Origin of the sequence: Stenotrophomonas sp. CASM101, from assembly GCF_049384845.1 — a bacterium.
Classification (GTDB): Bacteria; Pseudomonadota; Gammaproteobacteria; order Xanthomonadales; family Xanthomonadaceae; genus Stenotrophomonas; species Stenotrophomonas hibiscicola.
Genome location: NZ_JBMRFR010000001.1, coordinates 223,562 through 280,077 on the forward strand (window position 1 = coordinate 223,562; position 56,516 = coordinate 280,077).

General features: G+C 66.3%; 50 protein-coding genes (2 of these 50 running past the window's edge). 28 read left to right on the forward strand and 22 right to left on the reverse strand.

The features are described 5' to 3' along the window. From rseP to VG543_RS01200, 10 genes are all read left to right on the forward strand, one after another. Positions 1-377 carry the final stretch of an RIP metalloprotease RseP gene (gene rseP / locus VG543_RS01155; protein WP_021204146.1) on the forward strand. It extends 982 nt beyond the left edge of the window, so the window shows 377 of its 1,359 coding nt (coding positions 983-1,359); the start codon falls outside the window, past its left edge; it ends in the stop codon at positions 375-377. A gap of 74 nt (positions 378-451) precedes the next feature. Next, positions 452-2,815, forward strand: a complete 2,364-nt coding sequence (gene bamA / locus VG543_RS01160; protein ID WP_021204147.1) for an outer membrane protein assembly factor BamA — start codon at positions 452-454, stop codon at positions 2,813-2,815. 455 nt (positions 2,816-3,270) lie between these two features. Next, entirely contained in the window at positions 3,271-4,293 is a 1,023-nt protein-coding gene (lpxD, locus tag VG543_RS01165; protein WP_021203673.1) for a UDP-3-O-(3-hydroxymyristoyl)glucosamine N-acyltransferase, read from the forward strand. Further along, positions 4,290-4,748 carry a 3-hydroxyacyl-ACP dehydratase FabZ gene (fabZ, locus tag VG543_RS01170; RefSeq protein WP_005415845.1) on the forward strand — a complete coding sequence of 153 codons (459 nt, stop codon included), beginning with the start codon at positions 4,290-4,292 and terminating at the stop codon, positions 4,746-4,748. The genes lpxD and fabZ overlap by 4 nt, the downstream gene beginning before the upstream one ends. Positions 4,749-4,764: 16 nt before the next feature. After that, positions 4,765-5,556: an acyl-ACP--UDP-N-acetylglucosamine O-acyltransferase gene (gene lpxA, locus VG543_RS01175; RefSeq protein WP_005415844.1), complete on the forward strand. Its 792-nt coding sequence runs from the start codon at positions 4,765-4,767 to the stop codon at positions 5,554-5,556. Positions 5,557-5,609: 53 nt separating this feature from the next. Beyond that, the gene (lpxB, locus tag VG543_RS01180) at positions 5,610-6,812 is read left to right on the forward strand and encodes a lipid-A-disaccharide synthase (protein WP_423177786.1); all 1,203 of its coding nucleotides are present in this window, start codon (positions 5,610-5,612) and stop codon (positions 6,810-6,812) included. Further along, the gene (locus tag VG543_RS01185) at positions 6,809-7,468 is read left to right on the forward strand and encodes a ribonuclease HII (protein WP_021203671.1); all 660 of its coding nucleotides are present in this window, start codon (positions 6,809-6,811) and stop codon (positions 7,466-7,468) included. The genes lpxB and VG543_RS01185 overlap by 4 nt, the downstream gene beginning before the upstream one ends. A gap of 238 nt (positions 7,469-7,706) precedes the next feature. Further along, the gene (gene dnaE / locus VG543_RS01190; protein WP_164145401.1) at positions 7,707-11,297 is read left to right on the forward strand and encodes a DNA polymerase III subunit alpha; all 3,591 of its coding nucleotides are present in this window, start codon (positions 7,707-7,709) and stop codon (positions 11,295-11,297) included. A gap of 55 nt (positions 11,298-11,352) precedes the next feature. Continuing rightward, positions 11,353-12,222, forward strand: a complete 870-nt coding sequence (locus VG543_RS01195) for a hypothetical protein (protein WP_423177508.1) — start codon at positions 11,353-11,355, stop codon at positions 12,220-12,222. Between the two features lie 113 nt (positions 12,223-12,335). Then, complete coding sequence (locus tag VG543_RS01200; protein ID WP_019659134.1) at positions 12,336-13,295, forward strand: acetyl-CoA carboxylase carboxyltransferase subunit alpha; 960 nt, start codon at positions 12,336-12,338, stop codon at positions 13,293-13,295. Positions 13,296-13,434: 139 nt separating this feature from the next. Here VG543_RS01200 and VG543_RS01205 read toward each other — a convergent pair whose 3' ends face one another. Continuing rightward, positions 13,435-13,890 carry a CopD family protein gene (locus VG543_RS01205; protein ID WP_019659135.1) on the reverse strand — a complete coding sequence of 152 codons (456 nt, stop codon included), beginning with the start codon at positions 13,888-13,890 and terminating at the stop codon, positions 13,435-13,437. A gap of 149 nt (positions 13,891-14,039) precedes the next feature. On the opposite strand from VG543_RS01205, the gene VG543_RS01210 reads away from it, so the two are divergent. Next, on the forward strand, positions 14,040-14,630 hold the full coding sequence (locus VG543_RS01210) for a class I SAM-dependent DNA methyltransferase (RefSeq protein WP_019659136.1): 591 nt from the start codon (positions 14,040-14,042) through the stop codon (positions 14,628-14,630). Between the two features lie 93 nt (positions 14,631-14,723). Next, positions 14,724-16,031 (forward strand): polyhydroxyalkanoate depolymerase, encoded by a 1,308-nt coding sequence (locus VG543_RS01215; RefSeq protein ID WP_155029199.1) that lies wholly within the window; start codon positions 14,724-14,726, stop codon positions 16,029-16,031. A gap of 106 nt (positions 16,032-16,137) precedes the next feature. On the opposite strand, the gene VG543_RS01220 is transcribed toward VG543_RS01215, so the two are convergent. Next, positions 16,138-17,130 (reverse strand): sensor domain-containing protein, encoded by a 993-nt coding sequence (locus tag VG543_RS01220; protein WP_423177510.1) that lies wholly within the window; start codon positions 17,128-17,130, stop codon positions 16,138-16,140. Further along, positions 17,127-17,492, reverse strand: a complete 366-nt coding sequence (locus VG543_RS01225; protein WP_021203665.1) for a PadR family transcriptional regulator — start codon at positions 17,490-17,492, stop codon at positions 17,127-17,129. Before VG543_RS01225 ends, VG543_RS01220 begins: the two co-directional genes overlap by 4 nt. A 136-nt stretch (positions 17,493-17,628) precedes the next feature. Between VG543_RS01225 and VG543_RS01230 the strand changes: the two genes are divergently transcribed. Beyond that, the gene (locus tag VG543_RS01230; protein WP_423177512.1) at positions 17,629-18,531 is read left to right on the forward strand and encodes a peptidylprolyl isomerase; all 903 of its coding nucleotides are present in this window, start codon (positions 17,629-17,631) and stop codon (positions 18,529-18,531) included. Between the two features lie 581 nt (positions 18,532-19,112). Here the strand turns inward: VG543_RS01230 and VG543_RS01235 are convergent. Further along, the gene (locus tag VG543_RS01235; protein ID WP_058983404.1) at positions 19,113-19,985 is read right to left on the reverse strand and encodes a DMT family transporter; all 873 of its coding nucleotides are present in this window, start codon (positions 19,983-19,985) and stop codon (positions 19,113-19,115) included. 115 nt (positions 19,986-20,100) lie between these two features. On the opposite strand from VG543_RS01235, the gene VG543_RS01240 reads away from it, so the two are divergent. Next, entirely contained in the window at positions 20,101-21,045 is a 945-nt protein-coding gene (locus tag VG543_RS01240; protein WP_171952267.1) for a LysR substrate-binding domain-containing protein, read from the forward strand. A gap of 68 nt (positions 21,046-21,113) precedes the next feature. Next, the gene (locus VG543_RS01245; protein ID WP_021203661.1) at positions 21,114-21,407 is read left to right on the forward strand and encodes a hypothetical protein; all 294 of its coding nucleotides are present in this window, start codon (positions 21,114-21,116) and stop codon (positions 21,405-21,407) included. Positions 21,408-21,438: 31 nt separating this feature from the next. On the opposite strand, the gene VG543_RS01250 is transcribed toward VG543_RS01245, so the two are convergent. Both VG543_RS01250 and VG543_RS01255 read right to left on the reverse strand, forming a co-directional pair. Beyond that, positions 21,439-22,218, reverse strand: coding sequence for a DUF4349 domain-containing protein (locus VG543_RS01250; RefSeq protein ID WP_423177788.1), 780 nt, complete (start codon positions 22,216-22,218; stop codon positions 21,439-21,441). A 32-nt stretch (positions 22,219-22,250) separates the two neighbouring features. Then, positions 22,251-22,607 carry a GFA family protein gene (locus VG543_RS01255; RefSeq protein WP_423177513.1) on the reverse strand — a complete coding sequence of 119 codons (357 nt, stop codon included), beginning with the start codon at positions 22,605-22,607 and terminating at the stop codon, positions 22,251-22,253. Between the two features lie 112 nt (positions 22,608-22,719). Here VG543_RS01255 and VG543_RS01260 point away from each other — a divergent pair, with 112 nt between their 5' ends. Next, on the forward strand, positions 22,720-24,528 hold the full coding sequence (locus VG543_RS01260; RefSeq protein WP_423177515.1) for a DUF885 domain-containing protein: 1,809 nt from the start codon (positions 22,720-22,722) through the stop codon (positions 24,526-24,528). 517 nt (positions 24,529-25,045) lie between these two features. Here the strand turns inward: VG543_RS01260 and agp are convergent. Then, positions 25,046-26,215 (reverse strand): bifunctional glucose-1-phosphatase/inositol phosphatase, encoded by a 1,170-nt coding sequence (agp, locus tag VG543_RS01265; protein ID WP_423177790.1) that lies wholly within the window; start codon positions 26,213-26,215, stop codon positions 25,046-25,048. Between the two features lie 602 nt (positions 26,216-26,817). Between agp and VG543_RS01270 the strand changes: the two genes are divergently transcribed. The 4 genes from VG543_RS01270 (at position 26,818) to VG543_RS01285 (ending at position 29,813) form a co-directional block, all read left to right on the forward strand. After that, positions 26,818-26,988 (forward strand): hypothetical protein, encoded by a 171-nt coding sequence (locus VG543_RS01270; protein WP_423177516.1) that lies wholly within the window; start codon positions 26,818-26,820, stop codon positions 26,986-26,988. A gap of 68 nt (positions 26,989-27,056) precedes the next feature. Then, positions 27,057-27,779 (forward strand): hypothetical protein, encoded by a 723-nt coding sequence (locus tag VG543_RS01275; RefSeq protein ID WP_423177517.1) that lies wholly within the window; start codon positions 27,057-27,059, stop codon positions 27,777-27,779. After that, positions 27,757-28,734, forward strand: coding sequence for a hypothetical protein (locus VG543_RS01280; RefSeq protein ID WP_021203655.1), 978 nt, complete (start codon positions 27,757-27,759; stop codon positions 28,732-28,734). The genes VG543_RS01275 and VG543_RS01280 overlap by 23 nt, the downstream gene beginning before the upstream one ends. Positions 28,735-28,736: 2 nt before the next feature. Beyond that, positions 28,737-29,813, forward strand: a complete 1,077-nt coding sequence (locus VG543_RS01285; protein WP_423177519.1) for a TraB/GumN family protein — start codon at positions 28,737-28,739, stop codon at positions 29,811-29,813. A gap of 39 nt (positions 29,814-29,852) precedes the next feature. On the opposite strand, the gene smrA is transcribed toward VG543_RS01285, so the two are convergent. Both smrA and VG543_RS01295 read right to left on the reverse strand, forming a co-directional pair. Further along, positions 29,853-31,685 (reverse strand): multidrug efflux ABC transporter SmrA, encoded by a 1,833-nt coding sequence (smrA, locus tag VG543_RS01290; RefSeq protein ID WP_279936464.1) that lies wholly within the window; start codon positions 31,683-31,685, stop codon positions 29,853-29,855. A 155-nt stretch (positions 31,686-31,840) separates the two neighbouring features. Continuing rightward, positions 31,841-33,403 carry a serine hydrolase gene (locus VG543_RS01295; protein WP_021203652.1) on the reverse strand — a complete coding sequence of 521 codons (1,563 nt, stop codon included), beginning with the start codon at positions 33,401-33,403 and terminating at the stop codon, positions 31,841-31,843. A gap of 110 nt (positions 33,404-33,513) precedes the next feature. On the opposite strand from VG543_RS01295, the gene VG543_RS01300 reads away from it, so the two are divergent. Beyond that, complete coding sequence (locus VG543_RS01300) at positions 33,514-33,957, forward strand: VOC family protein (RefSeq protein ID WP_180832689.1); 444 nt, start codon at positions 33,514-33,516, stop codon at positions 33,955-33,957. Next, positions 33,954-34,829, forward strand: a complete 876-nt coding sequence (locus VG543_RS01305; protein WP_171952272.1) for a DUF72 domain-containing protein — start codon at positions 33,954-33,956, stop codon at positions 34,827-34,829. The genes VG543_RS01300 and VG543_RS01305 overlap by 4 nt, the downstream gene beginning before the upstream one ends. On the opposite strand, the gene VG543_RS01310 is transcribed toward VG543_RS01305, so the two are convergent. Then, the gene (locus tag VG543_RS01310; RefSeq protein WP_026346926.1) at positions 34,750-35,364 is read right to left on the reverse strand and encodes a Pr6Pr family membrane protein; all 615 of its coding nucleotides are present in this window, start codon (positions 35,362-35,364) and stop codon (positions 34,750-34,752) included. The two genes, VG543_RS01305 and VG543_RS01310, sit on opposite strands and share 80 nt — an antisense overlap. Before the next feature lie 78 nt (positions 35,365-35,442). On the opposite strand from VG543_RS01310, the gene VG543_RS01315 reads away from it, so the two are divergent. Continuing rightward, a complete protein-coding gene (locus VG543_RS01315; RefSeq protein ID WP_010486385.1) occupies positions 35,443-36,390 on the forward strand; it encodes a DMT family transporter in 948 nt (315 codons plus the stop codon). A gap of 30 nt (positions 36,391-36,420) precedes the next feature. On the opposite strand, the gene VG543_RS01320 is transcribed toward VG543_RS01315, so the two are convergent. The 6 genes from VG543_RS01320 to VG543_RS01345 all read right to left on the reverse strand — a co-directional run bounded on the left by VG543_RS01320 (position 36,421) and on the right by VG543_RS01345 (position 46,078). After that, positions 36,421-37,581: an AAA family ATPase gene (locus VG543_RS01320; protein WP_423177521.1), complete on the reverse strand. Its 1,161-nt coding sequence runs from the start codon at positions 37,579-37,581 to the stop codon at positions 36,421-36,423. 162 nt (positions 37,582-37,743) lie between these two features. Further along, on the reverse strand, positions 37,744-38,814 hold the full coding sequence (locus VG543_RS01325; RefSeq protein WP_058983380.1) for a sensor domain-containing diguanylate cyclase: 1,071 nt from the start codon (positions 38,812-38,814) through the stop codon (positions 37,744-37,746). A gap of 143 nt (positions 38,815-38,957) precedes the next feature. Next, entirely contained in the window at positions 38,958-39,680 is a 723-nt protein-coding gene (locus tag VG543_RS01330) for a pseudouridine synthase (RefSeq protein ID WP_019659152.1), read from the reverse strand. 34 nt (positions 39,681-39,714) lie between these two features. Continuing rightward, positions 39,715-41,379 (reverse strand): sensor domain-containing diguanylate cyclase, encoded by a 1,665-nt coding sequence (locus VG543_RS01335; protein WP_423177523.1) that lies wholly within the window; start codon positions 41,377-41,379, stop codon positions 39,715-39,717. A gap of 109 nt (positions 41,380-41,488) precedes the next feature. Then, a complete protein-coding gene (locus tag VG543_RS01340) occupies positions 41,489-43,912 on the reverse strand; it encodes a putative bifunctional diguanylate cyclase/phosphodiesterase (RefSeq protein ID WP_423177524.1) in 2,424 nt (807 codons plus the stop codon). A 219-nt stretch (positions 43,913-44,131) separates the two neighbouring features. Next, a complete protein-coding gene (locus VG543_RS01345; RefSeq protein WP_251102961.1) occupies positions 44,132-46,078 on the reverse strand; it encodes a DEAD/DEAH box helicase in 1,947 nt (648 codons plus the stop codon). 264 nt (positions 46,079-46,342) lie between these two features. On the opposite strand from VG543_RS01345, the gene VG543_RS01350 reads away from it, so the two are divergent. Continuing rightward, positions 46,343-46,564, forward strand: a complete 222-nt coding sequence (locus tag VG543_RS01350; RefSeq protein WP_019659156.1) for an RNA-binding S4 domain-containing protein — start codon at positions 46,343-46,345, stop codon at positions 46,562-46,564. Between the two features lie 11 nt (positions 46,565-46,575). On the opposite strand, the gene ubiM is transcribed toward VG543_RS01350, so the two are convergent. From ubiM to VG543_RS01370, 4 genes are all read right to left on the reverse strand, one after another. Beyond that, entirely contained in the window at positions 46,576-47,754 is a 1,179-nt protein-coding gene (gene ubiM, locus VG543_RS01355; RefSeq protein ID WP_423177525.1) for a 5-demethoxyubiquinol-8 5-hydroxylase UbiM, read from the reverse strand. Between the two features lie 80 nt (positions 47,755-47,834). Further along, positions 47,835-48,224 (reverse strand): MAPEG family protein, encoded by a 390-nt coding sequence (locus tag VG543_RS01360; protein WP_019659158.1) that lies wholly within the window; start codon positions 48,222-48,224, stop codon positions 47,835-47,837. Positions 48,225-48,235: 11 nt separating this feature from the next. Further along, complete coding sequence (locus VG543_RS01365; protein WP_019659159.1) at positions 48,236-48,781, reverse strand: DUF4019 domain-containing protein; 546 nt, start codon at positions 48,779-48,781, stop codon at positions 48,236-48,238. 59 nt (positions 48,782-48,840) lie between these two features. Next, a complete protein-coding gene (locus tag VG543_RS01370) occupies positions 48,841-50,001 on the reverse strand; it encodes a hypothetical protein (RefSeq protein ID WP_423177527.1) in 1,161 nt (386 codons plus the stop codon). Positions 50,002-50,444: 443 nt separating this feature from the next. Here VG543_RS01370 and VG543_RS01375 point away from each other — a divergent pair, with 443 nt between their 5' ends. The 3 genes from VG543_RS01375 to VG543_RS01385 all read left to right on the forward strand — a co-directional run bounded on the left by VG543_RS01375 (position 50,445) and on the right by VG543_RS01385 (position 54,070). Beyond that, a complete protein-coding gene (locus VG543_RS01375) occupies positions 50,445-51,923 on the forward strand; it encodes a DNA-3-methyladenine glycosylase 2 (protein WP_019659161.1) in 1,479 nt (492 codons plus the stop codon). Continuing rightward, on the forward strand, positions 51,920-52,411 hold the full coding sequence (locus VG543_RS01380) for a methylated-DNA--[protein]-cysteine S-methyltransferase (protein ID WP_423177528.1): 492 nt from the start codon (positions 51,920-51,922) through the stop codon (positions 52,409-52,411). Before VG543_RS01375 ends, VG543_RS01380 begins: the two co-directional genes overlap by 4 nt. A gap of 408 nt (positions 52,412-52,819) precedes the next feature. Continuing rightward, on the forward strand, positions 52,820-54,070 hold the full coding sequence (locus VG543_RS01385) for an ectonucleotide pyrophosphatase/phosphodiesterase (protein WP_423177529.1): 1,251 nt from the start codon (positions 52,820-52,822) through the stop codon (positions 54,068-54,070). A 128-nt stretch (positions 54,071-54,198) separates the two neighbouring features. On the opposite strand, the gene VG543_RS01390 is transcribed toward VG543_RS01385, so the two are convergent. Beyond that, positions 54,199-54,378 (reverse strand): 30S ribosomal protein THX, encoded by a 180-nt coding sequence (locus tag VG543_RS01390; RefSeq protein WP_004150462.1) that lies wholly within the window; start codon positions 54,376-54,378, stop codon positions 54,199-54,201. Positions 54,379-54,488: 110 nt separating this feature from the next. Next, entirely contained in the window at positions 54,489-54,902 is a 414-nt protein-coding gene (locus VG543_RS01395) for a MerC domain-containing protein (protein ID WP_021202517.1), read from the reverse strand. Positions 54,903-55,038: 136 nt separating this feature from the next. Between VG543_RS01395 and VG543_RS01400 the strand changes: the two genes are divergently transcribed. Continuing rightward, positions 55,039-56,516, forward strand: partial view of a TonB-dependent receptor gene (locus VG543_RS01400; RefSeq protein WP_423177530.1) — the 5' portion only. 730 nt of this gene lie beyond the right edge of the window; only the first 1,478 of its 2,208 coding nucleotides appear in the window; the start codon lies at positions 55,039-55,041; its stop codon lies beyond the right edge, outside the window.

Here is a 56,516-nt window from a genome sequence, read left to right on the forward strand (position 1 = left end):
TGGCTGTGCGCGAAACCGGCCGCCTGGCGGCAGATTCGCTGGGCATGATGGGCCGAATCGTCACCGGCAAGGCCTCGCTGCAGAACGTGTCCGGGCCAGTCACCATCGCCCGGGTGGCCAATGTCTCGGCCAAGCGCGGCCTCGACTGGTTCCTGCAGTTCCTTGCCCTGCTGTCGCTCAGCCTGTGCATCATCAACCTGCTGCCGATCCCGATCTTGGACGGCGGCCACCTGCTGTATTACCTTATCGAGTTGGTCAAGGGCAGCCCGCTGAGCGAGCGTGCCATCGCCGCCGGCCAGTACATCGGCCTGGCGTTGCTGGCCGGGCTGATGGGGTTGGCGTTCTACAACGACATCCTCGGCCTGGTCCCGCGATGAACTTTTCCACGTTGTTGCCGTCTACAGCGTCGGCATCCCGCACCAATGAAATCGACCTTCCTACCGGACGTGACATGACGCGACTCCCCAATCGCCGCCTGCTGGCCCTCGCCCTTGCCGCCGTCACCGGCGCCCCCGCCCTGGCCCAGGCAGCCGAGCCCTTCACTGTCAGCGACATCCGCGTCGACGGCCTGCAGCGCATCAGCTCGGGCACGGTGTTCACCTACCTGCCGGTGGAACGTGGCGAGACGGTCACCGACAGCAAGGTCGGCGAGACGATCCGCGCCCTGTACAAGACCGGCTTCTTCGAGGATGTGCAGCTGGACCGACAGGGCAGCATCCTGGTAGTGACCGTCAAGGAACGCCCGGCGATCAACAAGCTGACCGTGACCGGCAACAAGGACATCAAGTCCGAGCAGCTGCTCAAGGGCCTGTCCGACATCGGCCTGACCGAGGGCGGCACCTTTGATCGGCTGAGCCTGGACCGCGTGACCCAGGAACTTCGCCGCCAGTACAACGACCGCGGCAAGTACAACGTCGAGATCACCCCCACGGTGAGCCCGCTGGACCGCAACCGCGTGGACATCGCCATCGCCATCAAGGAAGGCAAGGCGGCCAAGATCCGCCACGTCAACCTGGTGGGCACCGAAAAGTTCGAGAGCAAGGACATCCTGGAAACCTGGGAGTCCAAGGAGCACAACTGGGCGTCCTGGTACCGCCGTGACGACCAGTACTCCAAGGAAAAGCTGTCCGGCGACCTGGAAAAGCTCAATTCCTGGTACCTGGACCGCGGCTATGTCGACTTCAGCATCGATTCGACCCAGGTGTCGATCAGCCCCGACAAGCGCGACATGTTCCTCACCGCCGGCGTGACCGAAGGTGCGCAGTACAAGATCTCCGAGATCAAGGTCAGCGGCGACACCATCCTCCCGCAGGAGGACGTCGAGCGCATGGTGATCCAGAAGTCCGGCGACACGTTCTCGCGTGCCCTGCTGGAATTCAGCTCGGACACCATCACCAATTCGCTGTCCAACATCGGCTACGCGTTCGCCAAGGTGAACCCGATCCCGACCACCAACCGCGCCGAGCAGACCGTGGCGATCAACATGCAGGTCGTGCCCGGCCCGCGCGTGTCGGTGCGTCGCATCCTGTTCCGCGGGAACACGCGTACGTCCGACGAAGTGATGCGTCGCGAAATGCGCCAGTTCGAGAACAGCTGGTACTCGCAGGCCGCGATCGATCGTTCCAAGATCCGCCTGCAGCGCTTGGGCTACTTCGAATCGGTGGACGTCGAGACCCCGGCCGTCAGCGGCAGCAACGACCAGGTCGACGTCGTCTACAACGTCAAGGAAACCACCTCGGGCAGCTTCGTGTTCGGCCTGGGTTACTCGCAGTCCTACGGCATGACCACGTCGGTGCAGCTGTCGCAGAACAACTTCCTCGGCGGCGGCAACCGCGTGTCGGTCGAAGCCTCGCGCAGCAGCTACCTGCAGCGTTACGGCTTCAGCTACACCAACCCGTACTTCACCGATGATGGCGTCTCGCTGGGCTACAACCTGTCCTGGCGCGAACTGGACTACTCCGACTTCAATACCGCGCAGTACAACAGCACCAACGGTGCCGCGCAGGTGGTGTTTGGCGTGCCGCTGACCGAGACCGATACCGTCTCGCTGATGTTCGGCATCGACAGCAACCAGATCACCACTTACCAGGGCTCGACCCCGCAGTCGATCATCGACTACATCAACGCAGTCGGTAAGCGCACCTTCCACGCATGGCGCACCGAGCTGGGCTGGGCGCGCGACTCGCGCAACGACTACTTCATGCCCACGCGCGGTACCTACCAGCGCATCGGCCTGGAAACCACGCTGCCGGGTTCGACCATCGAGTACTACAAGCTGAACTACCAGATCAGCAAGTACTGGCCGATCATGCCGTCGCTGGTGATCAACACCCGTGCCGAAATCGGCTACGGCGATGCCTACGGCAACGACTACACCCGTACGCTGACCAATCCGGATGGCACCACCCGCACCGTCACCGCCAGCGGCCTGCCGTTCTTCGAGAACTTCTACGCCGGTGGTACCAACTCGGTGCGCGGCTTCGAGGACAACACACTCGGCCCGCGCGAAGTCACCACCGGTTATCCGGAAGGCCAGCCGCTGGGTGGTTCGCTGAAGACCGTTGGGTCGGTGGAGGCCTACTTCCCGCGCCTGTTCGACAGCCCGTCGGCGCGTGTGTCGGCCTTCGTCGACTTCGGTAACGTGTATACCGGCGTGGACAACTTCAAGGCCAACGAGCTGCGCGTGTCCACCGGTGTGGCCCTGCTGTGGCGCGCCCCGGTCGGCCCGATTTCGATCAGCTACGCCTTCCCGCTGAAGAAGGAAGACGATGACAAGATCGAGCGCCTGCAATTCACGTTCGGTGGCCAGTTCTGAGGAACTCTGTTCCTCAGAACTGATCCACCTCCGGTGAATTGCCCGCGCATTTCACCTATCCCCCGCGCCGCTGGCGCGCCCCCTCAACAAAGGGGGGCTCTCCACCAGACGGGGCGCGAAGCGCCGGGCATTGCCCGGCGTTTTCGTTTTACTTGCTCGCCGCCGCTACTTCCCGCGCTCGCGTGAAATCATCTGGTGATGGCGCAGGGGGCTGACCAGGACCGTTGGCGCCATGGGCCCGAGGCATGCCTCGGGCGGGTTGGGCAGGACGCCCAACCCCGGTCTTGCCGTGTGCGCAGGACAGCGCACACGAGCAAGGCGCCATCGAGCACCATGGAGGGGCTTTTGCGTGTCCTGGCCAGGGCCACCCGCCGCCTCCCACCGTACCCGGCAGGCGCCAAGCCCTGCCCCCCCCCCCGCATGACCGCAATGGCGTCACACGTTAAACTCCCGCCGTGAATACTCCCACCTACACCGCCCAGCAACTCGCCGAGCAGTTCGGCCTGCAGGTCCATGGCGACCCCGCCACCGCCATCCATGGCGTGGCCACCCTCGCCCATGCCGGTCCTGGCCAGCTGACCTTCCTTGCCAACCCGCGCTACCGCGCCCAGCTGGCCGACAGCCAGGCCTCGCTGGTGGTGCTGCGTGCCGAAGACGCCGAGTCCGCTCCCGGCGCCGCGCTCGTCGCCAAGGACCCGTACACCACCTTCGCCAAGATCGCCGCGCTGTTCGACATCGCGCCGACCCGTCCGCCGGGCATCCACCCCAGCGCGGTGATCGACCCCAGTGCCCAGGTTGCGGCCAGCGCGCACATCGGTCCGTTCGTCTCGGTCGGTGCGCGAAGCGTGGTCGGCGAGAACTGCATCATCGGCGCCGGCAGCGTGATCGGCGAGGACTGCAGCCTGGATTCAGGCTGTGAGCTGATCGCCCGGGTCACCCTGGTCACCCGGGTCCGGCTGGGCAAGCGCGTGCGCGTGCATCCCGGTGCCGTGCTCGGCGCCGACGGCTTTGGCCTGGCGATGGACGCCGGCAAGTGGATCAAGGTGCCGCAGCTCGGCGGCGTGCGCATCGGCGACGATTGCGAAATCGGCGCCAACACCTGCGTCGACCGTGGCGCGCTGGAAGACACCGTGCTGGACGAAGACGTACGCCTGGACAACCTGGTGCAGATCGCGCACAACGTGCAGATCGGTGCGCATTCGGCCATCGCCGGTTGCACCGGCATCGCCGGCAGCGCCAAGATCGGCCGCTATTGCCTGCTCGGCGGCCACGTCGGCGTTGTCGGCCACCTGGAGATCTGCGACAAGGTCGTGATCACCGGCAAGTCGGTGGTCCGCAATTCCATCCATGAGCCGGGCGAGTACTCATCCGGCACCCCGTTGACCGACAACCGTACGTGGCGCAAGAACGCCGCGCGTTTCAAGCAGCTGGACGCATTGGCTCGCCGCGTCCTGGCTGCTGGCAAGGAGAAAGAATGAACGATTCGCTGCAGCTTCCGATCGACGTCTGCCAGATCCAGGAACTGCTTCCACACCGCTACCCGTTCCTGCTGGTGGACCGGGTGCTTGAACTCGACGTCGAGGCCAAGCGGATCCTGGCGCAGAAGAACGTCAGCATCAACGAGCCGTTCTTCCAGGGCCACTTCCCGGGCCGCCCGATCATGCCCGGCGTACTGATCATCGAAGCGCTGGCGCAGGCCGGCGGCGTGATGACCCAGCTCACGCTCGGCCGCGATGCGCAGTCCAAGCTGTTCTACATGGTCAAGGTGGAAAACGCCCGCTTCAACAAGCAGGTCGTCCCCGGCGACGTGCTGATGCTGGACGTGCAGATGAAGCGCCTGATCCGCAACATGGGCTGGTACTACGGCGAAGCCAAGGTCAACGGCGAAGTCGTCGCGTCGGCCGAGGTCATGTGTGCCGGCGCCAAGGGCTGATCCACTGGAGGCAGCAATGACTGACAACGCACCGCGGATCCACCCCACCGCCGTCATCGACCCGGCCGCACGCCTGGCCGACGATGTCCAGGTGGGCGCCTTCACCCTGATCGGCCCCGACGTTGAAATCGGTGCCGGCACGGTGGTGGGCCCCCATTGCAGCATCCACGGGCCGACCCGGATCGGCCGCGACAACCGCTTCGTCGGCCATGCCGCGATCGGTGGCGAGCCGCAGGACAAGAAGTTCGGCGGCGAGCGCACCGAACTGGTGATCGGCGACCGCAACGTGTTCCGCGAGTTCGTCACCCTGAACCGTGGCACCGGCGGCGGCGGCGGCATCACCACCATCGGCAACGACAACTGGATGCTGGCCTACACGCACGTGGCGCACGACTGCCATGTCGGCAATTTCTGCGTGTTCTCCAACAACACCACCCTGGCCGGCCATGTGACCGTGGGCGACTACGTGATCATCAGCGGCTTCGCCGGTGCCCACCAGTTCTGCCGGATCGGCGCGCATGCCTTCCTCGGCATGGGCGCGCTGACCAATGGTGACGTACCGCCGTTCACCATGGTCGGTACTGATTCGCTGGGACGCCCGCGCGGCATCAACAGCGAAGGCCTGAAGCGACGTGGCTTCGACGCTGACCGCATTTCGGCCATCAAGCGTGCCTACCGCACGCTGTACGTGGCGGGCCTGCCGCTGGCAGAGGCCAAGGTGCAGCTGACCGAGCAGGCGCGTGACAGCGACGACGTAAAGGCGATGCTGGACTTCATAGAGCACGCCGAGAGGCCCCTGCTGCGATGAGCAGCACGACCGGCCAGGCGCCGGCCGGCGCCGCAGTGATCCCGCTGGCCTCGATGACCGGCAGCGTCCCGGCGCAACGGGTGCTCAGCGAGCGCCCGTTGCGGATCGCGCTGGTGGCCGGCGAGGCCTCCGGCGATCTGCTCGGTGCGGGCCTGGTCCGCGAACTGAAAGCGCGCTTCCCGAATGCCGAGTTCGCCGGCATCGGTGGCGACGCCATGCGCAGCGCGGGCTGCCAGACCTGGCACGATGCCAGCGAGCTGGCGGTGATGGGCCTGACCGAAGTGCTGCGCCACCTGCCGCGCCTGCTCAAGCTGCGTTCGGCGTTCCGCCAGCGTGCGCTTGACTGGCAGCCGGACGTGTTCATCGGCATCGACGCCCCCGACTTCAACCTGGGTATCGAGCGTTGGCTGAAGCAGCGTGGCGTGAGCACCGTGCATTACGTCAGTCCCTCGGTCTGGGCCTGGCGCGAAAAGCGCGCCGAGAAGATCGGCAGCAGCGCCGACCTGGTGCTGTGCCTGTTCCCGATGGAGCCACCGATCTATGCCAGGCACGGCATCGACGCGCGCTTCGTCGGCCACCCGATGGCCGATGACATTCCGCTGCAGGGCAATCGCGAGGAAGCACGCGCCGCGCTCGGACTGCCGGCCTCGGCCAAGGTGCTGGCAGTGTTGCCGGGCAGCCGCCTGGGCGAGATCTCGCGCCTGGGCGAACCGTTCTTCGAAGCCGCCTGGCAGGTCTCCGAACGCATTCCGGGCCTGCATGTGGTGGTGCCTGCCGCCAACCCGGCCAGCAGGGAACTGATCGAGGAACAGCTGTCGCGCTCGGCGCTGCCGGTGGCCTATTCGCATGTGCTGGATGGCCAGGCGCGCAACGCGATGATCGCCGCCGACGTGGTGGTGCTGGCCTCCGGTACCGCGACCCTGGAGGCCATGCTGGTGAAGCGGCCGATGGTGGTCGGTTACCGCGTCAACGAACTGACCTATCGACTGGTGAAGGCGCTCGGCCTGATCAAGGTCGACCGCTTCGCCCTGCCCAACATCCTGGCCGGGCAGGACCTGGCACCGGAACTGATGCAGCACGACTGCACGCCGGACAAGCTGGCCGCGGCCATCCAGCAGTGGTTCGACCACCCGCAGCGGGTGACCGATCTGCAGGATGCCTACGTGCGCCTGCACGCGCGGCTGCGCCGCAACGCCTCGGCGCGTGCCGCCGACGCCGTTGGCGAACTGCTGATGCGCGACCAGGCACAGGCATGAGCCGCCGTCACGCCGCCGCAGCCAGCCTGACCCTGTTCGACGGTGCGCCCGTGGTCGAGCCGGAGCGCCTGGTCGCTGGCGTCGACGAGGCAGGCCGTGGCCCACTGGCCGGGCCGGTCGCGGTGGCAGCGGTGGTGTTCGACCCGTCGCGACCACGGATCAACGGCCTGGATGACTCCAAGCAGCTGACCGCGGCCCGCCGCGAGCAGCTGCATGACCGCATCATCGAGCGCGCCCTGGCCTGGCATGTGGTGCTGGTGGACGTGGACACCATCGACCGCCTGAACATCTACCAGGCCACCCTGCAGGGCATGCGTGACGTCGTTGCAGCGGTCGCCCATGTGGCCGGCTTCGCGCGCATCGACGGCAACGTGGTGCCCAAGGGCCTGGCACTGCCGGCGCAGGCGCTGGTCGGCGGCGATGGCATCGACCGCGCGATCATGGCCGCCTCGATCCTGGCCAAGGTCTCGCGCGACCGCTACATGCAGGAGGTGCATGCCCGCCATCCGAAGTACGGCTTCGAACAGCACAAGGGCTACGGCACCCCGGCCCACCTGGCCGCCCTGCGCGAGCACGGCCCCTGCATGGAGCACCGCCGCAGCTTCGCTCCGGTGCGTGAGTGTCTGGACCTGACGCAGGCGGCGGCCATCGCCTGAGCCAGCTGGAGTTGTAGTGCCGAGCCCATGCTCGGCTGCTGTGGACAGCCGAGCATGGGCTCGGCTCTACAGAAGGCGGCCTCCCGCACGCCTGAATCCGGCGCCACGCCGTGCCCCTGTCAAGCCTTGTGGCAACCCCCCTGCCCTCGCTACCCTGACCGGGCATTCCAGCGCTTCCCGACCCCGGCGACGAACCTCCGTCAGCACCCGGGGCCCGCGCGCTCCAACCTGGTCCGGCATGTCCAACTCCCGCTTCGTACATCTCCACGTCCACACCGAGTTCTCGCTGGCGGACTCCACCATCCGTGTGCCGGCCAAGCCGGACCAGGCGGACCCGAAGAAGGCCAAGCAGGCCAACCTGCTGTCGCGCTCGGTCGAGCTCGGCCTGCCGGCGCTGGCGGTGACCGACCTCAACAACCTGTTCGCGCTGGTCAAGTTCTACAAGGCCGCCGAAGGCGTGGGCATCAAGCCGATCGCCGGTGCCGACGTGCTGATCGCCGAGGAAGGCCAGGACCCGTGGCGGATGACCCTGCTGTGCCGTGATCGCGAAGGCTACCTGAGCCTGTCGCGGCTGCTGACCCGCGCCTGGATGGAAGGCCATCGCCCCGAAGGCGGCGTAGCCATCCACCCGGACTGGCTGAAGGCCGGCAACGCCAACCTGTTCGCGCTGGCCGGCCGGCAGAGCCTGGCCGGACGCCTGGCGCTGGACGGCAAGCATGAGCTGGCCGAGCAGCAGCTGGCCGACTGGCAACGGGTGTTCGGCGATGGCCTGCACCTGGAGCTGACCCGCACCGGCCGCGAGGGCGAGGAAACCTTCAACCAGTTCGCGCTGATGGCTGCGGGCCAGCGTGGCCTGCCGGTGGTGGCCAGCAATGACGTGCGCTTCCTGTCGCCCTCCGATTTCAGCGCGCATGAGGCGCGCGTGTGCATTTCCACCGGCCGCGTGCTGGACGATCCCAAGCGTCCGCGCGAGTACAGCGACCAGCAGTACCTGAAGTCGGCCGAGGAGATGTGCGCGCTGTTCGCCGACATCCCCGACGCGATCGACAACACGCTGGCGCTGGCCGAGCGCTGCAACATCGAGATGCGGCTGGGCACCTACTTCCTGCCCAACTACCCGGTGCCCGACGACGAGACCCTGGACACGTGGATCCAGAAGATGTCGCGCGAGGGCCTGGAAGAGCGCCTGGAGAAGAATCCGCTGGCGCCGGGCAAGACCCGGGAAGAGTACTTCGAACGCCTGGAGTTCGAGCTCAACACCATCATCAAGATGGGCTTCCCCGGCTACTTCCTGATCGTGGCCGACTTCATCCAATGGGGCAAGAACCAGGGCATTCCGATCGGCCCCGGCCGCGGCTCGGGTGCCGGTTCACTGGTGGCGTGGGCGCTGAAGATCACCGACCTGGATCCGCTGCCGTACAACCTGCTGTTCGAGCGCTTCCTCAATCCGGAACGCGTGTCGATGCCCGACTTCGACATCGACTTCTGCATGGACCGCCGCGACGAGGTGATCGACTACGTCGCGCGCAAGTATGGGCGCGAGCGCGTCAGCCAGATCATCACCTACGGCACAATGGCCGCCAAGGCGGTGGTGCGCGACTCCGGCCGCGTGCTCGGGTTCCCGTACGGCCTGGTCGACGGCGTTTCCAAGTTGATCCCGAACATCCTGGGTATCCACCTGAAGGATGCGCTGGGCAGGGGCAAGGAAGGCCCGAGCTCGGAAATGGCGTCGCCGGAACTGATCCAGCGCTACGAGACAGAGGACGATGTCCGCGACCTGATCGACCTGGCGCTGCAGCTGGAAGACCTGACCCGCAACGCCGGCAAGCACGCCGGCGGCGTGGTGATCGGGCCCGAGCCGCTGAGCGAGTTCTGCCCGCTGTATGCGGAACACGACGAAAATGGGCTCGGCAAGAACCCGGTCACCCAGTTCGACAAGAACGACGTGGAAGAAGTGGGCCTGGTGAAGTTCGACTTCCTCGGCCTGCGCACGCTGACCATCATCGACTGGGCGGTGAAGGCGATCAACAAGCGCCACGAACGCGCGGGCATTCCGCCGGTCGACATTGCCGCGATCCCGCTCGACGATGCGCCCACCTACAAGGACATCTTCGCCAACGGCAACACCGGCGCGGTGTTCCAGTTCGAATCCTCGGGCATGCGCCGCCTGCTGAAGGACGCGCGCCCCGACCGTTTCGAAGACCTGATCGCGCTGGTGTCGCTGTACCGCCCTGGCCCGATGGACCTGATTCCTTCGTTCAACGCGCGCAAGCACGGCCAGGAAGAAATCATCTATCCCGATCCGCGCACCGAAGCGATCCTGAAGGATACCTACGGCATCATGGTGTACCAGGAGCAGGTGATGCAGATGGCGCAGATCGTCGGCGGCTACTCGCTGGGCGGCGCCGACCTGCTGCGCCGCGCGATGGGCAAGAAGGTGCCGGCGGAAATGGCCAAGCACCGTGAGATCTTCCGCGAAGGTGCGGCCAAGGGCGGCGTCGATGGCCCCAAGGCCGACGAGATCTTCGACCTGATGGAGAAGTTCGCCGGCTATGGCTTCAACAAGTCACACGCCGCTGCATACGCACTGGTCAGCTACCAGACCGCGTGGCTGAAGCGCCATTATCCGGCCGAATTCATGGCGGCCACGCTGTCTTCGGACCTGGACAACACCGACAAGGTGGTCGGCTTCCTCGACGAGGTGCGCAACCTCGGCCTGACCGTGCTGCCGCCGAAGGTGAACCAGTCGGCCTTCATGTTCGAAGCGGTCACCCCGGACACGATCCAGTACGGCCTGGGCGCGATCAAGGGCGTGGGCCAGGGCGCCTGCGAAGCGGTGGTCGAGGAACGACTGAAGGGCGGCCCGTTCAAGGATCTGCTGGACTTCTGCACCCGCGTCGGCTCGGCCAAGCTCAACCGGCGCACGCTGGAAGCGATGATCAACTGCGGTGCGCTCGATGAGCTCGGCCGCAACCGTGCCTCGCTGATGCTGCAGTTGCCGGAAGTGATCAAGGCCACTGATCAGATGGCACGCGAGCGTGCGTCCGGACAGAACTCGCTGTTTGGCGGGCCCGACCCGAGCACCGTTTCGATCCAGCTGGACCTGCCAGAAGCCGAAGAATGGCCGTTGCTGCAGCGCCTCAACGGCGAGCGCGACACGCTGGGCTTCTACCTCAGCGGCCACCCGTTCGATCCCTGGCGCGACGATGTGCGCGATCTGGTAGGCAACGACCTGGGTTCGGTGGAGAAAATCTGGAGCGCCAACAGCGGTGGCGGCGGTGGCGGCGAGAAGCGCTGGCGCCCGGAGGTGCAGACCGTGCTGGCAGGCCAGGTGGTCGGCGTGCGCCGCAAGGGCGAAAGCCAGATCTTCATCCAGCTGGAGGATGGCCGCGGCCGCGTCGAGTGCAGTGCGTTCTCCGATGCAATGGCCGAGTTCGGCCACCTGATGACCAAGGACCGCATCCTGGTGGTCAAGGGCGGCCTGCGCGAGGACGAGTTCAACGGTGGCTACGCGCTGCGCATCCGCCAGTGCTGGGACTTCGACGAAGTCTGCGCCAACTACGCCACGCGGCTGTCGCTGCGCCTGGACCTGCGCCAGCAGCGCCCGGTCTGGGAGCGCATCAATGCCCTGCTCGACCGCCATCGCCCGGGGCGCACGCCGCTGCGCCTGGACCTGCTGCTGAAGGGCCCGCACGGCGGTGTCGCCGGCATGCTCGATGTCTCCGGGCAGAGCGCGGTACGCATCGATTCCAAGCTGATGGAGGCGCTGCGCGCCGACCCGGCCGTACGCACGCTGAAGGTGCGGTACAGCCCGCCGTGGGCCAGCTGAGGCTGGCTCCTTCGTGTTCCTGTTTTCCCGTTCCAACCATCAAGGACGATCGCCCATGAAGACCCTGCTGTTTCCGTTCGTTGCCGCGCTGGCACTGGCCGCCTGCTCGCCGTCGAAGATCGAGTTCCAGATCGACAACCCGACCGACGCGCCGCTGGCGCTGAGCATCGACGGCCAGGACGTGCCAGTGGCCGCGCACGGCTCGCGCCCGATCTCGCTCGCCATTGGCGAACATCGCCTGCACACAGACGCGCTTGGCGACGTGCGCTTCATCGTCTACGTCGACGGTCGTGGCGGCCTGATCAACCCGACCCTGAGCGAATACGTGATCGCACGCGAGGTCTACGTCACCGACGAGAGCAAGCTGAAGAATTTCGGCGTCGGCAACAACGGGATCGAACTGGGCGGGGTCAGCTTCGAAGGTCCCTTCGAGACGCGCCACGACCTGTTCATCGACAAGACCTGGACCTACGGCGTGCGCGAGCCGTTCCCGAAGGAAAAGGTGGTGGCCCATGTCGATTCCAGCGGCGGCCAGATCGTGGCCAAGGTGTTCACGGCCCCGGACTTCATCACCTACGTCGAAGAAGGCATGGGCGAACCCGGTGCATTCAAGCGCCAACAGCCGGCCGGCTACGTCGCGCCGGCATTCAGCCTGGAGCCGGCCCCGGCCAGCCTGCCGGCCCTTGACCCCGCCTTCGAGGCGCACGCCGCGCCGCTGCGCGAGGTCTATGCGCGCTGGCTGAAGGCCACCACCGCCGATGAACAGAAGGCCCTGCGCAAGCAGGACTTCGACGCGCAGATGGCCTTCACCTCGGCCACCGCCACCCTGGGCAGCGGCCTGGGCCGGGAGGCCAACGAGGCCTACAACGACTTCGTTTCCCAGCGCGGCCAGTTGATGGGCCGCAGCGCCCTGGTGGTGCCCTGAGCTGACTGGCGCCGCCTGCCCGGCTGCGTTACCGTCGCCTTCCAGACGAAGGCGTACGGGTGGTTTGCACGCATTCGGCTAGAATTGCCCCCTTCTTTACACGACGGCTTCCGATGAATCCGAACTACCTCGACTTCGAGCAACCCATCGCCGACCTGGAAGCCAAGATCCAGGAACTGCGCAACGCCAGTGCCGGGCCGGCGGTCAATGTCGAGGCGGAAGTGCACGCGCTGCAGGACAAGCTGCGCATGCGCACCGCGCAGATCTTCCGCAACCTGACCTCGTGGCAGGTGCTGCAGCTGGCCCGGCACCCGTCGCGTCCGTACACCGCCGACTACATCCGCGTCATGTTCGATGAGTTCCAGGAGCTGGCCGGTGACCGCGCCTTCGCCGACGACAAGGCGATCATGGGCGGCCTGGCCCGCATCAATGGCCGCGCGGTAATGGTGATCGGCCACCAGAAGGGCCGCGACACCAAGGAAAAGATCAAGCGCAACTTCGGCATGCCCAAGCCGGAGGGCTACCGCAAGGCACTGCGCCTGATGAAGATGGCAGAGCGCTTCGGCCTGCCGGTGCTGACCCTGATCGACACCGCCGGCGCCTGGCCGGGCATCGACGCCGAGTCGCGCGGCCAGTCCGAAGCGATCGCGCGCAACCTGATCGAGATGGCCGAGCTGAAGGTGCCGATCATCTGCACCGTGATCGGTGAAGGCGGCTCCGGCGGTGCGTTGGCACTGGGTGTGGGCGACCGCACCGTGATGCTGGAATACGCGGTGTACTCGACCATCACGCCGGAAGGCTGCGCCTCGATCCTGTGGAAGGACGCGGGCAAGGCCAAGGAAGCGGCCGAACAACTGGGCCTGACTGCCCCGCGCCTGAAGAGCCTGGGCCTGGTCGACAAGGTCGTGCGCGAGCCGACCGGTGGCGCCCACCGCAACCCGACGCAGATGGCCAAGCGCCTGAAGGCCGTGCTGCTGAACGAACTGGACGCGCTGGACAAGCTGTCCACCGAACAGCTGCTGGAACAGCGCTACACGCGCCTGCGCAGTTACGGCACGTACGAAGCAGCCTAAGCCCGGTAGTGCCGGCCGCTGGCCGGCAACACGAGGTGATTGCAGAAATGAAAGAGCCGGGCATTTGCCCGGCTCCTTCGTTTGCGCCCTGACAGCATCCACGCATGGCGTGGATCTACCGGACGCAGGTGACCCCGCCTCAGAACGGCTTGGCCAGCACCAGCCACACGATCGGAATGAACGCCAGCAGCGGGATCTCGTTGATCCAGCGCAGCGCGCGCGACGACGGCAGCGCCCGGCCCTTGGCCACGCCCTTGAGCAGGCGACCGGTCCAGCCGAAGTACACCAGCAGCAGCACCACCAGCCCCAGCTTGGCGTGCAGCCAGCCGGCAGCTCCCGGAGCCACCATGGTCGGGAAATCGGGGATGACCTTGTAGCCCAGCCACAGCACCAGGCCGAGCAGGAACGCCAGGCCGAACATCGAGTGGCCGAAGCGGTACAGGCGCAGGCCCATCAGCTGCAGGCGCTCGCTCACCGCCGGCTGGCCCGCGGTCTCGGCCAGGTTCACCAGGATGCGCGGCAGGTAGAACACCGTGGCCATCCACGCCACCACGAACACGATGTGGAAGGTCTTGACCCAGTAGTAGCTCTGCATGCGCTCGCTCCGGCGGCTGGCGTAGGTTGGCGGCCATTCTCGCATGCCGTGGCGAAGCCGCCGCAGGCACGCCCGCCGCGACACATCGACGCATGGCGCGCCGCAACACCGTACGATAGGCGCCGTTTTCCCCGATCGCGCACCGCCCCATGGACAAGACCTACGACGCCGCCTACTTCCAACGCTGGTACCGCCGTGCCGACATCGGCGGCAGCGCCCGCCTGGCGCGCAAGGTTGCGTTGGCCGTGGCCAGCGCCGAGTACTACCTGGAGCGGCCGATCCGCAGCGTGCTGGATATCGGCTGCGGTGAAGGCGCCTGGCGCGCGCCGCTGCTGAAGCTGCGTCCGAAGGTCGAATATCTCGGCTTCGACAGCAGCGAGTACGCTGTGCGCCGCTACGGCAGGACCCGCAACCTGCACCTGGCCGCCTTCGGTGATTTCGCCTGGCTGCGGCCCTGCGCCCCGGTCGACCTGCTGGTGTGCTCGGACGTGATGCACTACGTGCCCGACCGTGAACTGCGCGCCGGCCTGGCCGGGGTGGCCGAGCTGACCGGTGGCGTGGCCTTCCTGGAGACCTTCGCCGCCGAGGATGAATTCGACGGCGACCACGAGGGCTTCCACGCCCGCCCGGCGCGCTGGTACCGCCGCACGCTGGCCCGGCACGGCCTGCAGCCGGTGGGGTCGCACTGCTGGCTCGGCCCCGCCCTGGCAGGCGATGCCGCCGCGCTGGAACGGATGTGAATCCGGATTCATTATTTTCAGGCAACTTAACGTGCGGGACACCCGGATGGGATATGCTGCGCGGCAACATATGACCATACATATTCGGTCGTCATGCTCTATCAACTGCACGAACTGACCCGCAACCTGCTTGCCCCCTGGGTGCACCAGGCCCAGGCCAACGCCAAGTTCTTCGCCAACCCGGGCCACTGGTGGTCGCAGATGCCGGGTGCCGATCGCCTGGCGGCGGTCAACGAGTTGTTCCATCGCATCGGCAAGGATTACGAGAAGCCCGAGTGGGGCATCAACGAAATCGAGGTCGAAGGCGAGCGCGTGCCGATCGTCGTGCACGAGGAAGTAAGCAAGCCGTTCTGCAAGCTGCTGCGCTTCAAGCGCCACAGCAATGAAGCCGACCAGCTGCACACCATGCTCAACCAGCCGTTCGTGCTGGTGGTGGCACCGCTGTCCGGCCACCATGCCACGCTGCTGCGCGATACCGTGCGCACGCTCCTGCGCGACCACCGCGTGTACGTCACCGACTGGGTTGACGCGCGCATGGTACCGGCCAGCGAAGGCGAGTTCGGTCTGGACGACTACATCGCCTATATCCAGGAGTTCATCCGCCACCTGGGTGTCGAGCGCCTGCACGTGGTCAGCGTGTGCCAGCCCACCGTGCCGGTGCTGGCCGCGGTTTCACTGATGGCCAGCCGTGGCGAGCCGACGCCGCGCACGCTGGTGATGATGGGCGGCCCGATCGATGCGCGCTGCAGCCCGACCGCAGTGAACAACCTGGCCACGCAGAACCCGCTGTCGTGGTTCGAGAACAACGTCATCCACACCGTGCCGGCCAGTTACCCCGGCGCCGGCCGCCGCGTGTATCCGGGCTTCCTGCAGCACGCCGGCTTCCTGTCGATGAACCCGAGCCGCCACTTCAGCTCGCACTGGGATTTCTACACCGACCTGGTCAAGGGCGACCTGGAAGACGCCGACGCGCACCGTCGCTTCTACGACGAGTACAACGCGGTGCTGGACATGCCGGCCAAGTACTACCTGGACACCATCCGCGTGGTGTTCCAGGACTTCCTGCTGCCGCGTGGCGAGTGGGTGGTCAATGGCGAGAAGGTCGACCCGTCGGCGATCCGCGATACCGCGCTGCTGAGCATCGAGGGCGAACTGGACGACATCGCCGGCCTCGGCCAGACCGAAGCCGCGCAGGCGCTGTGCACCGGCATTGCTGCTGACCGCCGCGAGCATTTCATCGTCGAAGGCGCCGGCCACTACGGCATCTTCAGTGGCCGTCGCTGGCGCGAAGTGGTGTACCCGAAGGTACGCGACTTCTTCGCCGCGCATGCCGAAACCCCGGCGGCGAAGGCTACGAAGAAGAAGAGCAACGTCACCCCGTTGCGGCGAAAAGCGGGGTAACCAGGCCCTGGTAGATGCCAACCTTGGTTGGCGCTCTACCATGGATCCCGGCATCTGATCGATCGTGCCAACCAAGGTTGGCACCTACCGAAGCCTGGGCTCCCGCTTACAACCGCACCAGCAGGTTCTTGGCGATCAGACCATGCAGTTTGCCGACGCCGCGTGCCAGGTGCATGGTCAACAACAGCAGCAGTACGCCCACGGCGGCGATCACGATGCCCACCAGCGGCGAAGCGGCCATCGGCAACACGTTCACGCCGTCGACGTACACGCCCGGAATGTCACCGCTGAACAGTGCGGCCACCGGTGCCCAGATGAACCCCAGTGACAGCGACAGCAACGTCACCGCGATGGTGAAGTAGATGACGCCCAGCGGCAGCATCAGCACGAAGTACAGCAGGGTCAGCCAGGTACGGCCATCGGTGAACATGTCGCCGATGCGCTGCAGCCAGGTGCGGCTGCGGTCGGTGTAACGCGGGCGGCGCGGCATGCGCTCGCCCAGCAGTGCTTCCACCAACCGCCCTTCCAGCAGCGCCAGCCCGCGCACCGAGCCGAAGAACAGCACGGTCAGCGGAATGCCGATGATCAGGATCAGCAGGCCCAGCGACAATGACAGGCCGGTCACCACCCAGGTGAAGAAGAAGATGCCGGTGGCCAGCGACAGCAGCATGTAGAACAGCGCACCGTAGGTGTGCGGATCGGTCACCACGCCGAAGAAGCGCGCCAGCAGCGAACGCTGCACCGGCGCCTGCGGCGGTGAGGCCGGCTCGACGCCACTGGCTTCGGCCGCTGCACGCAGCACCGGCGCGGTGGTATCCGCACGCGGCGTGCGCAGCGCGCGGTTCACCGTCACTTCGGTCTCGCGGTAGATCTCGGCCACTTCGTCCGGGGCGCCATAGCTGCCGGCCACGTCGGCGATGACCTCGGCTTCGCTGCGGCCGGGCTGCGCCGCCAGCTCCGAGCGCAGGTATTCCTCGGCGTCGTACAACGCGTCCTGCACCATCGCCGGATCGGCACCTTCCAGCGCCGCGCGCAGCTGCGCCAGATACTGCGGGATGGTGGTCGGCAGGGCTCGGCCTGCCAGGCTCGGGTCGTTCATTGCGGTACCCCCTCCAACACGGAATCGACGGAATCACGGGTGGCCTGCCAGGCTTGGCGCCACTGCGCCAGCACCTCGCGGCCACGTTCATTGATGCGGTAGTAGCGCCGGGGCGGACCACTGCTGGATGGCTCCACATGGCTTTCCAGCAGCCCGGCGCCCTCCAGGTTGCGCAGCACCGGGTACAGCGCGCTCTGCTTGCCGCTCAGCACGCCCTCGCCCACCCGCTCCAGCTCCTTGGCAATGAGATAGCCGTACAGCGGCTCCCCGGCCCGGGCCAGCACCGCCAGCAGGGCCAGCGACACGGTTCCGGCGCTGAGCTCCTTCTGGAACTTCTTCAGGTGGACATCGTCTTCGACCATGACCTGCCCTCCACTACGTTGAAGTCCACAGTAGTGCGAAGTTCGGTATAGCGAATGTGTCGTTAGTCACTCTGCCGGTTGGCGTGACCGAATTGCTCGCGCAGAATCGAAGCCTCGTTCATGTTCCGGGGTTCCCATGCCGCACCGTCGTCGCCTTGCCCTGACCGCCCTCGCCCTGGCCTGCCTGTTGCCCGCCATGGCCAGCGCGGCCTCGCCTTACCGCAGCCCGCAGCAGATCCTGGACGCTTCGGCCGCCAGCGACTGGCGCACGCCGGACCCGGCCAACCTGCTGTACATGGACCTGCCGGCTGGGCGGGTGATCATCGAGCTGGCGCCGCAGTTCGCCCCGCGCCATGTCGCCAACATCCAGACCTTCGCCCACGAGCACTTCTGGGACGGCACCAGCATCTACCGCTCTCAGGACAACTTCGTGGTGCAGTTCGGCGATGCCGACGCCGATGACGCGGCCAAGGCCAAGCCGTTCGGCAGCGCCGCGCGCAAGCTGCCGGCTGAATTCGAGCGCGCCAGCGCTGGCCTGAAGGTCAGCGTGCTGCCGGATCGCGATGGCTGGGCCGCGCAGACCGGTTTCGTCGACGGCTTCCCGGTCGGCCAGGACCCGCAGGCCGGCAAGACCTGGCTGGCGCACTGCTACGGCATGCTCGGTGCCGGCCGCAGCAACGAGGAAGACAGCAGCATCGGCGCCGAACTGTACGTGGTGACCGGCCAGTCACCGCGCCAGCTGGACCGCAACATCACGCTGGTTGGTCGCGTGCTGAAGGGCATGGAGCTGCTCAGCGCAACGCCGCGCGGACCGGCGCCGATGGGCTTCTACACCGACCCGAAGCTGCGCAAGCCGATCGTATCGATCCGCCGCGCCAGCGACGTACCGGCGGCAGAGCGCACGCCGATCCAGGTACTGCGTACCGACTCGAAGACCTTTGCCGATACGGTGGAGGCACGGCGCAATCGCGTGGATGATTTCTACAAGCGTCCGGCCGGGCATATCGATCTGTGCAATATTCCGGTGCCGGTGCGGTAGGAGCCTGGCTTCCTGCACGTGGCGCGTGCTGAAGGTGCTTCACTGTTCATGGGCGTCACTTTTCTTTTCGCGCGAAAAGAAAAGTAACCAAAAGAAACGCGCCGCCAGGTCGCGAGCCGCCGTGCTTCGCACGTCGGTCCCCTGCGCTTCTCGGTGAATCAGGGGACGGTGCCGAACTCGCTGCGCTCAGACATCGGCACCTCTTCGCCCCTGATTCCCCTGCGATGCTCGGCTCGCTCAAGGCGGACTCAAGGTCAAGAGCCACAGCTGCACGACGATGTTTGGTAGTGCCGGGCCGGGCCCGGCGAGCGAAGCGACCGCTTTTGCCTTTGATCTTGGGTCCGCCTTGAGCGAGCCGAGCACCGCAGGTCCGGCGAGGGCGAAGAGGCGCGGGTGTTTGAGTGCAGCGAGTTCCCGCGCCGTCCCTCGACGGGCCGCGGAGCGCAGGGTACCGGTGCGCAGCACCGGCTCGCGGCCGGCGGAACGTTTCTTTTGGTTACTTTTCTTTGCGTACAAAGAAAAGTAACGCCCATGAACAATGAAGCACCTTCAGCACGCGCCACGCGCAAAACGCCAACGCCTCAGCCCTTCTGACTCACCGCCACGCTCCCCAGAATCAACGCCCCCGCCACCAGCATCTGTACCGTCACCGCCTCCCCCAGGAACAACCACGCAAACGCCGCACCGAACAACGGAATCAGGTAGGTCACCGTCGACGCACGCGACGGGCCGATACGGCCGATCAGGCGATAGAACATCAGGAACGCCAGCCCGGTGCAGGCCACGCCGAGGGCGATCGCCGCGCCCCAGGCCTTGGCCGGAATCGCCGCCTGCGGCCAGTGGCTGACCGCCATCGGCAGCATCCACAGCGAGGCGCAGGACAGCGTTGCCGCCGCGGCGGCGGCCGACGGCAACCCGGTCATGTGCCGCTTCACCAGGTTCACGCCCAGGCCGTACAGCAGCGATGCCGCCGCACCGGCCAGCACTGCGGTGCCGATGCTCAGGCCGGAAACCTTGGCCGTGGCCAGCACCACCACGCCGGCGAAGCCGACCAGCAGCGCCCCGGCACGGCGCATGCCGATCTTCTCGCCGAAGAACAGGAACGCGATCAGCGCGGCGAACAGCACCGTCATCGCATTGCAGATCGCGCCGATCGCCGCCGGCGCCTGTTCCGCTGCATAGGCGAACAGCACGAACGGCAACGCCGAGTTGATCAGGCCGATCGGCGCCAGCCACAGCCAGCGCCGCGGCGGGAACTGCGCGCGGGCGCGCCACAGGAACGGCAGCAGCACCAGCGCACCCAGCACCAGCCGCACCTCGACCAGCGCGAACGGGCCGAACGACGGCACCGCCACCCGCATGAACAGGAACGAGCAGCCCCAGATGGCGCCCAGCAGGGTCAATTCCAGCGGCGTGCGCCAATCGCGCTCGGCCGCCTGTGGGACCGCATTCATGCCTTGCCTCCGTACATCGTCAATTCTTCGCCAAGGCGGACAGGATCAGGCGCAGACGCCCGCGGCACAAGCGCGTAGTATCGCTGCCAGCCACAAATATGGTTTGAGGCTCGACATGCTGCTACGCCCTTCCCTGCTACCCGCACTGGCCGTGTTCGCGGTCGCGGCGCGCCACCAGAACTTCGCCCAGGCCGCGCAGGAGCTGCACCTGACCGCCAGCGCGGTCAGCCACCACGTCCGCCGCCTGGAAGAAGTACTTGAAGTTCGCCTGTTCCTGCGCCACGCCCGCGGCGTGCGCCTGACTGCCGAGGGCCGGCAACTGGCCGACGCTGCCAGCGCCGCCTTCACCGATGTCGCGGCCGTCGCCCATCACCTGCAGCCGGATGCCGACAGCGTGCCGCTGCGCATCACCACGCTGCGCTCGCTGTCCTACTGCTGGCTGCTGCCACGGCTGCCGCGCTTCACCCAGGCCTACCCGCACATCCGCATCGAGCTGCATACCGGCAGCGGGCTGGATCGCTATGACGACAACGGCCCGGAAGTGGGCATCCGCTACGGCCTGGGCCAATGGCCCGGCCTGCGTGCGCAGCACCTGATGGATGACTACCTGTTCCCGGTCGCCTCACCGGCACTGGCCGGCGTCGAAACGCTGGTCGATCCGGCGCGCATCGCCGACCTGCCGCTGCTGACCGACCTGTCGCCGCAGGGCTGGCGCGACTGGTTCCGCCACGCCGGCGTGCGCACGCCGTCGCCGCTGCCCCCCATGCACACCTTCGCCGACAGCACCGACGCGATGCGTGCAGCGGTGTATGGCATGGGCGCGGTGCTGGCGCGCACCCACATCGCCCAGCCCTACCTGCAGCGCTACGAGGTGGTGCGCCTGCCCGGCCCGGCGCTGAAGGCGCGCTATGCGTATCACGTAGTGCATGCCGAAGGACAACCGCCCAGCCCGGCCGCACGCCTGTTCATCGACTGGCTGCTGGAACAGGCGCAGGACGAACGCACACCGATTCCGGCATTGCCGGACAGCCTGCTCGGGCGCCCGGCCACGCCCACCTGACTTCGCCCTCACCCATTCTTTGCCCGATGCTGGCTAGGCTGCAGGCAACTCCACAGCGTACCTACGCCATGGCCATGCTGCGACTGCGCATTACCGGAACCGAAGACGACGCCCGTGCCATCAGCGACCTGCTGCTCGGCCTGGATGGCATCGAGCATGTCGAGGAAACCGACGACCTGATGCCGCACATGGACGACGACGACTCCAGCTCGGCCGGGCTGTCCGATGACATCGGCCCGGGCATCCACGAGCTGGAAGTGGAAGTGGGCAATGAAAGCACCGCGCAGAAGGTGCGCGACGCCGTGCAGGATCTGGCGCTGGAACTGGATGTGTTCGTCGAGTACGAAACCGACGAGGGCTGATGCCGGCGGGCTGCCGGCATCAGCCTTGACCTCAGACGTTGGGCGGCAGCGTGCGGCGGCGGCGACGCCACCACGCGCGGGCCCCCCAGGCCACGACCAGGGCCAGCACGCCCACCGGCAGCAGGGCCGCCACCGCGCGGATCAGGAACGCAATGCTGCTGCCGAGGATGCCGCCCGATTCGCTCAGCGCCTCGCCGATCTCGCTGCGGCTGCGCTGGCCAGAGGTGGTCTCGAAGTGCAGCGTCACCAGCTGGGTATCGATGCGACGACGCTGCTGCGCGGCGTCCTTGCTGGCCTGTTCGACACCCGCCTCGATCTCTGACAGGCGCGTGGTGATCGCCATCAGATCTTCGATCTTCAGGTCCTTGCGGTCCTGGTAGGACAGCAGGCGGGCGTGCTCCTTTTCAAGCCGCGCCTTGGTCAGCGCCGTGTCTGCCACGGCCTGTGCCAGATCCTCGGCGCGGGTGGTGCGCGACTGCAGCGTTCCGCCCTCACCGGCCATCGCGATCAGCGGCTCGGCGCCCTTCGGCGCGATGCGCACCTTGACCTCACCGCTGGGTTGCTCGCCACTGCGCTGGTCGACCTGCAATACCGCGCAGTCGCCGAACTTCGCGCTCTGGCAGGCTTGGGCGATCTGCTGGATGCGCGGCGCGATCTTTGCCGCCTCCAGCTGCACCTGCACGTCATGTTCATAGGCGAGGAACGCACCTTCTGGCGACGCGACGGCCGCTTCGGCGGCCGGGGCGCCCGCATCCGCGGCCATGTCGCCCTGCTTGGCGCAGCCCGCCAATGCCAGCAGCACCACCGGCATCGCCAGGCTGCGCGTCCAGGCGCGCACGCCCGTCACAGTGCGGCTCCGTCGTAGGAGGTCACCGAAAGGCCAGCCAGATCGACCTGCGGCACGCAGCGCACGTTCACCGCCACCATCGGTGTGCCGCTACGCGGATCGACCGCTTCGCTGTAGGGGGCGACGCCACATTCGCGGCAGTGGTGATGGTCGATGTGGGCCTTGTTGAAGTGGTAGGTGGCCACGTCAGCCGGATCGGTGGTCAGCTGGAACGCTGCACGCGGGGCAAACCACAGCAGGCTGCCGCGACGCCGGCACATCGAGCAGTTGCAGTCGATGACGTCCCTGATCGGCGCCTCGGCCTGTACGGTGAATGCGATCCTGCCGCAATGGCAGCTTCCCTGGTATTCCATGTTCTGCGCTCCTTTGGAGGGTCCTTGTCTGCGCCCATGGTAATCCTATGGCACGGGGACAAAGCAGCCACGCGGCCCTATGCTCAGGGTTTGACCCCGTACAGGAATGCCGATGCGCCCGCATCTTCTTGCCCTCGCCCTGGTCGCTGCGCTGGCCGGTTGCCAGCCGGCCGACGCCCCGACCAACGCTTCCACCCCGGCCGCCAGCCAGCAGGCCGGTGATGCGGCGGTCGATGCCGCCTTCGCCGATCTCTCCAAGCGCGCGCTGGATACCTGGATGCAGCTGTCGCCGGTCAGCGCCACCCAGATCGGTGACCACCGCTACGACAGCGAACTGGACGACCTCAGTGCCGCCGGCCAGCAGAAGACCGTGGCCGCCTACAAGGCGCTGCTGGGCGAGCTGGACAAGATCGACGTGGCCAAGCTGGGCCGCGAGAACCAGGTGGACGCGGCGATCCTGCGCAACCAGCTGCAGTCGGAAATCTGGAACGCCGAAGTGCTTCAGTCCGGCAAGTGGGACCCGCAGCTGTACAACGGCATCGCCGGCAGCGCGATCTACGGCCTGATGGCGCGCGAGTTCGCGCCACTGCCGGAGCGCCTGAAGTCGGCCACCGCGCGCATGGAAAAGCTGCCGGCGATCTTCGCCCAGGCCCGCGAGAACCTGGATCCGGCGCGCGTGCCGAAGATCCACGCCGAGACGGTGGCCAAGCAGAACAAGGGCATCCTCAGCATCGTCGATACCTTCATCACCCCGCACATCGGTGAACTGCCGCAGGCCGACCAGCAGCGCCTGCAGGCCGCCATCGACGGCCTGAAGAAGGCCGTGGACGAGCAGCAGACCTGGTTGGACAAGACCCTGGTGCCGAACGCCAAGGGCGACTTCCGCATAGGCGCGGAGAAGTACGACCAGAAGCTGAAGTTCGCGCTCAGCTCCTCGCTGTCGCGCCAGGAGATCGGTGACCGTGCGCGCGCCGAACTCAAGCGTGTGCGCGAGGACATGTACGGCATCGCGCAGACCGTGCTGAAGGACAAGCCGGGTGCGCCGGAGATGCCGGCCCAGCCGACCGACGAGCAGCAGCAGAAGGCGATCGAAGCTGCGCTGGAACTGGCCTACGCCGACAAGCCGGCACGCGACAAGGTCGTCGACGATGCCAAGGCCGCGCTGGAGCAGTCCACCGCATTCGTGCGCGAGCACGACCTGATGACGCTGCCCGAAGCGCCGGTGGACATCATCCTGATGCCGGAATTCCAACGTGGCGTGGCCGTGGCCTACTGCGATTCGCCGGGTCCGCTGGACAAGAACCTGAAGACCTTCTACGCCGTGTCGCCGATTCCGGACGACTGGAACGACAAGCAGGTCGACTCGTTCCTGCGTGAGTACAACTCGCGCATGATCCACCTGCTGAGCATCCACGAAGGCACCCCGGGCCATTACCTGGAGGGCTGGCATTCGGCCAAGTTCCCTTCCACCCTGCGTGCGGTGCTGCGTTCGGGCCTGTTCGCCGAAGGCTGGGCGGTCTACACCGAGCGCATGATGCAGGAGCAGGGTTACCTCAACAACGACCCGCTGTTCCACCTGGTGCAGCTGAAGTTCTACCTGCGCACGATCTCCAACGCGATCCTCGACCAGGGCGTGCACGTGGACAACTGGGATCGCGAGAAGGCGATGCACCTGATGACCCACGACGCGTTCCAGCAGGAAAGCGAAGCGGCCGGCAAGTGGGTGCGCGCGCAGCTGACCTCGGCGCAGCTGCCGACCTACTTCGTCGGTGCGCAGGAACACTTCGACACCCGCAAGGCGGTGCAGGAGAAGCTGGGCGACAAGTTCAACCTCAAGGCCTACCACGACCAGATGCTGTCCTACGGCGCACCGCCGGTGCGTTTCGCCCGCCAGCTGATGCTGGACCAGCCGATCGAGTGATCGCGCCGGTGTGAGCTGAATGATAACGGCCCGGGGAAAAACCCGGGCCGTTTTCTGTTCTGGCGGTTGCGAACTGCCATCCTGGTGGTGCGAACTGCCATCCTGGTGGGTGCGAACTGCCATCCTGGTGGGTGCGAACCTTGGTTCGCACCGCTTCTGCCGCCACTCAATCAGACGATGTGGATATACAGCTTCCTCGAGTCCAGTCTCAAATCGAGGAAGTACTCCACACCACACCCGCGGCAGGCAGCGGGACAATCCTCATCGCTCCCACGTTGGTTCTCCGAGGCATCAGCCACCACGGGATATCCACAATCAAAACACGTAAAGGCAATGTTGCTGCCATGGGGGTCGGCCCATATTTCATCTCCATCACCGTCCATTACAAGAAAGTCCGTGATGTTCATGATTCACCGGGATCGCTTGGTTGATTGCTGGAGACTACTCGAATCCGAGCATAAGGGGCGCGAAGCTGCTTCCGTCTCATCACACTGCGACGCCGCCATCCATCCCGGATTCAAGGTGAATGCAACAGGTTGTTGAACTGCGCTTCACTGCAACCCGACTGCGCGCAGCCCGGCAGCATCAGCTCCACCCGGCCCGGCGGCTGTGCGTCGGTCAACGGGATCGCACCACGTAGCTGCTCGCGCGTGGGATAGACATACACCAACCGGTAACGCACTTCACCGGCCCCACGATCACGCCAGCGCTCGAACTGCAGCAGGCCGCCGATCGGCGTCTTCTCGTACTGCCCCGGCAGGCTGTAGTCCGTGATTCCCAACGCCACCAGCACCGAACCAATGTTGGAATCGTGGCCGACCAGCAGGCTCACCTTTGGCGATGCCGGGTCCTCGAACAACGCACTCACTCTTGCCAGCAGCGGGGCGGCCACATCGCGCGCCACTTCGGGCGTTCCGAACAGGATGTCCTGGTAGCGGTTGCGGATCTGCGCCAGCGCCTGCCATTGCGCCTCGGTGGTCAACCGGCCCCAGCCTTCGCGGGGGATGCCACTGCCCTGGTAGTGCTCCATCAACAGGGCATCGACCAACCCGCTGGCCAGGGCCAGCGAACCGGACGCGCGTGGTTCCTTGCCCGGTTCCGCATTGAAGATCGTGTCGGCCAGCATCAGATGGCACTCGCTGTGCCCCGCACAGGCCGCCGACTGCGGGTAGCGGGTGATCTGCTCCACCACGGACAGTGCCGGTGCCAGTTCCGATGCGGCCAGCGCTCGCTGCATTGCCGACATAGCGCGCTCGCGGAAGACCGTGTCTCTGTTGTGGATCACCGGATTGAACAACGGATCCATCGTGCCCAGCGCCATGCGCTGCTCGACCGCGACATGACAGCCCGGGAAGGCACCGGCAACGAAGAACTGCGCGGTGGCCTGGGTGCGCTGAAGGCTGTTGGCATGGGCGTGGAAGTCAGCCAACTGCGGGCAACCCGAAGCCGGCAACAGCTGCGCCTGACGCAGCCACTGGCCCATGTAACGGCCCATATAGACCTCCAGCACGCCGCCTTTGGTGGTGAGCTCGCCTGCGCCCACGTCCCAGCCTGGCCAGCGCTCCGGAGTGGCATTGGCCAGCGCGCCCGACGCCACCACCGGCGCGCGCAGGTTGTGGCGGCTGAGCAGGATGACCTGCTCAAGTGAGCCCTCACGTGTTCCGCTCACCTCGCCATTGTCCGCCATGGCTGGAACAGCGGTCACAAGGCTCGTCACCAGCGATAGGCAACGAAAGATACGGAAGTGCATCCGACTCTTTGAGCACGATTGAACCTGCATCACTGCTCCTATAGTGCAGATAGAGTCTCGAGCCCATGTCTGCTGATCAACGGTCGGCACGGCAATGTCAAAACGGTGAACAGACCGTTCTCCGAGCTACCGAATGGGGATGGTAGCACCGTCAACCCATGACATCCCCGACACGCGATGCAAACGCATCCAGTCGTGAAATATCCAGTGATCGCCTCCCACTCGAGGATGCTCCCTGAGTCACGTCCTCGTCTGATTGATACACGCGAGCGCCGAACCGATCCAGGATCTCGACGCCGCCCTGCGCTACATCCCCGGCCCCGACATTCAAGAGAAGCTCCAGGCATCAGAACAAGCCACGGACACAACGCGCAGAGCAGCTTGCTCGACTACGAGACTGATGCAGAAATTAAAAGAGAAGTCCTACGCAACGAACCCGCTACCACTGACAGCAAGTAGCCATACGGACGGCGCATTCTTGATGCCGACCAAGGGATGTGCCCTGGTCATCAACACACACCTATAAAAGGAATTACGTCATGCACGCATCCGCAACCATTTCAGATCCAAACGCCGTCGCCGCATGGATGAAATCATCCAGCGCAAATGCAAGATCCCTCGACGCAATGTTTGAAACCGAGGCGGACGAAATCAAAGTAGCCGCATTCAGCAGTGACTGCTGCGGATCGAACAATTACGAAGAGCGCTGACAGACTCCGTTGATGGCACGCGGCGTGGATGCGTGCCATCAACACTATCAAACAGGATCAGAATCACGATGACTCGCAGTCATGACGGCATGAGCCGAATAGCACAAAGCCCAGAACAAAGCCGCATGCGATGCGATGGAACATTCCCCTTGCCAAACGACACATCATCATCGACCGCAATCATTGCCGCGACGACTCGATCCAATATTAATCGCGCTATCGAACTCCGCAGAAGGGGATTGATCACCGAGATAATTGGCACAGATCCCGCTTACTCGACAACGCCATCCGACGCGCTTCGCAAACTGGAGGGTGATGCGGGAATTCACACCATTATCGTGTTCAGTGACCAGCTTGCATCCAGCCTTGACGCTCCTGTCTTGACGTCCCACCACGGGCAGCAGCGCTACCTGCCTCTGGTGGAAGGAGTCCTCAACAGCATCCACGAATTTCAAATCATGACAGGCACATGCGATGACACGATCAAATTGCCACCCTGCTCACCCATCACTTCCGTTCTGCGCACTATTTCGAACCATCTGGATTCCAACCAGAAGCTTGGAGGAGACTGGCTCGCGCAACCAGTTCAGACAAAGCGATGGCCTGCTACACGGCTAGTCGAGAGCAGATTCCGTCAGCGTGTCTTTCACTCAGCTCTGATGCACATGTACTGGAAGCATCCTGACTTCAATCCCAAGCATTTCGATTGGCTCCATGGACAACTCAAGAACCTCTACCGCGCATCGCAGCCAGCAAAGGAGGTCCAGGATGCACGAAAGTCAAGCACATGAGAGTCGTCAGCCTGCCCCGGAGGCCACCTTTCGGCACAGCGTCCAGACAGAGCAACAGCTTGGATTGACCCTTTCCGATAGGGAAAGGAAAGCCATCCTCTCCGCATGCGAAGTCAGCGGACTCGATATGGATTCCTACTACAGCTGGTATCAATCGAAAGCCTCCATCAGCTCCCAGTTGGCTGACCTTTGCCGCCCGTCACTGTTGGAGGCGGTCCACTGCATCGACCGTTCCGACTACTCCTCAATCGATGGAAAGCTCCCTGCCGACAGGGGAGTTGTGATCGCACTGCCGCATCACGGCCACTATATCCTGTCTGCGGTCCGTCTGATGGAGCACATTCGCCATCTGCGTGACATCTACATCTTCTATGGCGACCCAAAGAACCATGCAGGCAACGAATTGTTCGACGACCTGTACCACCGGCTCTTCAATCACGCCGGATGCCGCGCGAGCATCATCCACTCGAATGCCAGAGGGATAGGCATAGCGCTTCGCGCACTGAAAAATAGAGCTGCAGTCATCATGATGCCCGATGTCCACCGCTTTCGCGAAGAAGCCTATTGCATTCCATTTTTGGGGCGCCCCTTGGACATCATGCTGGGAACCGCCGCAATGGCGCGCAAAACCGGAAGTTGCATATTGCCAGCCATCTCCGTCGTTGACCGGGATCTTCGAGCAACTATTACTTTCGGAGATGCCATCGAGCCTATACAGACGCGAGCATCGCTTCCATCTGAAGTAGCTGACTACTGGACGATGGCTGAAGTCTATCGTTTCCTTGAGCGTGCAATGGGACCTCAGGCCATCTATTGGCAGTACATCAGGCAACACTTCATGAAATCCTCCAAGTTCCCGATGTTCCACCCCGAAACAATCGATGAAGCTTGGCACATGTTCTCCAATGACCCGCGAACCAAGCCACACACGCGTTATACGGCATGCCTGGATTGAACATGGATCAATTTCATTCTCCTTCCATTACCTTGGCGGCCATCGCCCTGATGGCGATGGCGCGCATCAATGGATACGCAACGGATCAAGAGAATGCCGATGCAACTCATCTTCCTGCGATCCACGCGGTCCACTCAGCCCCCGGCCCGCGCATCTGGCAGTTCAGAAAAGGCTCTTCAACGCTGCTTGTACTGGGCACGATTCAACCCCTAAGAAAGAGCCTATCCATCGATACTCGCAGCGTTGAAGCAGCAATCTCGACGTCTGATGCAATTCTGAGCCCTCCGGGCGTGACCGTGGAGCACGATGGCGGGGTATTTCGCAGCCTCATTCTGTGGCCCGCCATCCGCAAGCTCAAGTTCCTTTCAGGTAGAAAAACGCTTCGTGACGAGCTCACCGAAGAAGAGTACACGCGATTGAGCGATCTCAAGATTCTCTATGGCCTGCATGACGCGAGCATTGAGAGGATGCGCCCAATGTACGCGGCTTGGAAAATTCATGATGCTGCACTGCAATTCAGTGGAGCCCGAGCCGGTGAGCCACTTTCTCGAGCCATTGACCGCATGGCCCGCGATCATGGGATCCCGATGATCAACGCCCGCTTCCCGATGCTGGTGAGAGGCGCCAGGGAAACTATCCAGAATTTTCACATTGACTCCGTGAAAGACCGCAAATGCTTCTCGGATGCCACATCAAGCCTGCGGCCCTGGCTCGATAATCTAGATGAGCTAGGTCATGCGTGGGCAGAGGGAGATATTGAATCGGGCGCGCTCCTGCATGCCCCTCCATCGCCCTCCCGGTGCTGGGCTCGTCTGACCAACGACGCGATCGCCACTACGATGGATATTGACCTTGATATCCAGAGACGAACTCACTGGGTTGCAGTGCTCCGCTCAACTACTTCGCGGCACAGTACGGTTTTCACCACTCTGCCCTTGGATGATCTTCTGCATTCAAGAGGCATGGCCGCGGTACTCGTGGACGAGGGATACATCCCCGATGCCAGGGTGTTCTTTGGCGATCAGCCGCGACCTCCAAACATCGGAGCAAGTGAAACCTCAAATCATCCGGACGGGTGACGATGTAACTTGGCACCTTGCAACGCGGTCACATCGAAGTCACTGATCGGCAGCCACAAAGCCACCGGTCTGCCGCGCCCACAAGCGCGCATACAGGCCACCGGCAGCAATCAGCTCGGCATGGCTGCCGGTCTCGACGATGCGGCCCTGGTCCATCACCACCAGCCGGTCCATGCGCGCGATGGTCGACAGCCGGTGCGCGATCGCGATCACCGTCTTGCCGCCCATCAGCTCATCCAGGCTGTCCTGGATCGCCGCTTCCACTTCCGAGTCCAGTGCCGAGGTTGCTTCGTCCAGCACCAGGATCGGTGCGTCCTTCAGCAGCACGCGGGCAATGGCGATGCGCTGGCGCTGGCCACCGGACAGCTTCACGCCACGCTCGCCCACATGCGCGTCGTAGCCACGACGCCCCTGCCCGTCCACCAGCGTATCGATGAAGGCTTCGGCACGTGCCTTGGCTACGGCTGCACGCAGCTGCTCATCAGTCGCATCCGGGCGGCCGTACAGCAGGTTGTCGCGGATCGAGCGATGCAGCAGCGAGGTGTCCTGGGTAACCACGCCGATCTGCTGGCGCAGGCTTTCCTGCGTAACGTAGGCAATGTCCTGATCGTCGATCAGGATGCGGCCGCTTTCCAGGTCGTACAGGCGCAGCAGTACGTTGACCAGGGTCGACTTGCCGGCGCCGGACGGACCGACCAGGCCGATCTTCTCGCCCGGCTTCACCACCAGGTCCAGGCCGGCAATCACACCGCCCTTTTTACCGTAATGGAAGTGGATGTCCTGGAAATGCACGCCGCCTCGGGTCACCTGCAGCGGCACCGCATCCTCGCGGTCCTGCACGGTCAGCGGCTGGGCAATGGTGGTGATGCCATCCTGTACCGTACCGATGTCCTCGAAGATGCCGTTGATGGTCCACATGATCCAGCCGGACATATTGTGGATGCGGATCACCAGGCCGGTGGCCAGGGTGATCGCGCCGACGGTGATGTGGCCGCCATTCCACAGCCACAGCGCGAGACCGCAGGTACCGGCAATCAGGAAGCCGTTGACGATGGCGATGGTCAGGTCCATGCCGGTGGTGATGCGGGTCTGTGCGCGGTGCTTGACCGCCAGCTCCCGGATCGACTCGGCCACGTAGGCCTGCTCACGCCCGCCATGAGCGAACAGCTTCAGCGTGGGAATGTTGGTGTAGCCATCGACAATGCGGCCCATTGCCTTCGAACGTGCTTCCGAGGCGATCCATGCCCGTTCCTTCGCGCGCGGCACGAAGTAGACCATGATCACCACGTAGGCCAGCAGCCACAGGATCAGCGGCAGCATCAGCCGCCAGTCGGCCTGCGCGAACAGGTACAGCGCGGTGCCGGTGTAGACCACGATGTACCAGAGCGAATCGACCATCTGCACCGCCGACTCGCGCAACGAGGTACCGGTCTGCATAACCCGGTTGGCCACGCTGCCAGCGAAGTCGTTCTGGAAGAAGCTCAGGCTCTGCCGAACCACGTAGTTGTGCATCAGCCAGCGCGAGCGGTTGCTCAGGCCGGGCACGATGGCCTGGTTGACCAGCAGGTTGTGCAGGCCGACCAGGATCGGCCGCGCGATGACCGTGATGAACAGCATCCAGCCCAGTTCATTGGCATGGCGCTTGAAGAAATCGGCACCGGGTTGCTCGGCGACCATGTCGACGATGCGGCCCAGGTAATCGAACATGGCCACTTCCACCAGCGCCAGGAGCAGGCCGGCGATCAGCGTGGCCAGCAGCACCGGCCACACCGGGCGCAGGTAGTGCAGGTAGAACGGCAGCACCTTGCGCGGTGGCATGCGCCCATCCACGGGCGGGAACACCGGAATCAGGGATTCAAACCAACGGAACATCGCATTCCCTCGCCATCTTAGCCGGCGGAGTATCCCACGCCGCATGTGTACGCCGGCCGACGATCGCTGCGGCTGCGTTCGTGCCGGCCGCTGGCCGGCAACCTCGCTACGTTTCCAGAGATCATGAGGTTGCCGGCCAGCGGCCGGCACTACCCTCATTCTTTGACCGGGGTGAACAGCAGGTCCTGGAAATCGAAACTGAAATCGGTCAGGTCGGAAATCGGCTGCATGCGCACCTCGCGCACCTTGCCATCCGGGTCCAGGCTGAAGTTCACGAAGGCGTCGGCGTTGAGCGAACGGTCGTCCCAGCGCACGATGAAGGTGTCGTGCTGCCAGTGCTCCAGGCGCCCGCTCAGCTGCGCGGTCTTCGCAAAGCGCAGGCGCAGGCCCTTGCCTTCGGCGCTGATCTGCATGTCGCCATACCAGCGGTCACGGAAGCTGCCGGTGTAGCCGGCCAGCGCCAGCGATGGCCTGCTGCCCTTGTCGCGTGCGCTCTGGTGCTTGGCCCAGGCCTCGTCGGCCTTGTCCTGTCCCTTGGCCACGGCCTTGGCATAGGCGTCCACCCAGTCATGCTTTTCACCGCCCAGGTAGGCATCGAGCACGCTCAGGGTGATCGCATTGAACGCCGCGCCCACTTCCTGATTGGTCAGCACCACCACGCCCAGTTTCTCGCCCGGTACCAGGGTCAGCCGCGAAACCATGCCCGGCCAGCCACCGGTATGCCAGACCAGCTTCTGCCCACGGTAGTCGCTCAGGCTCCAACCTTCGCCATAGCCGGCGAAGTTGGCCCGCGCAGGTGCCAGCTCCGGCACGCTCGGCGCCGGGATCGACTGCGGCGTGATCATCCGCCACATCTGCTGCTGGCTCTTCTCGCTGAACAACGGCGTGCCGTCGGCCAGCTTGCCTTCGGCCAGCTGCACCTGCATCCAGCGCGCCATGTCGTGCGCGCTGGAATAGATGCCGCCGGCGCCGGCATTGTTCGACCAGGTCAGCGGCGCAACGGTGCGCAGGTCCTTGAAATCGTACTTGGCGTGGCCGACCGCGGCCTTGTCGCCCGGCTTCAGGTGATCGGCGTTGTAGCGCGTGCCGGTCATGCCCACCTTGTCGAAGATGCGCGTCTGCAGGAACTGCTGGTAACTCATGCCCGAGACATGCTCGATCACCTGCTGGGCAACCGCGTACAGGATGTTGTCGTACGCGTAGCTCTCGCGGAAACCGCCCTTCAGCGGCACCCTGCCCAGCCGTTCGACTACTTCGGCATTGCTGTAGGAGGTGGCCGGCCAGAACAGCAGGTCGCCGGCACCCAGGCTCAGCCCGCTGCGGTGCGACAGCAGGTCGCGGATCGTCATCTGCCCGGTCACGAACGGATCGGACATGCGGAACGACGGCAGGTGGTCGATCACCTTGTCATCCATCTTCAGCTTGCCGTCCTCGGCCAGCAGGTTCAGCGAAGTGGCGGTGAACGCCTTGGTGTTGGACGCAATGGCAAACAGCGTATCGGCCTGCACCGGTTCCGGCTTGCCCTGCTCGCGCACGCCCCAGCCGCGCTCCAGCACCACCTCGCCATCCTTGACCACCGCCACCGCAATACCGGGCACGTCGAACTGCGCGCGCACGCGCTCGACGGTCGCATCCAGCTCCTGCAGCTGCGCCGGGGTGGCAGCGCTCGCCATGGTCGTGCACGCCAGCAGCACGGCTCCTCCAATCCAGGGTTTCATCCAGCACGATCTCCGAACAGGGGTAGCGGCCATGTGCAGGCCGTCACCGGGGTTTCGCGGGATGGTAACGGTCTGCGGCGCACCCTGCCCTGTGCCATTGGAGGGGTGTCATGGGCGGAAACGGCCAACCGAGCAACGGCTCCACCATCATTCCGTGCCTGCGCTATCGCGACGCGCAGGGCGCCATCGACTGGCTGCAGCGCGCCTTCGGCTTCCATGCCCAGGCCGTGTATGCCGACGGCGACACGGTGTTCCATGCGCAGCTGACCTTCGGCACCGGCATGATCATGCTGGGCTCGGCCAGCAACCAGAGCGCGTGGAGCGAGCATGCGGCGTTGCCTGATGAGGTCGGCGGCCGCCAGACGCAGAGTGCCTGCGTGATCGTCACCGATGCCGACGCGCACTACGCCCGGGCCAAGGCCGCCGGTGCCCGCATCGTCATCGACATCGCCGACCAGGACTACGGCGGCCGTGGCTATGCCTGCGCCGACCCCGAAGGCTATCTGTGGTGGTTCGGCAGCTACGACCCGTGGCGCACGGACCACGGCCAGTGACCGCGACCGACCGGCAGGCGGAGATCCGCTGCGGCATCGGTGGCTGGGTGTTTCCTGAATGGCGCGGCGGCGTTTTCTACCCCGTGGGCCTGCCGCAGCGTGAAGAGCTGGCCCATGCCAGCCGCGCCCTGCGCTGCATCGAAATCAACGGCACCTTCTACCGCACGCCCACCGCCGCACAGTGCGCGCAGTGGGCCGCGCAGACGCCGGAAGGCTTCCGCTTTGCGATGAAGGCACCACGCTACCTGGTGCAGCGCCGCGACCTGTCCAGCACGGTGGAGGCAGCCGCGCCCTTCCTGCAGGCAGCGATCGCGCTCGGTGACCGGCTTGGCCCGTTGTTGTGGCAGTTCGATCCACGCCACCCGGCCGACGCCGATGCACTGGACGCGCTGATGGCGCAGCTGCCGAAGCAGCTGGAAGGGGTGCCGCTGCAGCATGCGCTGGAGGTCCGCAATGCCGCAGCACATGGCCCCGCACTGGTCGCCGCCGCGCGCCGCCACGGCGTGGCACTGGTGATCGAGGACAGCGACGAGGCGCCGCTGCACGGCGACGTCAGTTCGGGCTTCGTCTACGCGCGGATCAAGCGCAGCCAGGCCCGCTTGAAAGAGGGCCTGCCTGCGCCCGTGCAGCAGCGCTGGGCTGAACGCGCGCGACGCTGGTCACGCGGCGAGCCGGTGGACGACCTGCCCTGTCTGGCCGGGCACGCCCCGGAAACCCCGCGCGAGGTCTACCTGCTGTGCATCGGTGCCGGCAAGGCCCGCAACCCGGCGGCAGCGATGGCCCTGCAGCGCCTCATCGACGGCGCCAGCGGTCCAGCCCCCACAGCAGGGTCCAGCCCACCACGAACACGCCCGCAACGCGCAGCACGTTGAGCAGGAAGGCCGCCAGGCCCAGGCGTTGCAGTTCGAGGAATGGATACGGCGCCTGTCCGGTCATTGCAGCGACCAGCATCGCCCAGCCAAGGTAGGCCAGCGGTACCAGCAGCACGCCGCCCAGCGCGCGCCAGCGCAGCTCACCGTGCGGCAACAGCAGCAGCCACCCCAGCAGGAACAGGGCAGGCACGACATAGTGCAGGCCCGCATCGACCCACCATTGCAGCCCGGTCGGTTGCCACAGCCCCTGCAATGCAAGCACGTAGACGCACGCGGTCACACCGATGCACAGCGCCAGGCTCGCCGCCACCGCCGGCTTGAGCACTCTGCCAAGGACCACCCACCCACATCCGACGCAGACAGCCAGGTTGCTGAGAATGGTGAAATAGCCGAAGAAACGCAGCGTCGCCACGCCGATTCCGGCCGCCGCCCCCGGCCCCTGCACCAGCAACAGGTACTGCAACAGCAGCGAGGCTGCCGCCATCAGGGCAGTCAGTGCGGCCCATCCGCGCAGAAGGGAGCAATCGGCTGCCATGGCTCGGTTCTCTGGGTCGATGCCGCGAGCATGCCACAGTCATCGCCGACGGCCGCGGGATTGCCTCACAATAGGCCGATGAGCACACCCGACACCCGCAAAGCGCTGTGGCAGATCCACTTCTGTGTCCTGCTGTGGGGCATCACCGCCATCCTCGGCAAGCTGATCACCCTGCCCGCACTGCCGCTGGTGTGGTGGCGCATGCTGCTGGTGACGGCGATGCTGGCCCTGCTGCCACGGGTCTGGCGCGGGTTGCGCACCCTGCCCCTGCGGCTGGTCGCCGGCTACGCCGGCATTGGCGCGCTGGTCGCCCTGCATTGGCTGACCTTCTATGGCGCGGTGAAGCTGGCCAATGCCTCGGTGGCTGCCACCTGCATCGCACTGGCGCCGGTGTTCACCTCGATCATCGAACCGTGGGTGGCCAAGCGGCCGTTCCAGCTGCGTGAGCTGGCGTTCGGCCTGGCGGTGCTGCCGGGTGTTGCGCTGGTGGTCGGTGGCGTGCCCGATGGCATGCGGCTGGGTGTGTTGATCGGCGCGATCTCAGCGCTGCTGGTGGCGGTGTTCGGCTCGCTCAACAAGCGCATGGTCAGCCACGCCGATCCGCTCACGGTCACCGCGCTGGAGCTGGGTGCGGGCACCCTCACCCTGACCCTGCTGGCGCCGCTGATGCCCTACCTGCTTCCTGCGCTGGCCAGCCCGTTGTGGGTGGTCCCGGACCTGCACGACGGCATCCTGCTGCTGGTGCTGGCCGGGTTCTGCACGCTGCTGCCGTTTGCCCTGGCCCTGGTCGCACTGCGCCACCTGAGCGCCTACACGGTGCAGCTGGTGACCAACCTGGAGCCGGTCTATGCGGTGGTGCTGGCGGTGGTGCTGCTGCGCGAGCAGCACGAGGTCACCCCGTGGTTCTACCTGGGCGTGGCGATCATCGTCGGCGCGGTGTTCCTGCATCCGCTGCTGAACCGCCGCAAGCCGGTGCAGCATCCGGAGATTCTTGGCACGGCCGAGGCGCGCAACATCGCCGATTGAATGCATCCACGCATGGCGTGGACGCCCGTATCAACGCTGCGGCCAATGCCAGGCCGGCGCATCCAGCAGGCCCTGCCCGCTCAACAGCGTGCGGCCCAGTTCCTTGTACAGATGCAGCGAATGGCACCCTGGCGCCTGTTCCAGCGCCGCGATCAGGCGGCTGGCGTGTGACACCACCCATACCTGGCTGCGCGCACTGGCTGCGATGATCAGCCGCGCCAGCGCCGGCAGCAGGTCCGGATGCAGGCTGGTCTCCGGCTCGTTGAGCACCAGCAGCGGCGGTGGACGCGGCGTGTGCAGCGCAGCAGCCAGCAGCAGGAAGCGCAGCGTACCGTCGGACAGTTCGGCCATCGACAACGGCCGCAGCAACCCCGGCTGGTGGAAGCGCAGGGCCAGTCGACCGTCCAGCTCTTCAAAGCCGACCGTGGCACCGGGGAACGCATCATCGACGCTGCGTGCCAACGCCACCGGGTCACCGATCTCGAGGATGGTGACCCAGGCCGCGGCCAGATCCCGGCCGTCGTGATGCAGCACCGGCGTGCGCGTGGCCATCGCCGATTGCCGCGCCGGGGCATCGGCATCGCTGCGGAAATGATCGTAGAAGCGCCAACGCCGGATGTACTCGCGCAGGGCGATGGTTTCCGGCAGGCGCTGCGGATCGCCGACCTGGGTGAACAGGCTGTCGAACAGCGACAACCTGTCATCCACCAGATCCCAACCGCGCGCATGACGTTGCCGAACCATTGCCCCACGGCGATCAACCAGCAGGTTGGCGCTGCGCAGGAACGGGCCGGCCCAGATCGCCTCCACCTTGATCTGCGGGTCCAGTGCGAAGGCCGATCGACTGGGCGGCGGGTAGCCCAGATCGATGGCGTAGCCGAATTCGTCAGTGGCGAAGCCCAACTTCAATCCCACCGATTCCTGGCGTGGGCCGCCCTGCAGGGGGATTTCGCCGGCAGCAACCCGACGGTCCATTTTTTCCGGACCCGCCCACAGCGCCGAGCCCAGCCCGCCTTCGCGGGCCAGCACCGCCGCGACGCCGCCCTGCGCGGTCTCGGCCAGCAGGCGCAGGGCACGGTACAGGCTGGACTTGCCACTGCCGTTGTCACCGGTCACCACATTCAACTGCTGCAGCGGCAGTACGAGCCCGTGCAGCGAACGATAGTGGGCGATGGCCAGGGTCTGCAGCATGGGCGGCGTCCGGGGAAACAGGGCGTCATGCTGGCCGGTTCTGATCGCAGGAGCTGCGACGCCAAGTGAAACGGGAAGAGCATCCACGCATGGCGTGGATCTACTGGAGCGGCATCGAATCATCCACGCGTCGCATGCGTTCAACGCGCGAACCGCCGTGTTTCAGTCCGCCCGTTCCACCCGGTTGCGACCTTTGCCCTTGGCCCGGTACAGCGCCTTGTCGGCACGTGCCAGCGTCTCATCCACGCTTTCACCGGGCTGGTGCTGGGCCACTCCAATACTGATCGTGACCGGGAACCCCAGCGGCAGATCAGCAACGGCCAGGCGCAGGAACTCGCACTGAAGTTCGGCGGTTTGCAGGTCGGTCGCCGGCATCACCGCCACGAACTCCTCGCCGCCATAGCGCGCGGCCATGCCACGGCCGGCGAAGTGCGAGCGCAGCAGCGTGCCCAGCTCGGCCAGCACCCGGTCGCCGGTGGCGTGGCCCTGGAAATCGTTGATGTGCTTGAAGTGGTCGATGTCCAGCAGCGCGACGCAGGCCACAGCGGGCTGATCCCCGGTCACCGCCACTGCCTCGTCCAGCGCCGCCGCCATCGCGCGGCGGTTCGGCAGGCCGGTCAGCGCATCGGTGCGGCTCTGCTCGGCCAGGTCGGCGTTCTGCGCCAGCAGCACGTCGTGGTACTCCGACAGCAGGCGCTCGTAATCATCGCGTTCCAGCATGTGGTTCTGGATGTCGAGCGCGAAACGGCGCAGCTCCATCACCAGCATCACCTGCCGCGACAGCGCGGCCAGCGCCTCGGCCTTGTCGCTTGGCAGGTGCTGCGGCTGTGCATCGAACACGCACAGCGTACCCAGCGGCAGGCCATCGGAACTGATCAGCGGCGCACCGGCGTAGAAGCGGATGTGCGGGTCGCCGGTCACCACCGGGTTGTCGTGGAAGCGGATGTCCTGCAACGCATCCTCGACCACCATGATTTCGTGCGGCTGCAGGATGGCGTGGCCACACATCGATTCGCTGCGCAGGTTTTCCGCCGCGTCGATGCCCTGGATCGACTTGAACCATTGCCGTTCGACGTCAATCAGGGTCACCGCCGCCATCGAGGTACCGCAGACCGCCTTGGCGATCGCCACCAGGTCGTCGAATGACTTCTCGCGCTGCGAATCAAGGATCCGGTAGCGGTACAGCGCCTCGAGCCGGAGGGCTTCGTTGGCAGGCTTGTCGGGCTTGATCATGCAGCGTCACTTCCGGCAGGTCACTGCAAAGTCTAGCTGATGCCGGCGCGTAATCCGCACAACGGGTAGTGCCGGCCGCTGGCCGGCATCCCGCGCGCATTCGATGCCTGGAGTAGCCGGCCAGCGGCCGGCACTACCGCGCGTTACCAGTCCAGCTGCTTCGGCAGCAGGCCCTGCAGCTCCTGCTCGGTCAGGTTGCGCCACTGGCCCGGCTTCAGCGCGCCGATCTTGATGTTGTCGATGCGCACGCGGCGCAGCTGGGTCACGCGATAGCCGAACTCGGCAGCCATCAGGCGGATCTGCCGGTTCAGGCCCTGCTGCAGGGTGATGCGGAAACCGAACTTGGCGATGCGCGAGGTCTTGCACGGCAGCGTCATCTGGTCGTGGATGCGCACGCCGCGCGCCATGCCGCGCAGGAACTCATCGGTGACCGGCTTGTTCACCGCTACCAGGTATTCCTTCTGGTGGCCGTTCTCGGCACGCAGGATCTGGTTGACGATATCGCCATTGCTGGTCATCAGGATCAGGCCTTCGGAGTCCTTGTCCAGGCGGCCTATCGGGAAGATGCGCTGTTCGTGGCCGACGAAGTCGACGATGTTGCCCTTGACCGAAGTTTCGGTCGTGCAGGTGACGCCTACCGGCTTGTTCAGTGCGATGTAGACGTGGCGGCGGGCGCCGGGCTTGCGTGCCACGCGGGCGCGCAGCGGCTGGCCGTCGACCAGCACCTGGTCTTCCTCGCCTACCACCGCGCCGGTACCGGCCGGATGGCCGTTGACGGTAACGCGGCGCGCGGCGATCAGGCGATCGGCCTCGCGGCGGGAGCAGAAGCCGGTGTCGGCGATATGTTTGTTGAGTCGGGTGGTCATCGGCCCATTATCCGGCATCGCCGCCCGCTGCGCTTCATGCCAGGGCGGGCGGATCAAGCTCCTCGCCGTCGAACACCCGGTTGCGGCCCGCCCGCTTTGCCACGTACATGGCATGGTCGGCGCGCCGCAGCAGCCCGGCCAGATCGTCCTCGCCCGGTCGCCACTGCGCCAGGCCGATGCTGGCGGTCACCTCCAGCCCCGGCACCTGCAGGGCCTGGCCAGCCTCGGTGATGCGCTGGCGCAACCGGTCCAGTCGCGCCGAAGCGGCCTCGCGCGGCATGCCCGGCATCAGCAGCAGGAACTCTTCGCCGCCCATCCGTACCACTTCGTCCTGGCTGCGCACTGCCACGCGCAGGGCACGCGCCACCGCCACCAGCACCAGGTCGCCCACGGCGTGACCATGGCGGTCGTTGATGTCCTTGAACAGGTCGATGTCGAGGAAGCCGATCACCAACGGGCCGCGCTCACGGTCCACCCGTTCCAGATGGCGGGCCAGCTGCTGCAGTCCGGCGCGACGGTTGGGAAGCCCGGTCAGGCCGTCGGTCTCGGCCAGCTGGCGAAGTTCATCACGCTGCTGGCGCAGCCGGCCCAGCCGCTGGTTCAACGCATACGCGGCCATCATCAACAGCCAGGTCACCGCCAGCTGCAGCGCCTCCACCCGGTATTCCAGCAGCCACGCCGCACCACAGGCATCGGCGATGATCAGTACCAGCATCGGTGCCAGCGCGGCCAGACCCGCCTGCGCCCAACGGTCGCCGCGCCAGCGTGCCCAGACGCCGACCATCAGTGCCAGGCCACATCCGGACAGATAGGACACCTGCAAGCCCTTCGCGACCCAGGCCAGATGCTCCCAGCGCAGCCACGGCACCAGCACGGCCAGCGCCATCAGGGCCCACAACACCGCCACTTGGGCCGGGCGCGATCGAGGCAGCACGCGATCGCCTCCGTTCAGCCGCCACAGCGCCGGCAGCACCAGTGCCTGGGTCGCAGCGGTCAGCGCCAGCAGCCACCAGGCGCCGTGCTCGCCCACCGGCAGCCAGGGTTCCGGATAGCCGCTGAGCCCGCCGAGGATGGCCTGCCACAGCACCATCACGGTGGTGCCGGCGATGTAGACCAGGAAACTGCGGTCCCGGGTGGTCAGGAAGGCCATCAACGCCGACAGCGCCAGCGCGATCGCCACCGCGATGCAGGCCGCGCGCACCAGCAGGCGGGCGGTGTCGTTCTGCTGCACCGGGCTGGGCGCGCCCAGCCGCAGGGTCGGTACCCAACGTGTCTTCAGCGGTGTCTGCCAGGAGACCAGGAACGGCTCATGGCTGCCGGCCGGCGGTACCGCCACCAGGCCGATGCCAGCCCGGAAACGTGAATCGCGGGTGCGCGCGTCGTGCATGTTGCCGCAGATCTCGCGGTCACCATGCTGGACGCGCACTTCACCGGCAAAGACGTTGAACACGTCCAGCGCCTGCGGTTGGCCTGACCAGCCCTGCGGCGGAGCCGGTACCAGCACCTGCTGGCGGGCGCCGGACAGCATCTGCGGCGTGCATGCGCGGTGCGGCGTCGGCTCGTCGGTAGCGCCGCCGACCAGGAGATAATCATGACCCGACACGGCCTCCGCAGCCTGAAGCGGCCACGGCAACGCCAACCACACCATCAGGACGGCCAGCACCGCTCCTGTTCCATACCGCCACTGCCTGCCGCCCACGCCACGTCCTGTTCCTGCTTACGTCCGCGCCCACTGCGCGCCGCCCCTGACGCGCATTATCGCAGCCGGGCACGCCACGCATGTGTACACCAAAGTCGGCGCCCGCGGTTCAGCCAGCCGCCGGCGGCCCCTTCACCGCGACCAGCCGTACCGGGCGCAGATCGACCAGGGTCAGCCGCTCCAGCGGCTGCGGCCGTTCGATGGCATAGCCCTGCAGCCCCTGTACGCCAAGCCGGGTCAGCGCACCGGCAACCTCGGCGGTCTCCACCCACTCGGCCACCACTTCCATCTGCAGCTCGCGCCCGAGCTCGCTGATCGCGCGCACCGTGGCATGGCTGACAGGGTCGGTATCCATGTCGCGCACGAAGGCGCCGTCGATCTTCAGGATGTCCGCCGGCAACTGGCGCAGGTAGCCGAAGGAAGACAGGCCGGAGCCGAAGTCATCCAGCGCCATCCGGCACCCCCGTGCCTTCACCGCATCGATGAAGGCGCGGGCCTGGCTGAGGTTGCTGATCGCCGCAGTCTCGGTGATCTCGAAGCACAGCTTGGAGGCCAGCGTGCGGTTGCGCTCGAGCAGGTCGCAGACGAAGGCGAGGAATCCCGGTTCGGCGATCGACTGCGCGGACACGTTGACGTTGCACAGGCCCAGCTGGCGCACGTGCGCCGGGCACACCTGCAGGTGGCGGAACAGCAGCCCGAGCACGTGCCGGTCCAGCGCCACCGCCATGCCATAGCGCTCCACCGCCGGCATGAACTGGCCGGGCAGATGCAGGCTGCCATCGGTGCCACGCATGCGCACCAGCACCTCGTAGTGCAGGTAGGACGGATCCCCCACGCGGGCGATGCGCTGTGCATACAGCAGCATGCGATTCTCGGCCATCGCCAGGCTGACGCCCTGCAGGCGCTCGGCCTCCTGCCGCCGCTCCTCCAGCGCCATGCGGTTCTCATTGAAGCAGTGCACGCGGTTGCGCCCGGCCTGCTTGGCGGCATAGCAGGCGCTGTCGGCGGCACTCATCAACCAGTTCACGTCCGGCGCATCTGCACTGACCTCGACCACGCCGATGCTGCAGCTCAGCTGCGGGCTGCCCTCGCTGATCGGAAACGTGGCCTGGCCCAGGTTGCGGATCACCCGCTGCAGCACGCGCTTGGCCTCGTCCTGCCCGGCATGGGCGAGGAACACCGCGAACTCGTCCGCACCCAGCCGGCCGACCCAGTCACCATCACGCACCGCCGCCACCAGGTACTCGGCGAAGGCGCGCAGCATCTGGTCACCAGCGGCGTGGCCGAAGCTGTCGTTGACCAGCTTGAAATGGTCCAGGTTGATATAGCACAGCGCGTGCGTGCCGCCTTCGCTGCGCACCTGCAACAGCGCGCGTTCCAGCAGCCGTTCGATCTCGCGGCGGTTGATCAGGCCGGTCAGCGGGTCATGGCTGGCGTGGTGCTCGATCTCGCGCGCCAGTGCATGGTTCTGGCTGACGTCCTCGATGATCGCGAACACCGACAGGCCACCGGCGGCGCTGCGCACGCCGGTGCCGCTCCAGCGGCCCCAGACCAGGCTGCCATCGCGACGGCGGAAGCGCAGTTCGCTCGGCCGCAGCTGCCGGTCCCAGTCGATACGGCCCACCCCATCGATGACAAGCTCGCCGTCCATCAGCAGATCGCCCAACGACATCTGCAGCAGCACGTCGCGCCGGTAGTCGAGGATATCGGCCATCGCCTGGTTGGCTTCGATCACCTTGCCTTCGGTGTCGAGCTTGAGCATGCCGACATTGGCCTGATAGAAGGCGGCGCGGAAGCGGCTTTCATGTTCGGTCAGGTCCTTGCCGACGCGGCGCGCGAGGGCCACCGCCATCAGGCTGATCGCAAGCACCGACAGCCCACCAACCACGAGCGTGGCGATCCGCACCATCGTGGCCATGCGCAGCAACGCTCGGGAAAACGACTGCGCCTGCACCTGCAGCCGCCGGTCCAGATCGCGCAACTGTTGCAGGTAACGGTCGCGGTCGGCCACTGGCAGCGTGCCTTCGGCGTGCGCCGACTGCAGCTCGGCGACCAGCCGCTGCACCGCCAACAGGTCATCGTCGGTCTGCCGCCACAACGCGGTTGCTTCGCGGAAGGCGCCGATGTCGCGTGCATAGCGGAACGAGAACACCAGACGCGGGATATCGGCATGCGCGTTGCCACCCTGCAGGAAGCCCTGCCGGGCCTTCTCCTCGTCCGGTACCGCCTGTTCCAGCGCCAACCGGGCCTGCAGATCTCCCAACGGAATCCGCAGGGCCTGGCGCGCGTCCTCCAGGTCCTGGGCATGGCCGCGCGCCAGGTAGCGGCTCAGCGCAGCAGTGGCATCCTGCTGCCCGCGTGACCAGTAACCCTGCCCGGCGATCCAGGCCGTCGAAGCCGCCTGCAGTTCCTGGATCAACGCGGACAATGCGACCAGCCCGATCGCCATGCCCGTCAACAACGCAAAGCGCAATCCCAGCCCACGGGTCATCGGCACCCGCCGGCTCTGCTGGTCCGTGCCACTTCTACCCATCCCGGATCCCCCCGAATGTGCTGCGGTGACAACCTGCCTTGGAACCGGCCCAGCCTATGACCGGCAATGTGTGGGCCATGCGAAAAAGGGGACGGAGGGGATTAAGTCGTTTTCGGCATAAGCGCATGGCCTGCCATTTACGACTTAATCCCCTCCGTCCCCCTTTTCCTGTACGCCAGCCCGGGGGCTGGCGTTGTTATGGACGGCTGCGGGTGCGGCTTAGAAGCTGCGCGGGCCGCGCGGCTTGAAGCCGTCACGACGCGGCGGGCGGCTGTCGCGGTCACCGCCGCGGTCGCCACCATGGCCACCCGGACCACCCGGGCCACCACGACGCGGGCCACCCGGGCCGCCCGGGCCACGCTTGTCGAAGCGCGGCTTGAACGGACGCGGGGCCGGGTTGGTTTCTTCACCCGGAGCCAGCGCACGCATCTGCAGCTGCTGGCCGGACACCCACACCTTCTGCAGGTGCGACAGCACGTCCGGCGGCATCTGTGCCGGCAGGTCCAGCAGCGAGAAGTCGTCGTGGATGTCGATGCGGCCGATGAAGCGGCTTTCCAGGCCCGCTTCGTTGGCAATGGCGCCGACGATGTTGGCCGGCTTCACGCCATGCTGATGCCCCACCGAAATGCGGTAGGTCTCCATGCCCTGCTCCGGTGCACCACGCGGCGGAACCTCACGGCGCGGACGCTGCTCGAAACCACCTTCGGCGTCGTCGCGACGCGGGCCACGCTCGAAGCGCGGACCGCGCTCGTTGCGGTCGAAGCGATCGCCACGCTCCGGACGGTCGCCACGGTCGAAACGCTCGCGCGGGGCGCGCTCTTCACGCGGGGTACGCACCGGCGGCTGCAGCAGGAACGGGGTGTCACCCTGCAGCATCCTGGCCAGCGCGGCGGCGATCTCGATGGCCGGCACGTTCTGCTCGTTCTCGAAGCGCTCCAGCAGCTGGCGGTAGAAGTCCAGGCCACCGGCACCCAGGGTTTCGCTGATGCGCGAGGTGAACTTGTTGATGCGGGTGTCGTTGACCGCTTCCACGCTCGGCAGCTGCATCTCTTCGATCGGCTGGCGGGTGGCGCGCTCGATCTGGCGCAGCATGCCCTTCTCGCGCGGGGTCGCGAACAGGATCGCCTCGCCGCTGCGGCCGGCACGACCGGTACGGCCGATGCGGTGCACGTAGCTTTCGGTGTCGTACGGGATGTCGTAGTTCAGCACGTGGCTGATGCGCTCCACGTCCAGGCCGCGCGCGGCCACGTCGGTGGCAACCAGGATGTCCAGCTTGCCTTCCTTCAGCATGGCGATGGTGCGCTCACGCTGGGCCTGCTGCATGTCGCCGTTGATGGCGGCAGCGGCCAGGCCACGGGCCTGCAGCTTGCTGGCCAGTTCTTCGGTGCCGGCCTTGGTGCGCGCGAAGATGATCATCGCGTCGAACGGCTCGACTTCCAGGATGCGGGTCAGCGCATCCAGCTTGTGCATGCCGCTCACCCACCAGTAACGCTGGCGGATGTTGGCCGAGGTGGTGGTCTTGGCCGCAATGGTCACTTCCACCGGATCCTGCAGGTAGGTCTGCGCGATGCGGCGGATCTGCGGCGGCATGGTGGCCGAGAACAGGGCCACCTGGCGCTGCTCCGGCAGCTTCTTCAGCACCGCTTCGACGTCGTCGATGAAGCCCATGCGAAGCATTTCATCGGCTTCGTCCAGCACCAGGGTCTTCAGCTCGGACAGGTCCAGGGTGCTGCGGTCCAGGTGGTCGATCACGCGGCCGGGGGTACCGACCACGATGTGCACGCCACGGCGCAGCGCCGACAGCTGCTGCCCGTAAGGCTGGCCGCCGTACACCGGCAGCACGCGGAAGCCCGGGATCTTCGACGAGTAGGACTGGAACGCCTCGGCGACCTGGATGGCCAGTTCGCGGGTCGGCGCCAGGATCAGGGCCTGCGGCTTGATCTGCTGCAGGTCGATGTTGGACAGTACCGGCAGTGCGAACGCAGCGGTCTTGCCGGTACCGGTCTGGGCCTGGCCCAGCACGTCGCGGCCTTCCAGCATCGCCGGGATGGTGGCGGCCTGGATCGGCGACGGGGTTTCGTAGCCGATGGCGGTGACCGCCTGCATCACGGGCTCGGACAGGCCGAGCTGCGCGAACTGCAGCGGCGCTTGGGAATCTTGGGACATGGGGAACTCCGAAGGCACTGCCGTCTTCCTGGCAGTGCGATAAAAAAGGGATGGTCCGCGCTTTGGGCGCCCTTCTTATCGCGTGCCCTGGCGCTGCTCGGTCGGAGGAGATTTCACTCGCTCAGAGCGGGATGATACCGCATTGATCCTGAACGAGGCGTACAGCTTTCCGTGCGCGTGCCGTCGAGCCCGTGCTGGCGCACAATACGCGCCCGCTTCCCGGCCCGGCCGCTGGCCTGCGCCCTCTTCCCAGGAACCCGCTCCATGCAGATTCTCGAATTCGACCTCGACGGTGACTACGTCGAACTCAAGCAGCTGCTCAAGCTGGCCGACCTGGTCACCAGCGGCGGCGAGGCCAAGATGGTCATCAGTGAAGGCCAGGTGCGGGTCGATGGCGAAATCGAGCTGCGCAAGGCCTGCAAGATCCGCGCGGGCCAGGTGGTCGAATTTTCCGGCAGCCAGATCCGGGTGCTGGCTGCCGGCTGATCTGAAGCCGTTCAGGCCACGCGCTGGGTCAGGTGCGAGGCGATCAGCTGCCTGAACGGTGCCACGCCCTGCGCCAGGCGCAGGCCAGCCGCACGCAGCAGGCGCGCCGGGCGACGGTCGTCGGTGTACAGGCTGGCGATCGCATTGGTGGCTTCGTAAAGCGGCCGCGACGCCAGCCGATGGCCCCGCTGGTAGCTGGTCAGCATGCCGGCGGCAGCAATGTCGGCACCGCGACGCTGCTGCGCGACGATGCCCTGCGCCAGCCGCTGTGCGCTGGCCAGGCCCAGGTTGAAGCCATGCGCGGTGACCGGATGCATGCCGACTGCGGCATCGCCGATCAGCGCAGAACGCTCGCCGACGAAACGGTGCGCGTACACACCTACCAGCGGGTACGCCTGCGGCGTCGCCACCGGCTGCATGCGGCCCAGGCGATGTTCAAAGCACGCACTGATGGCATCGCCGAAGGCCACCTCATCCATCGCCAGCAGTTCTTCGATCTGCCGCGGCTGCAGCGTGATCACCGCCGATGCCTGGCCCTCGTTGAGCGGCAGCAGCGCCATGGTGCGGCCGTAACCGAACCATTCCCAGGCCGTGTGGTGATGGTCGCGCTCGACCTGCATGCGGCACACCAGCATCGACTTGCCGAAGTCGCGCATCTGCGCACCGATGCCAAGCATGCGGCGGGTGGCGGAGAAGCGGCTGTCAGCCGCGACCAGCAGGCGGGCGTGCAGTTGGCTGCCGTCATCGAGTCTGACCACGTGGCCCTGCGCATCGGCCTGGACGCGCTGCACCTTGCGCCCGTCGAACAGGTCCAGACCATCCTGGTCCTGCACGGCATTCCATGCAGCGCGGCGGATCAGATGGTTGGGCACCAGCCAGCCCAGCGGCTGGCCGTCGACCTGGCTGCTGGCGAAGGTCAGCGCGAACGGCGAACCGCCGTTCATCACCTTGGCATCTCGCAGTTCAGCGACTTCGGCCGGCGGCAGGCGCTGCCACAGCCCCAGCTGCTCCATGCTCTGCCGCGAGGCATGGGTCAACGCGATCTCGCGGCCATCGAAGGCGGCCTCGGCCAGCGCCTGGCGCGGTTGAACTTCGACCAGCCCGACCTCCAGGCCACTGCCGGCCAGCGCCCGAGCGAAGCACAGGCCCGCCGGTCCGGCGCCGACCACCACCACGTCCATCCTGCGCATGCGCGTCTCCTGCCGTTGATTCAGTCCGGGCCAGCATAGCGCCGTGCGCCTGACCGTCCTTGATCTGGATCAGGCGCGGGTCACAACAACGCGAACACCAGCGCCAGGATCGACAGCAGCGACACCAGCCACACCAGGCTGCGCAGGTAGGGCACGCCGGCCGCGTACAGGGGCAGATAGACCACACGCGCCCAGAAGTAGGCCTGCGCAGCCAGCGCCGTGGTGCCGTTGCCGCGACCGGACACGACTACTGCAATGGCGGCAGCGGCGAAGAACGGGAAGGTTTCCAGGAAGTTGGCCTGGGCCCGCTGCAGGCGGCCGGCCAGCGGGCTGAGCGGCTTTGCATCGCCATCGCGTGCCGAGGCATTCCACTTCATCCCGCGCTCGCGGGTGACCACGGTGGAGGTGGCGAAGATGTACACGAAGCCGAGCACGATCGACCAGGCCAGCATTGTCAGTTCAGTTGCCATCGCTCATCTCCTCAGGGTGCCGACGCACGCAGGCTGTAACCGGCCAGGCGCCACACTTGGTCTTCGTCGAAACGGAACGAGACCAGCTCGCGCACCGGCTGCGCGCTGTTGGCGAAACGGGTCGGGAAGCTGACGTTGATGTACAGCCCTTCCGGCACCGCAGCACCGGCGCTGTACTTGACCCGGGTGATGGTGGGCTGGCCACGCCCGGCCAACGCACCCAGGCGCGCACGCTCGGTGGTCAGCTGGCTGACGAAGGCGGCCTTCGGCACTGCACGACGGGCGACGGCCGAAGCGCCATCCCACAGTTCGCCGGCGCGGTTGGCATCGACCAGCTGCGCCGCCTTCAACGCAGCCGCGCCCATTTCGGCGTCCTGCTTCTGCACCTGCGCCTGCTGCGCGGCGGTCAATGCCGGAGCGCCGGCGGTGGCCGGTTTCGCAGCCGCCGGCGATGCCGGGGCCGGGCGCGCGGGTGCCGGTGCCGGCGTGGCCGGCGCAGGTGCCTGCGCCAACGCAGTCAGGGGCAGCAGGGACAGCAGCAGGAGCGCGCGCTTCATGGACACCGCCGGTTCTCGAGGAAAGGACCGCAGTCTACGCCAGCGCGGTGAGCGGTTCGTCAGCGCGCGTGGGCGTTGCCTTCCACCGCCGCCGCATCGGCCTGCGCCGCAGACTTGCCTGCATCGTCGGCTGCCTGCTCGGCCATCGGCGGTTCCGGCGGTGCCGGGGGCAGCGTCGCCACATCGATCTCCGACAGCGGGCTTTCGTCCGGGCACACCGCGTCGGGAAAGCCGAAGCGCTGTTTCAACGCCTGGCCGCAGCTGTTGATCGACTCCATGTCGGCGCCTTCGCGCTTGCATTGCTGGTCGAAGGCGACCAGGAACGCGTCCTTGCGCTGCACGAAATCATCGCCGCAGGCACGCATCTGCTTGATCCGTTCCAGATCATCCTGCACCGCATTGGTCCCATCCAGGCCGTACTGGCGCAGCTCGTCCGGAGTCAGCAGGCGCAGGCTGCGGTTGGGCACGGTCATCATCAGATCGGCCACGCCCACCGCCACGCCATTGCGCTGCAGATAGTCCTTCACGTTGTCGTAGACCTCGTGCAGCTCGCGGTTGAGTTCCGCGCGCGAGGTGGCCTTGGAGCTGATCCGCATCATGCGGTGGATGCCGACCTTGCCCGACAGCAGGCGGTTGTCACCGGCGGCCAGCACGAACACGCAGGCGCTGTGGCAGATCGAGCCTTCGCGCACCCAGATGGTCCAGCCGGATTCACCGATGCTGTCACCGGCAACGATCGCCGATTCCACCTGGCCGCCGCTGGAATCCAGATCGAGGATGCGCTTGTGGATCTTCTGCTGGTCGGCGACCACCGCCAACCGCCACATCATCTCGGCGAAGCCCGGATTGATCTTGCCGGCGTAACGCACGCGCATCAGGCCGCGCTCGGCGCACGGCGCCAGCGCCTGGGTGATCTGCTCGCGCTGCAGGCCTTCCAGCTCGACACCGTCGCCGGCATCGCCAGCATATTCCGTGCTGCAGCTGACCCAGGCACGGCCATTCTCAAGCTGCGCCTGCGGCCACGGCCGATCCGCCTGGCTGCGCGGCGGCGCTGGCGGTGGCGGTGCATCGGCCGCATTGATCGACACCATGTTCTCGCCATCGCTGGCCGGTGCCCGCGCCGCCTTGTCGGCAGCAGTCACATTGCCCGGATTTTCCAGCTGGCTGCAGCCCGCCAGGACCAGGCACAACAGGGGCAACCAGCGGCGTTTGGCGGACATCGGGCAACCAGTCTTCACGTGAGCAGGAGCCACAGTCTACCCGTCCGGGGCACCCGTTCAGCGCGTGGCACTGAACCCCTTCTGACCCTCTGGCTCCAACCTTTTCATTACAGCGTCTTGCACCACTCCATCCACGCATGGCGTGGATCTGCCGTGTCGACCAAGGTCGACACCCAGAGCGGGATGCCGTTCCGGCAGGCCGCGGGAAACTGTCGAAGGCGGGGTGGGTCCGGTGGCAGGGGCGTGAGCGCCATGGATGGCGCAACCGAGCTACAGGGACGTACTTGCAGCGCCCCTGCCACCGGCCCCACCCCGCCCTCCCGCAGGAAGCCTGCTGTTGCTGTTGCCTCTGCGGGTGCAGGGCGCAGCCCTGCCCAACCCTCTTCAGCATCCATGTCCGAATGTGGCGAGTATCTCCAGCCGCACACGCCTAGACTGGCGCCATGGATACCGCCCTCGCCCTCGACACCGCCGCCTGCGACCGTGCCCGCCTGGCCCGCGACGCACGCTTCGACGGCGTGTTCTTCACCGCCGTGCGCAGCACCGGCATCTACTGCCGCCCGGTGTGCCCGGCACCGCCACCGAAGCCGCGCAACATCACCTACTACCCCACCGCCGCTGCGGCCGCAGCTGCCGGCTACCGCCCATGCCTGCGCTGCCGTCCTGAACTGGCACCGCAGGCCCAGCAGGCATTGGCCGGGCAGACCGTGCAGCGCGCACTCGCCCTGATCCATGGCGGCTTCCTTCAGGAGCAGCCCGTCGCGGACCTCGCGCAGAAGATCGGCCTGAGCGCGCGCCAGCTGCAGCGCCTGTTCGTTGAACACCTGGGCGCGACGCCGGCGCAGATCCACGCCACCCATCGCCTGCTGCTGGCCAAGCAACTGCTGACCGAGACCACGCTGCCGGTGACCGACGTTGCGCTGGCCGCCGGCTACAACAGCCTGCGCCGCTTCAACACCGCCTTCCTGCAGGGTTGCGGCATGGCACCGACGGCGCTGCGCCGCCAGCACCAGCCGCTGGCCGCCGATGACGGCGGCCTGGTGCTGCGCCTGGTGTATCGCCCGCCGCTGGACTTCCCGCGCATGCTGGCCTTCCTGCGCAAACGCAGCCTGCCTGGCATCGAACTGATCGGCGAAGACAGCTACCAGCGTGTGCTGGGCACGCCCGAACGCCCCACCCTGCTGCGGGTCACCGCCGACCCGAAGCGCCCGGAGTTGCGCCTGCAGCTGGGCGCGGTCGATCCGCGTCTGATTCCGGACATCGTGCGCCGCGTGCGCCGCGTATTCGATCTGGACGCGGACCTGCAGCAGGTGCACGCCGCGCTGAGCGAAGAACCCTTGCTGGCGCGCGGCATCGCCGAACGCCCCGGGCTGCGCGTACCCGGCGGCTGGGATGGCTTCGAGGTGGGCGTACGCGCCGTGCTCGGACAGCAGGTCAGTGTGGCCGCAGCCACCACCTTCGCGCGGCGCCTGGTCGACGCCTATGGCGCGCACCTGCCGGGCATGCCATCGGAATTCGATCGCCAGTTCCCGGCGCCCGAGGTGCTGGCCGAGGCGCCCCTGGAATCGATCGGCCTGCCGCGCAGCCGCGCCGCCACCGTGCGTGCGCTGGCGGCCGCCTGCGCCAGCGGCCAGCTCGACTTCGCGCCCGGGCAGGCATTGGAGGAATTCGTTGCGCGCTGCGTCGCGCTGCCCGGCATCGGCCCGTGGACGGCGCAGTACATCGCCCTGCGCGGGCTCGGCCAGCCCGATGCGTTCCCGGCCGGCGATCTTGTACTGCAGCAGGTGCTCGGCCACGCGCAGGGCCAGCGCCTGAGCGAACGTGCAACCGAAGCGCGCTCGCAACCGTGGCGGCCGTGGCGCGCCTACGCGGTGCTGCACCTGTGGCACCTGTCCGGCACGTTCGTTGGAGAACCGACATGACCCTGTTGTTCGACCGTTTCGACAGCCCGATCGGCGTGTTGACCATCGCCGGTGACGAACGTGGCCTGTCACATGTGCTTTTCCCCGAGAACCGCCATCCGGCACGCGGGCGCGATGACTGGCACTACGCACCGGATGCGCTGCCGGAAGCGCGCGAGCAAGTGCTGCAGTTCCTGCACGGCGAACGCAGCAGCTTCGACCTTGTGCTGGCACCACGCGGCACGCCGTTCCAGCTGCGTGTGTGGCAGGCGCTGGCGTTGATTCCGTTCGGCCAGACCTGGAGCTACCTGCAGCTGGCGCAGCACCTGGGCCAACCCAGCGCGACCCGTGCGGTCGGTGCAGCCAACGGGCGCAACCCGCTGCCGATCATCCTGCCCTGCCACCGCGTGATCGGCAGCAACGGCGCACTGACCGGTTTCGGCGGCGGCCTGGAAACCAAGGCGGCGCTGCTTCGGCTGGAACAACGCCAGGCCCCGCTGTTCGCCTGAGAGGGCTGGCCGGGCTGCGCTCGGCACCCGCAGAGGCAACGGCAAGGTCAAGAGCCAATACAGCTCCGATTTTCTACGCGTTGGGTGGGGCGGTATGGGTGGGCAGGACACGCCGTAAACCCATCCATGGGGGCTCGATGGCGCCATCCATGGCGCCAACGGTCCTGCCAACCCACACCGCCCCACCTTCGACAGATTCCCGCGGCGGTGGGTAGGTGTCGACCTTGGTCGACGCGGTAGATCCACGCCATGCGTGGATGAAGCGTCTGTAAATTGTCTGGAGAAAAGCCCCCTTCTTGTTGAAGGGGGCGCGCCGACAGGCGCGGGGATAAGGAAAAATGCGCGGACACGGCGCGCAATAGTGCGCCGTGTCTTGGGCGCGTCATTACCTCGCACTATCATGCGCGGATGACTTCCGTACGCCTGACCTGCGCGCTGGCGCTGCTGCTGCCATTGGCCGCCTGCACCACCACGCCCGCGCCTTCCGCCTCCGTTCCCACACCCGTCGCTGCGGCTGCGCCGCCCAAGCTGCTGCTGATCTCCATCGATGGCCTGCGTGCCGACGCGCTGGACCGCGGCCTGACCCCGAACCTGCAGCGACTGATCGACGGCGGCGTGCGTGCACGCTGGATGACGCCGTCCTATCCGTCGCTGACCTTCCCCAACCACTACACCATCGTCACCGGCCTGCGTCCGGACCACCACGGCATCGTCAACAACAGCATGGACGATGCAACCCTGGGCCGTTTCGAACTGAGCAACCGCGACGCGGTCACCACCAGCGGCTGGTGGGGTGGCGAACCGATCTGGGTCAGTGCCGAGAACGCTGGCGTACGTTCGGCCACCACGGCGTGGCCGGGCAGTGAGTCTGAAATCCGCGGCGTGCGCCCCAGCAAGTGGCGCGTGTACGACGGCAAGCAACCGCTGGAACAGCGGGCCGGCATCGTGCTCGACTGGCTGGCGCAGACCGATGCTGATGCACCGCGCCTCACCACGCTGTACATGGAACACGTGGACAAGGCCGGCCACAACTACGGCCCCGAGTCGAAGCAGTATGCCGACGCCATCGTGCGCGCCGACCAGATCGTCGGCCAGGTGCTCGATGGGCTGCAGCAGCGCGGCCTGGCCGCGACCACCAACGTGATCGTGGTCTCTGACCATGGCATGGCCAGCGTGCCGGTCGGCCAGGTGATCTCCACCGAGTCGATGGCCGACCCGGCCATCGCGCGCAATGTCAGCCAGGGCCAGTCGGTGGGTTTTGCGCCGGTCGCCGGCCACGACGCGGAAGCCGAACGCGCCCTGCTCGGACGCCACGCGCACTACGAATGCTGGAAGAAGGAGAACCTGCCGGCACGCTGGCACTACGGCACGCATCCGCGGGTTCCGGCCATCGTCTGTGCCATGGATGAAGGCTGGGATGCCCTGCATCAGGAGAAAATCGCCAAACGCGACCATCAGGATCGCGGCTCGCATGGCTACGACAATGCCCTGCCCTCCATGCGTGCCGTGTTCGTGGCCAGCGGCCCGTCATTCCGACAGGGTTTGGTGATCGATGGCTTCGACAATGTCGACGTCTACCCGCTGCTGGCGCACCTGCTGCAGGTGCCGGCCGCGCCGAACGACGGAAATCCGGAAACGCTGAAGAAGACCCTGCGCTGATCCGATTGTAGAGCCGAGCCCACGCTCGGCTGCATTGCGCCGGGCATGGGCTCGGCTCTACAAGAACGTGCATAAAAAAACGCGGCGCCAGGCGCCGCGTTTTTCTTTGGACCGGTCGGTCGGCCGGATCAGGCCTTGGCGACGGCCTTCTTCGCCACAGCCTTCTTCGCCGGAGCCTTGGCCACGGTCTTCTTGGCAACCGGGGCGGCGGCGCCTACGGCGACCTTGCTCGCGGTGTGCGAACGGGCGTTGCCGTAGCTGGCGTTGTAGCGCTTGCCCTTGGCGGTCTTGCGGTCACCCTTACCCATGTCTTCAACTCCTCAAGTGTGAAATCTGGTTACCCCGTACTGACACGGGTTCGGCGGGGCCGCCTTGCTGGGCGCCCCCGCGCACGATCGAAAATCCTATCACGGAGCGCCTAGTGCGCGCAGCTGGCGTCGTGCACGTGGCCGTGGTTGAGGCGAAGATTGACCAGGTGGGCCACCCCCACCAGCAGGCCGCCGATGGTCATCACCACCGCATGCGGCACGGCGTTGTGGTGCAGCGGGTCGTACAGCACACCGGCCCACAACGCGACCAGGCCGGGAATCAGGAAGCCCAGCGCGCGCAGCGCGCCGTGGCGGCGGTAGCCCCATACCAGGCTGAACAGCCCGAGCAGGGTCACGAACACCACCAGCGCCTGCTCCACGCCATCGCCCAGCCAGAACGACAGGCCCAGCGAAGGCGCCGCCGCCAGCAGTACGGGAATCACCGCGCAGTGCACCGCGCACAGCATCGAACCGGTAGCGCCGAAACGGTCGAGCAGATGGCGCAGGCGTGAGGACAGGGACATGACTTCCAGCAGGGTCGGCGAATCGTTATGGAATAATATAACATCCCTTCCCGAACCGCACGGTTTCCCCTCCCCCTCTCCCATCGGCGGGATTCGTGCGCCCTGCGATTGATACATTGTAACAAAGGACCGATCCATGCCTGCCCACACCCCACGGCTCAAGCCGCATTCGCTGGCCCTGGCCCTCGCCGCCCTGCTTCCGACCGTTGCCTTCGCCGCCAGCGAAGACGATTCCCATCGTGACCGCCACCTGACTGAACTGTCGTCGGTGCAGGTCACCGCGTCGCCACTGCAGGGCGATGCCGAATCGCTGGCCCGCCCGGTGGAGGTTCTGGCCGGTGAGCGCCTGGACGAGCAGAAGGCCGGCACCCTCGGCGATACCGTGGCCAAGCTGCCCGGCGTGCAGAGCACCTTCTTCGGGCCCGGCGTCGGGCGCCCGATCATCCGCGGCCAGGAAGGCCCGCGTGTGGCCGTGCTGTCCAACGGCATGGGCAACATGGATGCCTCTACCGTCAGTGCCGACCACGCCACCAGCATCGAGCCGTTCCTGGCCGACCAGATCGAAGTGCTGAAGGGGCCGGCGACGCTGCTGTTCGGCAGCGGTGCCATCGGTGGTGCGGTCAATGTGGTCGACGGCCGCATCGCGCGGGAGCTGCCCGAGCGCCCGCTCAGCGGCCGCGCCGAGCTGCGTGGCAATTCGGTAAACAACGAGCGCAGCGGCATGTTCCGCCTCGATGGCGTCAGCGGCAATGTCGTGCTTCATGTGGACGGCCTGGTGCGCAATGGCGACGACTACCGTATCCCTGGCTACGCGGTGATCGACAGCCTGGAAGACCACCACGACGACCACGACCATGACCACGCAGGCGAGGAAGGCGAAGAGCCGCGTCGCGGCCGCCTCGACAACAGCTCGATCCGCACCCGTGCCGGTGGCGTCGGTGCGACCTGGCTGGGCGACGGCGGCTACTTCGGCGTGTCGGCCAGCACCTACCGCACCAACTACGGCATTCCCAACGGCGCGCACGTGCACGCCGATGGCGACGATCACGGCCATGACCACGGCCACGACCATGGCGACGAAGAGGAAGGCGGCGACGAGCATGACGTGCGCATCGACATGGTCCAGAACCGCTTCGAGACCAAGGCCGGCATCTATGACCCGGTCTCGTTCCTGAAGAACATCAACGCACGCGTGGCCTATACCGACTACGAGCACGTGGAGCTGGAGGCCGGCACGCCGTCGACCCGCTTCACCAACCGTGGCATCGAAGCGCGCCTGGAAGCGGTGCAGCAGCAGATCGGTGGCTGGGACGGTGCCTTCGGCCTGCAGTTCGGCAACAGTGATTTCGGTGCCAAGGGCGAAGAGGCGTTCGTTCCGGATACAGGCACGAAGAACATCGGCCTGTTCGTGCTGCAGGAAAAGCAGTTCGGACCGTTCAAGCTGGAACTGGGCGGCCGCCACGACCAGGTCAAGCTGGACCCGACCGGTGATTACCGGCGCCGCACGTTCGGCGCCACCAACCTGTCTGCCGCCGGCATCTGGAAGCTCAACGACGCCGTTGACCTGCGCATCGGCGTGGACAGCTCCGAGCGTGCACCGACCAACGAAGAGCT

What these genes read in the sequence shown, in the direction of transcription:
- VG543_RS01220 (WP_423177510.1), bottom strand. Translation starts at nt 17,130, where the DNA reads ATGAACGACCCGAGCCTGGCAGGCCGAGCCCTGCCGACCACCATCCCG.
- VG543_RS01275 (WP_423177517.1), top strand. Translation starts at nt 27,057, where the DNA reads ATGACTCGCAGTCATGACGGCATGAGCCGAATAGCACAAAGCCCAGAA.
- lpxA (WP_005415844.1), top strand. Translation starts at nt 4,765, where the DNA reads ATGACTGACAACGCACCGCGGATCCACCCCACCGCCGTCATCGACCCG.
- VG543_RS01225 (WP_021203665.1), bottom strand. Translation starts at nt 17,492, where the DNA reads ATGGTCGAAGACGATGTCCACCTGAAGAAGTTCCAGAAGGAGCTCAGC.
- bamA (WP_021204147.1), top strand. Translation starts at nt 452, where the DNA reads ATGACGCGACTCCCCAATCGCCGCCTGCTGGCCCTCGCCCTTGCCGCC.
- VG543_RS01230 (WP_423177512.1), top strand. Translation starts at nt 17,629, where the DNA reads ATGCCGCACCGTCGTCGCCTTGCCCTGACCGCCCTCGCCCTGGCCTGC.
- VG543_RS01375 (WP_019659161.1), top strand. Translation starts at nt 50,445, where the DNA reads ATGGATACCGCCCTCGCCCTCGACACCGCCGCCTGCGACCGTGCCCGC.
- VG543_RS01195 (WP_423177508.1), top strand. Translation starts at nt 11,353, where the DNA reads ATGAAGACCCTGCTGTTTCCGTTCGTTGCCGCGCTGGCACTGGCCGCC.
- VG543_RS01345 (WP_251102961.1), bottom strand. Translation starts at nt 46,078, where the DNA reads ATGTCCCAAGATTCCCAAGCGCCGCTGCAGTTCGCGCAGCTCGGCCTG.
- VG543_RS01250 (WP_423177788.1), bottom strand. Translation starts at nt 22,218, where the DNA reads ATGCCGGTGGTGCTGCTGGCATTGGCGGGCTGCGCCAAGCAGGGCGAC.
- VG543_RS01390 (WP_004150462.1), bottom strand. Translation starts at nt 54,378, where the DNA reads ATGGGTAAGGGTGACCGCAAGACCGCCAAGGGCAAGCGCTACAACGCC.
- VG543_RS01315 (WP_010486385.1), top strand. Translation starts at nt 35,443, where the DNA reads ATGAGCACACCCGACACCCGCAAAGCGCTGTGGCAGATCCACTTCTGT.
- VG543_RS01380 (WP_423177528.1), top strand. Translation starts at nt 51,920, where the DNA reads ATGACCCTGTTGTTCGACCGTTTCGACAGCCCGATCGGCGTGTTGACC.
- lpxB (WP_423177786.1), top strand. Translation starts at nt 5,610, where the DNA reads ATGACCGGCAGCGTCCCGGCGCAACGGGTGCTCAGCGAGCGCCCGTTG.
- VG543_RS01245 (WP_021203661.1), top strand. Translation starts at nt 21,114, where the DNA reads ATGGCCATGCTGCGACTGCGCATTACCGGAACCGAAGACGACGCCCGT.
- VG543_RS01310 (WP_026346926.1), bottom strand. Translation starts at nt 35,364, where the DNA reads ATGGCAGCCGATTGCTCCCTTCTGCGCGGATGGGCCGCACTGACTGCC.
- VG543_RS01215 (WP_155029199.1), top strand. Translation starts at nt 14,724, where the DNA reads ATGCTCTATCAACTGCACGAACTGACCCGCAACCTGCTTGCCCCCTGG.
- VG543_RS01395 (WP_021202517.1), bottom strand. Translation starts at nt 54,902, where the DNA reads ATGTCCCTGTCCTCACGCCTGCGCCATCTGCTCGACCGTTTCGGCGCT.
- smrA (WP_279936464.1), bottom strand. Translation starts at nt 31,685, where the DNA reads ATGTTCCGTTGGTTTGAATCCCTGATTCCGGTGTTCCCGCCCGTGGAT.
- VG543_RS01340 (WP_423177524.1), bottom strand. Translation starts at nt 43,912, where the DNA reads ATGGGTAGAAGTGGCACGGACCAGCAGAGCCGGCGGGTGCCGATGACC.
- VG543_RS01300 (WP_180832689.1), top strand. Translation starts at nt 33,514, where the DNA reads ATGGGCGGAAACGGCCAACCGAGCAACGGCTCCACCATCATTCCGTGC.
- VG543_RS01270 (WP_423177516.1), top strand. Translation starts at nt 26,818, where the DNA reads ATGCACGCATCCGCAACCATTTCAGATCCAAACGCCGTCGCCGCATGG.
- VG543_RS01350 (WP_019659156.1), top strand. Translation starts at nt 46,343, where the DNA reads ATGCAGATTCTCGAATTCGACCTCGACGGTGACTACGTCGAACTCAAG.
- ubiM (WP_423177525.1), bottom strand. Translation starts at nt 47,754, where the DNA reads ATGCGCAGGATGGACGTGGTGGTGGTCGGCGCCGGACCGGCGGGCCTG.
- VG543_RS01205 (WP_019659135.1), bottom strand. Translation starts at nt 13,890, where the DNA reads ATGCAGAGCTACTACTGGGTCAAGACCTTCCACATCGTGTTCGTGGTG.
- VG543_RS01325 (WP_058983380.1), bottom strand. Translation starts at nt 38,814, where the DNA reads ATGATCAAGCCCGACAAGCCTGCCAACGAAGCCCTCCGGCTCGAGGCG.
- VG543_RS01200 (WP_019659134.1), top strand. Translation starts at nt 12,336, where the DNA reads ATGAATCCGAACTACCTCGACTTCGAGCAACCCATCGCCGACCTGGAA.
- VG543_RS01370 (WP_423177527.1), bottom strand. Translation starts at nt 50,001, where the DNA reads ATGTCCGCCAAACGCCGCTGGTTGCCCCTGTTGTGCCTGGTCCTGGCG.
- VG543_RS01255 (WP_423177513.1), bottom strand. Translation starts at nt 22,607, where the DNA reads ATGGAATACCAGGGAAGCTGCCATTGCGGCAGGATCGCATTCACCGTA.
- VG543_RS01320 (WP_423177521.1), bottom strand. Translation starts at nt 37,581, where the DNA reads ATGCTGCAGACCCTGGCCATCGCCCACTATCGTTCGCTGCACGGGCTC.
- VG543_RS01185 (WP_021203671.1), top strand. Translation starts at nt 6,809, where the DNA reads ATGAGCCGCCGTCACGCCGCCGCAGCCAGCCTGACCCTGTTCGACGGT.
- VG543_RS01365 (WP_019659159.1), bottom strand. Translation starts at nt 48,781, where the DNA reads ATGAAGCGCGCGCTCCTGCTGCTGTCCCTGCTGCCCCTGACTGCGTTG.
- VG543_RS01360 (WP_019659158.1), bottom strand. Translation starts at nt 48,224, where the DNA reads ATGGCAACTGAACTGACAATGCTGGCCTGGTCGATCGTGCTCGGCTTC.
- VG543_RS01295 (WP_021203652.1), bottom strand. Translation starts at nt 33,403, where the DNA reads ATGAAACCCTGGATTGGAGGAGCCGTGCTGCTGGCGTGCACGACCATG.
- VG543_RS01210 (WP_019659136.1), top strand. Translation starts at nt 14,040, where the DNA reads ATGGACAAGACCTACGACGCCGCCTACTTCCAACGCTGGTACCGCCGT.
- dnaE (WP_164145401.1), top strand. Translation starts at nt 7,707, where the DNA reads ATGTCCAACTCCCGCTTCGTACATCTCCACGTCCACACCGAGTTCTCG.
- fabZ (WP_005415845.1), top strand. Translation starts at nt 4,290, where the DNA reads ATGAACGATTCGCTGCAGCTTCCGATCGACGTCTGCCAGATCCAGGAA.
- VG543_RS01280 (WP_021203655.1), top strand. Translation starts at nt 27,757, where the DNA reads ATGCACGAAAGTCAAGCACATGAGAGTCGTCAGCCTGCCCCGGAGGCC.
- VG543_RS01285 (WP_423177519.1), top strand. Translation starts at nt 28,737, where the DNA reads ATGGATCAATTTCATTCTCCTTCCATTACCTTGGCGGCCATCGCCCTG.
- VG543_RS01260 (WP_423177515.1), top strand. Translation starts at nt 22,720, where the DNA reads ATGCGCCCGCATCTTCTTGCCCTCGCCCTGGTCGCTGCGCTGGCCGGT.
- VG543_RS01385 (WP_423177529.1), top strand. Translation starts at nt 52,820, where the DNA reads ATGACTTCCGTACGCCTGACCTGCGCGCTGGCGCTGCTGCTGCCATTG.
- VG543_RS01240 (WP_171952267.1), top strand. Translation starts at nt 20,101, where the DNA reads ATGCTGCTACGCCCTTCCCTGCTACCCGCACTGGCCGTGTTCGCGGTC.
- VG543_RS01330 (WP_019659152.1), bottom strand. Translation starts at nt 39,680, where the DNA reads ATGACCACCCGACTCAACAAACATATCGCCGACACCGGCTTCTGCTCC.
- agp (WP_423177790.1), bottom strand. Translation starts at nt 26,215, where the DNA reads ATGGCGGACAATGGCGAGGTGAGCGGAACACGTGAGGGCTCACTTGAG.
- VG543_RS01235 (WP_058983404.1), bottom strand. Translation starts at nt 19,985, where the DNA reads ATGAATGCGGTCCCACAGGCGGCCGAGCGCGATTGGCGCACGCCGCTG.